Annotated in this window: 49 protein-coding genes and 1 pseudogene (2 of these 50 only partly in view); 26 read left to right on the top strand and 24 right to left on the bottom strand. The window is 54.2% G+C overall.

Annotation, left to right across the window (positions count from 1 at the left end; genetic code table 11):
* Positions 1–3026 carry the 3' portion of an efflux RND transporter permease subunit gene (locus ACWKXN_RS04175; RefSeq protein WP_454543350.1) on the top strand. The gene continues 52 nt to the left of window position 1, outside the view, so 3026 of the gene's 3078 nt are visible here — the last part of the coding sequence; its start codon lies beyond the left edge, outside the window; the stop codon is at positions 3024–3026.
* 22 nt (positions 3027–3048) lie between these two features.
* Here ACWKXN_RS04175 and ACWKXN_RS04170 read toward each other — a convergent pair whose 3' ends face one another.
* On the bottom strand, positions 3049–3816 hold the full coding sequence (locus ACWKXN_RS04170; protein ID WP_096150492.1) for an arylamine N-acetyltransferase family protein: 768 nt from the start codon (positions 3814–3816) through the stop codon (positions 3049–3051).
* 96 nt (positions 3817–3912) lie between these two features.
* On the opposite strand from ACWKXN_RS04170, the gene ACWKXN_RS04165 reads away from it, so the two are divergent.
* The gene (locus ACWKXN_RS04165; RefSeq protein ID WP_182071220.1) at positions 3913–5367 is read left to right on the top strand and encodes an aminotransferase-like domain-containing protein; all 1455 of its coding nucleotides are present in this window, start codon (positions 3913–3915) and stop codon (positions 5365–5367) included.
* On the opposite strand, the gene ACWKXN_RS04160 is transcribed toward ACWKXN_RS04165, so the two are convergent.
* Positions 5339–6223, bottom strand: coding sequence for a LysR family transcriptional regulator (locus tag ACWKXN_RS04160; RefSeq protein WP_454543349.1), 885 nt, complete (start codon positions 6221–6223; stop codon positions 5339–5341). The two genes, ACWKXN_RS04165 and ACWKXN_RS04160, sit on opposite strands and share 29 nt — an antisense overlap.
* A 135-nt stretch (positions 6224–6358) precedes the next feature.
* Here ACWKXN_RS04160 and ACWKXN_RS04155 point away from each other — a divergent pair, with 135 nt between their 5' ends.
* On the top strand, positions 6359–7339 hold the full coding sequence (locus ACWKXN_RS04155; RefSeq protein ID WP_454543348.1) for an NAD(P)H-dependent flavin oxidoreductase: 981 nt from the start codon (positions 6359–6361) through the stop codon (positions 7337–7339).
* A gap of 39 nt (positions 7340–7378) precedes the next feature.
* On the opposite strand, the gene ACWKXN_RS04150 is transcribed toward ACWKXN_RS04155, so the two are convergent.
* Positions 7379–8434 carry an SDR family oxidoreductase gene (locus ACWKXN_RS04150; RefSeq protein ID WP_454543347.1) on the bottom strand — a complete coding sequence of 352 codons (1056 nt, stop codon included), beginning with the start codon at positions 8432–8434 and terminating at the stop codon, positions 7379–7381.
* Positions 8435–8531: 97 nt separating this feature from the next.
* Between ACWKXN_RS04150 and ACWKXN_RS04145 the strand changes: the two genes are divergently transcribed.
* Both ACWKXN_RS04145 and ACWKXN_RS04140 read left to right on the top strand, forming a co-directional pair.
* Entirely contained in the window at positions 8532–9419 is an 888-nt protein-coding gene (locus ACWKXN_RS04145) for a LysR family transcriptional regulator (RefSeq protein WP_454543346.1), read from the top strand.
* A gap of 83 nt (positions 9420–9502) precedes the next feature.
* Positions 9503–9772 (top strand): hypothetical protein, encoded by a 270-nt coding sequence (locus tag ACWKXN_RS04140; protein WP_058840731.1) that lies wholly within the window; start codon positions 9503–9505, stop codon positions 9770–9772.
* Positions 9773–9784: 12 nt separating this feature from the next.
* Here ACWKXN_RS04140 and umuC read toward each other — a convergent pair whose 3' ends face one another.
* Positions 9785–11047 (bottom strand): translesion error-prone DNA polymerase V subunit UmuC, encoded by a 1263-nt coding sequence (gene umuC / locus ACWKXN_RS04135; protein WP_214578850.1) that lies wholly within the window; start codon positions 11045–11047, stop codon positions 9785–9787.
* Positions 11031–11465, bottom strand: a complete 435-nt coding sequence (gene umuD / locus ACWKXN_RS04130; protein WP_039262711.1) for a translesion error-prone DNA polymerase V autoproteolytic subunit — start codon at positions 11463–11465, stop codon at positions 11031–11033. The genes umuC and umuD overlap by 17 nt, the downstream gene beginning before the upstream one ends.
* Before the next feature lie 287 nt (positions 11466–11752).
* Between umuD and ACWKXN_RS04125 the strand changes: the two genes are divergently transcribed.
* Positions 11753–11953, top strand: a complete 201-nt coding sequence (locus tag ACWKXN_RS04125) for a hypothetical protein (protein ID WP_454543345.1) — start codon at positions 11753–11755, stop codon at positions 11951–11953.
* Between the two features lie 45 nt (positions 11954–11998).
* On the opposite strand, the gene ACWKXN_RS04120 is transcribed toward ACWKXN_RS04125, so the two are convergent.
* A complete protein-coding gene (locus ACWKXN_RS04120) occupies positions 11999–12865 on the bottom strand; it encodes an aldo/keto reductase family oxidoreductase (protein ID WP_048976938.1) in 867 nt (288 codons plus the stop codon).
* A 144-nt stretch (positions 12866–13009) separates the two neighbouring features.
* Here ACWKXN_RS04120 and tcp point away from each other — a divergent pair, with 144 nt between their 5' ends.
* Positions 13010–14671, top strand: a complete 1662-nt coding sequence (tcp, locus tag ACWKXN_RS04115) for a methyl-accepting chemotaxis citrate transducer (RefSeq protein WP_182071215.1) — start codon at positions 13010–13012, stop codon at positions 14669–14671.
* 27 nt (positions 14672–14698) lie between these two features.
* Here tcp and smrA read toward each other — a convergent pair whose 3' ends face one another.
* Both smrA and ACWKXN_RS04105 read right to left on the bottom strand, forming a co-directional pair.
* Positions 14699–15262, bottom strand: a complete 564-nt coding sequence (gene smrA, locus ACWKXN_RS04110) for a DNA endonuclease SmrA (protein ID WP_047061681.1) — start codon at positions 15260–15262, stop codon at positions 14699–14701.
* A 354-nt stretch (positions 15263–15616) separates the two neighbouring features.
* Positions 15617–16528, bottom strand: coding sequence for a LysR family transcriptional regulator (locus ACWKXN_RS04105; RefSeq protein WP_454543344.1), 912 nt, complete (start codon positions 16526–16528; stop codon positions 15617–15619).
* Between the two features lie 175 nt (positions 16529–16703).
* Between ACWKXN_RS04105 and ACWKXN_RS04100 the strand changes: the two genes are divergently transcribed.
* The 7 genes from ACWKXN_RS04100 (at position 16704) to uspE (ending at position 23877) form a co-directional block, all read left to right on the top strand.
* Positions 16704–18014, top strand: a complete 1311-nt coding sequence (locus tag ACWKXN_RS04100) for a M20 family metallo-hydrolase (protein WP_454543343.1) — start codon at positions 16704–16706, stop codon at positions 18012–18014.
* Complete coding sequence (locus ACWKXN_RS04095; RefSeq protein ID WP_454543342.1) at positions 18014–19459, top strand: M20 family metallopeptidase; 1446 nt, start codon at positions 18014–18016, stop codon at positions 19457–19459. The genes ACWKXN_RS04100 and ACWKXN_RS04095 overlap by 1 nt, the downstream gene beginning before the upstream one ends.
* Positions 19460–19500: 41 nt before the next feature.
* Positions 19501–21027 carry a p-aminobenzoyl-glutamate transporter gene (gene abgT / locus ACWKXN_RS04090; RefSeq protein WP_048980415.1) on the top strand — a complete coding sequence of 509 codons (1527 nt, stop codon included), beginning with the start codon at positions 19501–19503 and terminating at the stop codon, positions 21025–21027.
* Between the two features lie 10 nt (positions 21028–21037).
* Complete coding sequence (ogt, locus tag ACWKXN_RS04085; RefSeq protein ID WP_039262722.1) at positions 21038–21553, top strand: methylated-DNA--[protein]-cysteine S-methyltransferase; 516 nt, start codon at positions 21038–21040, stop codon at positions 21551–21553.
* A 183-nt stretch (positions 21554–21736) separates the two neighbouring features.
* A complete protein-coding gene (fnr, locus tag ACWKXN_RS04080; protein ID WP_006174991.1) occupies positions 21737–22489 on the top strand; it encodes a fumarate/nitrate reduction transcriptional regulator Fnr in 753 nt (250 codons plus the stop codon).
* A gap of 145 nt (positions 22490–22634) precedes the next feature.
* Positions 22635–22817 carry a hypothetical protein gene (locus ACWKXN_RS04075; RefSeq protein WP_014883604.1) on the top strand — a complete coding sequence of 61 codons (183 nt, stop codon included), beginning with the start codon at positions 22635–22637 and terminating at the stop codon, positions 22815–22817.
* Positions 22818–22926: 109 nt separating this feature from the next.
* Entirely contained in the window at positions 22927–23877 is a 951-nt protein-coding gene (gene uspE, locus ACWKXN_RS04070; protein ID WP_023335478.1) for a universal stress protein UspE, read from the top strand.
* Positions 23878–23997: 120 nt separating this feature from the next.
* Here the strand turns inward: uspE and pntB are convergent, their stop codons facing one another.
* A complete protein-coding gene (gene pntB, locus ACWKXN_RS04065; RefSeq protein WP_024909329.1) occupies positions 23998–25386 on the bottom strand; it encodes a Re/Si-specific NAD(P)(+) transhydrogenase subunit beta in 1389 nt (462 codons plus the stop codon).
* 10 nt (positions 25387–25396) lie between these two features.
* Positions 25397–26926: a Re/Si-specific NAD(P)(+) transhydrogenase subunit alpha gene (gene pntA, locus ACWKXN_RS04060; RefSeq protein ID WP_023311474.1), complete on the bottom strand. Its 1530-nt coding sequence runs from the start codon at positions 26924–26926 to the stop codon at positions 25397–25399.
* A gap of 535 nt (positions 26927–27461) precedes the next feature.
* Here pntA and ydgH point away from each other — a divergent pair.
* The 3 genes from ydgH (at position 27462) to folM (ending at position 30736) form a co-directional block, all read left to right on the top strand.
* Positions 27462–28406, top strand: a complete 945-nt coding sequence (ydgH, locus tag ACWKXN_RS04055; protein ID WP_033145347.1) for a DUF1471 family protein YdgH — start codon at positions 27462–27464, stop codon at positions 28404–28406.
* Between the two features lie 185 nt (positions 28407–28591).
* Complete coding sequence (locus ACWKXN_RS04050; protein WP_217072866.1) at positions 28592–29974, top strand: amino acid permease; 1383 nt, start codon at positions 28592–28594, stop codon at positions 29972–29974.
* A 39-nt stretch (positions 29975–30013) separates the two neighbouring features.
* The gene (gene folM, locus ACWKXN_RS04045; protein WP_033145346.1) at positions 30014–30736 is read left to right on the top strand and encodes a dihydromonapterin reductase; all 723 of its coding nucleotides are present in this window, start codon (positions 30014–30016) and stop codon (positions 30734–30736) included.
* Here the strand turns inward: folM and ACWKXN_RS04040 are convergent.
* Positions 30733–31068 carry a GlpM family protein gene (locus ACWKXN_RS04040; RefSeq protein WP_028017326.1) on the bottom strand — a complete coding sequence of 112 codons (336 nt, stop codon included), beginning with the start codon at positions 31066–31068 and terminating at the stop codon, positions 30733–30735. The genes folM and ACWKXN_RS04040 overlap by 4 nt on opposite strands.
* 128 nt (positions 31069–31196) lie before the next feature.
* On the opposite strand from ACWKXN_RS04040, the gene rstA reads away from it, so the two are divergent.
* The 3 genes and pseudogenes from rstA to ACWKXN_RS04025 form a co-directional block, all read left to right on the top strand.
* Positions 31197–31913, top strand: a complete 717-nt coding sequence (gene rstA, locus ACWKXN_RS04035; protein ID WP_021241154.1) for a two-component system response regulator RstA — start codon at positions 31197–31199, stop codon at positions 31911–31913.
* Positions 31914–32166: 253 nt separating this feature from the next.
* Positions 32167–32427 (top strand): hypothetical protein, encoded by a 261-nt coding sequence (locus ACWKXN_RS04030; RefSeq protein WP_048980408.1) that lies wholly within the window; start codon positions 32167–32169, stop codon positions 32425–32427.
* Between the two features lie 365 nt (positions 32428–32792).
* Positions 32793–33459 (top strand): annotated as a pseudogene (locus ACWKXN_RS04025) (IS3 family transposase); the annotation flags it as partial.
* 61 nt (positions 33460–33520) lie between these two features.
* On the opposite strand, the gene ACWKXN_RS04020 reads toward ACWKXN_RS04025, so the two are convergent.
* The 9 genes from ACWKXN_RS04020 to ACWKXN_RS03980 form a co-directional block, all read right to left on the bottom strand.
* Positions 33521–34159, bottom strand: a complete 639-nt coding sequence (locus ACWKXN_RS04020) for a helix-turn-helix domain-containing protein (protein ID WP_454543341.1) — start codon at positions 34157–34159, stop codon at positions 33521–33523.
* Between the two features lie 181 nt (positions 34160–34340).
* Positions 34341–34685: a helix-turn-helix domain-containing protein gene (locus tag ACWKXN_RS04015; RefSeq protein WP_454543340.1), complete on the bottom strand. Its 345-nt coding sequence runs from the start codon at positions 34683–34685 to the stop codon at positions 34341–34343.
* Between the two features lie 242 nt (positions 34686–34927).
* Positions 34928–35566 (bottom strand): helix-turn-helix domain-containing protein, encoded by a 639-nt coding sequence (locus ACWKXN_RS04010; RefSeq protein WP_454543339.1) that lies wholly within the window; start codon positions 35564–35566, stop codon positions 34928–34930.
* A gap of 392 nt (positions 35567–35958) precedes the next feature.
* Entirely contained in the window at positions 35959–39054 is a 3096-nt protein-coding gene (locus ACWKXN_RS04005) for an autotransporter outer membrane beta-barrel domain-containing protein (protein WP_454543338.1), read from the bottom strand.
* 47 nt (positions 39055–39101) lie between these two features.
* Complete coding sequence (locus ACWKXN_RS04000; RefSeq protein WP_182931882.1) at positions 39102–39695, bottom strand: DUF1120 domain-containing protein; 594 nt, start codon at positions 39693–39695, stop codon at positions 39102–39104.
* 10 nt (positions 39696–39705) lie between these two features.
* On the bottom strand, positions 39706–42126 hold the full coding sequence (locus tag ACWKXN_RS03995; RefSeq protein ID WP_454543337.1) for a fimbria/pilus outer membrane usher protein: 2421 nt from the start codon (positions 42124–42126) through the stop codon (positions 39706–39708).
* Positions 42127–42138: 12 nt separating this feature from the next.
* The gene (locus ACWKXN_RS03990; protein WP_454543443.1) at positions 42139–42333 is read right to left on the bottom strand and encodes a hypothetical protein; all 195 of its coding nucleotides are present in this window, start codon (positions 42331–42333) and stop codon (positions 42139–42141) included.
* Positions 42334–42467: 134 nt separating this feature from the next.
* Positions 42468–42836 (bottom strand): fimbria/pilus periplasmic chaperone, encoded by a 369-nt coding sequence (locus ACWKXN_RS03985; RefSeq protein ID WP_454543336.1) that lies wholly within the window; start codon positions 42834–42836, stop codon positions 42468–42470.
* Between the two features lie 99 nt (positions 42837–42935).
* Positions 42936–43628 (bottom strand): DUF1120 domain-containing protein, encoded by a 693-nt coding sequence (locus tag ACWKXN_RS03980; protein ID WP_454543335.1) that lies wholly within the window; start codon positions 43626–43628, stop codon positions 42936–42938.
* Positions 43629–44689: 1061 nt separating this feature from the next.
* Here ACWKXN_RS03980 and rstB point away from each other — a divergent pair.
* Together rstB and tus are read left to right on the top strand one after the other, a co-directional pair.
* Positions 44690–45988, top strand: a complete 1299-nt coding sequence (gene rstB, locus ACWKXN_RS03975; protein ID WP_240608415.1) for a two-component system sensor histidine kinase RstB — start codon at positions 44690–44692, stop codon at positions 45986–45988.
* A 73-nt stretch (positions 45989–46061) separates the two neighbouring features.
* Positions 46062–46991: a DNA replication terminus site-binding protein gene (gene tus, locus ACWKXN_RS03970; RefSeq protein ID WP_454543334.1), complete on the top strand. Its 930-nt coding sequence runs from the start codon at positions 46062–46064 to the stop codon at positions 46989–46991.
* On the opposite strand, the gene fumC is transcribed toward tus, so the two are convergent.
* A complete protein-coding gene (gene fumC, locus ACWKXN_RS03965; RefSeq protein ID WP_454543333.1) occupies positions 46992–48386 on the bottom strand; it encodes a class II fumarate hydratase in 1395 nt (464 codons plus the stop codon).
* A gap of 182 nt (positions 48387–48568) precedes the next feature.
* Entirely contained in the window at positions 48569–50215 is a 1647-nt protein-coding gene (gene fumA, locus ACWKXN_RS03960) for a class I fumarate hydratase FumA (protein WP_029740299.1), read from the bottom strand.
* Between the two features lie 199 nt (positions 50216–50414).
* Here fumA and manA point away from each other — a divergent pair, with 199 nt between their 5' ends.
* On the top strand, positions 50415–51590 hold the full coding sequence (gene manA / locus ACWKXN_RS03955) for a mannose-6-phosphate isomerase (RefSeq protein ID WP_182931876.1): 1176 nt from the start codon (positions 50415–50417) through the stop codon (positions 51588–51590).
* A 99-nt stretch (positions 51591–51689) separates the two neighbouring features.
* The gene (locus tag ACWKXN_RS03950; RefSeq protein ID WP_058840742.1) at positions 51690–53222 is read left to right on the top strand and encodes a YdgA family protein; all 1533 of its coding nucleotides are present in this window, start codon (positions 51690–51692) and stop codon (positions 53220–53222) included.
* 116 nt (positions 53223–53338) lie between these two features.
* Here the strand turns inward: ACWKXN_RS03950 and ACWKXN_RS03945 are convergent, their stop codons facing one another.
* The gene (locus ACWKXN_RS03945) at positions 53339–53791 is read right to left on the bottom strand and encodes a hypothetical protein (RefSeq protein ID WP_454543332.1); all 453 of its coding nucleotides are present in this window, start codon (positions 53789–53791) and stop codon (positions 53339–53341) included.
* 593 nt (positions 53792–54384) lie between these two features.
* Between ACWKXN_RS03945 and ACWKXN_RS03940 the strand changes: the two genes are divergently transcribed.
* Positions 54385–55134 carry a DUF2971 domain-containing protein gene (locus ACWKXN_RS03940; RefSeq protein ID WP_454543331.1) on the top strand — a complete coding sequence of 250 codons (750 nt, stop codon included), beginning with the start codon at positions 54385–54387 and terminating at the stop codon, positions 55132–55134.
* Between the two features lie 161 nt (positions 55135–55295).
* Here ACWKXN_RS03940 and ACWKXN_RS03935 read toward each other — a convergent pair whose 3' ends face one another.
* Complete coding sequence (locus ACWKXN_RS03935) at positions 55296–56324, bottom strand: Mal regulon transcriptional regulator MalI (protein ID WP_454543330.1); 1029 nt, start codon at positions 56322–56324, stop codon at positions 55296–55298.
* Positions 56325–56501: 177 nt separating this feature from the next.
* Between ACWKXN_RS03935 and malX the strand changes: the two genes are divergently transcribed.
* Positions 56502–57671 carry the 5' portion of a maltose/glucose-specific PTS transporter subunit IIBC gene (gene malX, locus ACWKXN_RS03930; RefSeq protein WP_029740306.1) on the top strand. Its footprint extends 423 nt past the window's final position, so the window shows 1170 of its 1593 coding nt (coding positions 1–1170); its start codon is at positions 56502–56504; its stop codon lies off the right edge, out of view.

The raw sequence follows: 57671 nt of genomic DNA, 5'->3' as shown, positions 1-57671 counted from the left end.
ACCAGCAGATGGTCAGCTTTTTCATGCTGCTGGTGATTGCGATGGGCGTGTTCTGCTATGAGAAGCTGCCGCGTAACGAAGATCCGGCTTTTACCATTAAAACGGCCGTCGTCTCCGCGCAGTGGCCGGGAGCCTCCGTGACGGATACCACCCGCCTGCTGACCGATACGCTTGAAAAAAAGCTGCAGGAAACGCCCTGGCTGGACTATCTCGAAAGTGAAACCCGGGCCGGACGCACCGTTATCCACGTCAACCTCCGTGACGATACGCCCCCGCAACGCGTGCCGGATATCTGGTATCAGGTTCGCAAAAAAATGCAGGACATCGCGCCGTCCCTGCCCGAAGGGGTGCAGGGCCCTGCCGTGGACGACGAGTTTGACGACACGTTCGGCACAATTTACGCCTTTATTCCCGAAGGTTTTACCCTGCGGGAGGTGCGGGATCGCGCAGAGACAATACGGCGCGAGCTGATGTCCCTGCCGGATATAGGCAAAACCACCCTGCTGGGCGAACAGCAGGAGCAGTGGGTTCTCGCCTTTTCTCCGGCGCGCCTGGCCGGGATGGGGCTCGATATTCAGGCGGTTGCCGACGCCCTCCGGGCGCAAAATGCCGTTGTCCCGGCAGGAACGATGCGTACCGAAAAAGAGAACATGGCGATCAAGGTCAGCGGAGCGCTCACGACCGAAGAGAGCTTACGCGCCGTCACGCTGCACGTGAACAATCGCTATATTCCGCTGACCGACATTGCCACCGTTACCCGGGAAATCGCCGAGCCACCGGCCCCGGCCTACCGGGTGAACGGCAAGCCGGCTATCGGGCTGGCGGTGTCGATGGCGCCAACGGGCAACATGCTGCGTTTCGGCGCTGCGCTGAATGCCAGAATGGCGGCCCTCAGCGCCGGGCTGCCGCACGGTATCGAGATGGTGAAAGTTGCCGATCAGTCAGCGGTGGTCAGTGACGCGGTAAGCGGGTTTATCCGGGTGCTTATCGAAGCCGTTGTTATCGTGCTGGCGGTTTCATTTGTCTCGCTGGGGTTACGGGCCGGACTGGTGGTGGCGACGGCCATTCCGCTGGTGCTCGCCATGACGTTTGCCGGCATGATGCTCGCCGGTATTGGCCTTCAGCGTATCTCGCTCGGGGCGCTGATCATTGCCCTGGGCCTGCTGGTGGATGACGCCATGATCGCCGTCGAAACGATGGTCTCCCGGCTGGAAGCGGGGGATTCCCGTCGGCACGCGGCCACCCATGCATTCAAAACGACGGCCTTCCCGATGCTCACCGGTACTCTGGTGATGATTGCCGGCTTTATTCCCGTTGGTTTTGCGGCCTCCAGCGCCGGTGAATACTGCTTTTCCCTGTTTGCGGTGGTGCTCATTGCCCTGCTCTGCTCCTGGGCTGTCGCGATCCTGTTTTCGCCGCTGACGGGCACGTGGCTGCTGCCGGAAAAAGTCAGACATCACGCGGCAGGCCCCGGCAGGATCGCGCGCGGGTACGGACGGCTTTTACGCCTGGCACTGCGCCACCGGCTCGCTACCGTGCTGATTGCGCTTGCCGCGCTGGGGCTGTCAGCGTACGGCACAACGTTTATGCAGGGCGAGTTTTTCCCCGCCTCGGACCGGCCTGAGCTGCTGGTCAGCCTGACGCTTCCGGCCAACGCGTCGCAGCCGGAAACGTTAAGAGAGGTGCAAAAGCTGGAAAAGGCGCTGGCAGGCAACGGCAACATCGATCGCTATTCGACGTACGTCGGGTCGGGAGCCATCCGTTTTTACCTGCCGATGGACGTGCTGCTGGAAAATGAAAATATCGCCCAGATGGTCGTGGTGGCTAAGGATCTTGAGGCGCGGGATCGTCTGCATGCTCAGCTCAACAGGATCCTGGCGACGCAGTTTAGCGACATCATCACGCGCGTGTCGCCCCTTGAGCTGGGGCCGCCCGTCGGCTGGCCCATCAAATACCGGGTGAGCGGGCCAGATTATCTGCAGGTTCGGGCGTTGTCGAACCGTCTCACGGGCGCGATTGGCCGGTCTCCGTTCTCACGCGACGTTAACCAGACGGCCGGAGAGCCGGAGAGGGTCATCACCCTCAAGGTGAATCAGACGGCGGCCAGAGCGGCGGGAGTATCGTCAGAAAGCCTCGCCCGCACGCTGAACACCGTCTGGTCCGGCAGCGTTGTCACGTCCATCAGGGATAACGACCGCCTTGTCGACGTGGTGCTGCGGGCCACGGACGATGCACGTCACAGCACCGCCACCCTCTCCTCGCTCACGATTCAGGGGAATGACGGTAAAAAAATTCCGCTCAGCGCCGTCGCGACGCCGGTCTGGGGCGTGGACGATCCGGTCGTCTGGCGTCGGCAGCGCGTGCCCTTCATCACGGTGCAAACGGATCTTGCCCCGGGGCTGAAGGCTGAAGCGGTATCCGCGGCGCTGCGTCCGGCGGTTGACAAGCTGCGCGCGAGCCTGCCCGCAGGTTACAGCATTGAAGAGGGCGGCGCGGTTGCCGAATCGGACAAGGGGAACAGCTCCGTCTTTACCGTTCTTCCGGTAACGCTGGTCCTCATGCTGTTGCTGCTGATGCTTCAGCTGCGGCGTTATTCCCGGATGCTGCTGGCCCTCCTGATGGCCCCGTTTGGCCTGCCGGGGATCGTGCTGGCTATGCTGCCCGGCGGCACGCCGATGGGGTTTGTCGCGCTGCTGGGCGTCATCGCTCTGGCGGGAATGATCGTGCGCAACGCGGTGATACTGATTAGCGAAGTTGACAGCAATCTTGCTCAGGGGATGGCAAACGATGCCGCGATTATGGCGGCCGCGGAGCACCGGGCCAGGCCCATCTGCCTGACCGCCTGCGCCGCCATTCTGGGCATGATCCCGATCTCTCATCAGGTCTTCTGGGGGCCAATGGCCTATGCGATTATCGGCGGGCTGCTGGTCGCGACGCTGGTGACGCTGACCGTATTACCCGCGTCGTTTAGCCTGCTGTTACAGTGGGGAGCTCAGCGCAACGCCACAGAAGACGGACTGCGCTGAGGCTCCACCGTTTCCCGGCAGATTACGCGGCGGTCAGCGCAAAACGGTCTTTCAGGACATGGCGGATTTCATCCTCCGCCAGTTTCCGCGTTTCTGTGCCGTTCGCCGTGATGGTTTTCAGCATATCGCCCAGCAAAATCTGGCGTCCCTCCGGGCTGTGTTGCACCACCACCCGCTTCTGCACAAAGATGGCATCCGGGTGCGTGGAGTTAAGGTAGTTGGCCGGAACGAAGTCAATCCATTCCTGAGGGGTGAGATCAAAGCCGTACTGCCGGGCCCATTCACCCTCAACCTTCGCCTCAAGCAGATACTCACCCTCCGCGCCGCGGCTTAGCCGAAACGTGTCGAAATCCTGCGTGATATCCACATCAAGCGTGTCCAGCGCCATCGGCGCACGAATGCCGTAGCTGCCGAACCCGAGGTCGCAAAGCCACTGTCGGCTATCTACCTCAGCGACGATCGCCATGTGGGTTTTCGGCCGCCGCGCGGGGTAGAACATCGGGCGCGCCGCCACGAAGCGGTAAGGGATCCCTAACGCCGCCAGCGCCATGGCAAAAAGCCCGTTTACCTCATAGCAGTAGCCGCCGCGCCCCTGCGTTAACACCTTATCGGCGATATCGTCTGGCGCCAGCGAGACAATTTTACCCGCCTGCACGTCCAGATTCTCAAAGGGAACGGAAAAGAGCTGATGGCGCATCAGCGCATGCAGGGTGGCCGTATCGGCACCCGCCGGTCCGGTGTAGTTTATGCGGTTGAAATAGGTGGAAATGTTGAAGTTATCGCTGTGCATAATGCCTCCTTGTCCTGAACATGCCGGACACTATAGATGGCGCGCATCAATGGCTGTATAGTCAGTTTTATCGAAAATTAGCCTGAACAGTTACCCATGTCTGCCCCGTCCCAGTCCGCTCCTCACTATCGCCGTATTGCGGATATGCTGCGTCTTACCATTACGTCCGGCGCGCTGCGCGCCGGTGACAGGATGATCTCCGCGCGCAAACTGGCCGAACGCGAGCGCGTTAGCCTTCCGACGGCGCTGGAGGCCCTTCGCTGCCTTGAGGCTGAAGGGCTGATCGTTGCGCGTCCACGTTCAGGCTATTACATCCGTCAGACCAGCCAGCCTCCGCGCGCGGAGCCCGCGCGTTCCTTGCCGGGCCCGGTCCCCGTCACCCTGTCCGCCGTGGCCCGGTCGCTGTTCAGCAGTGCAGAAGCCCGGCTGATCCCGCTGGGCGCCGCCCTGCCCGATCCCGCGTGGCTGCCGGGAGATGCCCTGCAGCGGGCGTTGCACTCTGCGGGCCGTCGTCTGGACGCGCATGGACAGAGCTACAGCCTGCCTCCGGGAAGGCGGGATTTGCGAAGCAAGATTGCCGCGCGCTCTGCCCAGTGGGGAGCCCGTTTCGGCGCGGACGATCTCATTATTACCGCAGGCGCGACGCAGGCGCTGCGCCTGGCCCTTCGGGCCGTGTGCCAGCCGGGCGATGTCGTGGCGATTGAGCAGCCCGCCTACTTTGGCACGCTCCTGCTGCTGGAGGATTTAGGCCTGAAGGCTTTAGCGATCCCCACCGACCCTGTGGAAGGCCTGCTGCTGGAACCGCTGGCGGACGCCATTCGCTGCCACCGCCCTGCGGCCGTTCTGGCCTCGCCCACCGTGCAAAACCCTTTGGGTGCCAGCATGCCCGTCGCGCGCAAGCAGGAACTGGTTGCCCTGCTTGAAGAGGCTGAAATTCCTTTAATTGAGGACGATGTTTACGGTGACCTGGTCGGCGAGGGGCAACGCCCTCCGGCCTGCAAGGCGTTCGACCAGAGCGGGAATGTGATTTACTGCAGCTCCCTGTCTAAAACGCTTGCACCCGGATGGCGAATCGGCTGGATCGCCGCCGGACGCTACTCCCCGCAGGTCTTACAGGCCCGCATGGCCGGAGAATGGGCTGGCGCCCCGCTGCTGGAAGCGGCGACGAGCGACGTTCTGGCGAGCGGCGACTACGATCGCCATCTGCGGCGGCTGAAGCGTCGGATCGCAGAGGGCGTTCGCGCCGTCGTGGCGCAGGTCAAGGCGAGCTTTCCGCCCGGTACGCGCGTTAACGTGCCCGCTGCCGGTTTCCTGCTGTGGGTTGAACTGCCTCAGCGGGTCAACGCGCTGGAGGTGCACCGTCGCGCGCTGGCGCTGGGTATTGGCGTCAGCCCTGGCCCCCTGTTTTCCCCTGCCGCGGAGTTAACGCACTTTCTGCGGCTGAACTGCGCAAACGAACCCACGCCCCGCCTGCTGAACGCCGTAGAACAGATTGGCGCGCTGTGTCACGAGCTGGCCGCTTTCACACCAGACTCTCCAGCCACTCGGTAAAGACCCGCACCTTGCGGGAGAGGTGGCGGTGTGGATAGAGCAGTGACAGCTTGCGGTCCGGCGAGCGATAGTCCGGCAGGACTTCAACCAGAAGACCGCGGTCAATGTAAGGCTGGAGAAAGAGATTCATCCCCTGCAATAACCTCAGCCCGGCCAGACCTGCCGCGATGTAAGCTTCGGAGTTATCCACGACAAGCTTACCGGGAAGGGTAATTTCCGCGATGCCTTCTGGCGTGGTAAACGTCCACGGATGAATTTGTCTGCTGCGGTTATTAATCCAGTTGATGGCCTGATGCTTGCGTAAATCATCCGGCGTTTCTGGCGTACCGTGTTTTGCCAGCCAGGCCGGGCTGGCACAGGTCGTGATTTTGATGTTCCCGATTTTACGCGCGATATACTCGCCGTCGTCCAGCTCTCCCACCCGCAGCACGCAGTCCAGGCCATCCCGCAGCATATCCCGACGGCGGTCAGAGCTGCTCAGAATGATGTCGATCTCAGGATGCTGACGATAAAAATCAGGCAGATTAGGTATCACCCGCTGCGTGGCAAAAGAGACCGGCATATCCACACGCAACTGACCGTGTATTGCCCGGTCCGTACCAAACGACTCCAGTAATTCGTCCGCCTGCGCCAGCAGGGGTTTACTCCGGCGATAAAACGCTTCCCCATCCGGGGTCAGGCTAATCCGACGCGTTGTGCGCTGCAGTAGCCGGGTGCCGCTGTGCTGCTCCAGAAGCTGTAACGCTTTGGTGACTGCCGGACGATGGATCTGCAGATTCTCCGCCGCCTGGCTAAGACTGCCTGACTCAACAATTTCAATAAAAATTCTAATAGATTCAAAGAGGTTTATTTGCATAAGGAATGCTTTTGCCGCGAGCAGAATAATATGATTGTTATTAATTTTATAACAGTGATGAATCTTTTTGGCTATTTTTCCTAACAATCCTCCGCCCTACACTCTTCCCCATTCAAACGTGAGGGAGAGTCTGCTATGAAAAATAACCGTATTTGTCAGATCCTGGGCATCGAAAAACCTGTTATTCAGGGGCCGTTATCCTGGCTCACCGATGCCCGCTTGGTCGCAGCGGTCAGCAATGCCGGAGGGCTCGGCGTGCTGGGGCCCAATGCCGGTTTAACCGCCGACACCGCGGTCTCCACGCCGGAAGAAACCGCCGAAAAAATGCGCGAAGAAATTCGTAAAACCAAACGGCTGACCGAGAAACCCTTTGGCGTGAACCTGATCCCCACGGCCGTTAATGACGTCTGGACTGGGCCTATTCTTCAGGTGGTGAAAGACGAAGGCGTCAGGGCCGTGGTGTATACGGGCTACGGGGAAGGCAGCATTATTCCCTCCCTGTTCAGCGAGTTAAAAGAGGCGGGTATCGCCATTATCTACCGCGACATCAACCCAACGCCTGAGAACACCCGCCTCGCAGAAGAAATGGGGGCTGACATTATCGTCGCCACCGGTTTTGATGAGGGCGGGACGTTACCCGCTACGGTGCTTGGCACCTTTTCCATCGTGCCGCTGATTGCCGATGCCGTGAAGCACATCCCGGTGATGGCCGCGGGCGGCATTACCGACAATCGCTCCGCCAGAGCGGCCCATGCATTGGGTGCGGAAGGCGTGTTTGCCGGGTCGGTCTTTATCAGCACGGAAGAAAGCCGCGTGCCGCAGGGGGTCAAAGAGAAAATCGTTGCCGCCAACGGTCTCGATTTGCTGCTTTTCCGCACCGTGCCCCATTACTACCGCGCTCTTCCCGGCAAGCTGGCGGAAAAACTGGCGGCGATGGATAAAGCTGGCGCAAGCAACGACGCGCTGGGCAAGGCGATGGGAGGATTACGGGGCCTGCGCCTGGGCATGCTGGAAGATAATACCGATGAAGGCTATATCGCGCTCGGCACGGGGATTGGGAACATCCGCAGCGTGAAAAGCGTGGCCGAGGTTGTGAATGCGTTAACGGTTGAGTAAGCACCCGGCGTCCTGGCCTGCCCCAGGACGCCCGGCTCATCAGGGAATAATCCGCGCGGCTCTCATCTGCGCGAACAGGCTGAAAAACATCTCATCGGTCGCCTGCATTTGCGTAAAGCCCGCCCTGCGCAGTTTGCTCCCGTCACCAAACATGTCGTAATTCCAGCCAAAGACAAAATCGGCAAAATGCCCGTCGCTCAGCTGCAAAATATCCGCTTCTGCCAGCCGTTCTTCGGCAAGCTCGCGCCATACGCCGCGATAGTCGTTAAACAGCTGATGAAATGACAGACTCACCGGCGGCGCAGAGTCCAGTTCAAACCAGCGTGCGATGCGCGGCCACAGCTCGCTCCAGCGCCAGATATCGCCATTGTTCACGTTGAAGGCCTGATTCTGTGCCGCAGGTGACGCGGCGGCCCACACCGTGGCCTCGGCCAGCAGCCCGGCGTCGGTATGGTCGACGATGCTGTGCCAGGCCTGTTCCGAACCGGGGAAGCGCAGCGGTAAACCCTGCGCCCTGCACAGGGAGGCGTACAGGGCGATGCTCAGCGCAAGGTTCATGGCATTGCCCGGTACCGGGCTCCCCACCACGCCCGGCCTGATGGCATTCCAGTGCCAGTTTTTCCCCCGCTGAAACTGGCTGAGCCACGCGAGCTGCGCGGCGTTAAATTCGGCACCCGGCACGCCGGGATCGCTTTCCCGCGCCGGGGTTTTAAACGGCCCCAGATGCGCACCATAGACTTTGTACCCCTGCATCAGGCTGACCGTCTGCAAAGGTGCCGTTTTTTCGAGGGTACTGACCAGATTGCGCAGCATGGTGACGTTCGGCTCAACCATGTCCGTCCAGTTCGCCGCGTTCGCCCAGGCGCTGTAAAAGATGTGGGTAACACCGTTCAGGGCGTGCAGCGCCCTTGCGGTGTCCTGCGCATCCAGTAAATCGACGTTCACCATGGGAATGCCGTCCGGATGGGTTACCTCGCGGCGACTGAGGCCGATCACTTCCCACTGATGGTGCAGGAGCGTGTTGACCAGCTGTCTGCCGACAATGCCGCTGGCCCCCGCGACCAGGGCGACGTTGTGTTGCTGCATCTTATTCATGGTGTTTCTCCGCAAAGGGTGACAGACGCAGTGTGATCTATTATTTTTTCTGGAGATACCCCCTGAAACCGATGGCACTTATAAGCAGAATCATTAAATGAATAACAAGCTCACCGCCATTTCTACCTTTCTACGCGTCGCTGAAGCGGGCTCGTTTTCGGCGGCCGCCCGTCAGACCGGGATTAAGCAGTCCGCCGTCAGTCAACAGATCGCGGCACTTGAGGATGAGCTTGGCGTGGTGCTGCTGCACCGTACGACGCGTACGATGAAGCTGACCGAACAGGGTGAACGTTACCGGCGTGATATGCAGCTTGTGCTGGACGCCATGGGGGAAGCGGAAAGGCGTTTACATCCTGCCGACCATCGCGTTCAGGGACGCGTCCATGTCCAGTTGCCGAGCGGCCTGGGGCAGATCGTTTTGCCGCATCTGCTGGCGCTGCAGCGCCTGCATCCCGAACTGCAGCTGATGCTTTCCCTGGATGACCGCCTTGCCGATCTGGTAACGGAGGGCGTGGATGTCGCGATACGGCTGAGCAGTGAGCCTCCGCAAGCGCACGCGGCTCGCGTGCTGGCGCGTATTGAAGCCGCGCTGTTTGCCGCTCCCGGTTTTCAGGCGGTACACGCCGTCAGCGAGCTGACCACGCTGCCACACGTACGGTTCAGCGGTGTTCCGCTGGATGCCCCTCTGCGCCTGATTTCCGACGAGGAAACGGTCGAGATCAACGTGAATACCGTTTTCCGTGCCAACACCAGCGACGCGCTGCTGCAGGCGCTGGAATCCGGCATGGGTATCGGCGGCATGCAGCGACCGCTCGTGGCCAGGGCGCTGCAGGCGGGCACGCTGGTACCGGTGCTGCCCGACTGGCGGTTACCCGATCGCTTCCTCTATGCCGTCTATCCTGACGCCCGCTTTATTCCGCAGCGCGTCAGAAAGGTCGTCAGCGTGATCGAGCAGTTACTGCCTGAAATAATAAAGAAAAATTGATTGTTTCCGCCGTAAATGACGTGCATTTTTTAACCGTCAGGAATAGAGTGTTTTTACCGTATCCTCCTCTTTCTGGAGCACTTATGCCGGATTACTGTTTTTTCCAAAAAGGCCCGAACCTCATTGCGATCGAGAGCGCAAACACCGATGCGGCCGCTCAGCTCATCGCTCAGGGGTTTGAAAAACAGTTTGAGGAGATTGGCGCCGCGGATGAAAAAGAGGCGCTTACTCGGCTTGCCGATATCCGTAAAAATAACGAGATCGATCGCCATAACTTTCTGGCCGGTGCGGGCCAAATGCCGTGGATTGGCGTGCTGACGGCTGCGGCAACCTGGTTGACGCAAAAGAAATAACGCAACGATCGTCTACCTCGCCACCGGCAAATCGGCGTACCGCGTCGTATAGGCCGGTGACAGCATCTCACGCTTCATCGCCCAGGATTTCTCAATACCCTGCCCGGCAAACCATATCTTCCCTTTGCCGGAATGATTCAGGCTGTCCATCATCTCCATCAGCGCCGCGCTGTTGGCGCGCAGGCGATTATCGTCAAACAAATTAAGCTGGGCGACGCCGCTGCTGAAAAAGTCCGCCAGCATGACCCCGGCTTTCATATAGCGATATCCGTCAAGCCATATACGCCCCAGCGCCTCCGTGGCGGCGCGGATGATATCGCGCGAGTCATTGGTAGGCGTCATCAGGGTGACAGAAGCCTGATTGCCGTAATAAATTTCGTTGTCCGCGTGCGGGCTGGTGCGCACAAACACGCTGATAAAGCGACAGTATTGATGCTCGCCGCGCAGTTTTTCCGCAGCGCGTTCCGCGTAGGCGCAAATGGCCTGGTGCATCTCCTCGTACTGCGTAATACGGTGTCCAAACGAACGGCTACAGATGATTTGCTGCTTGGTGGGGGTGAACTCCTCCAGATCAAGACAGGGCTCACCGCGCAGCTCGCGGGCCGTCCGCTCCAGTACCACGTTGAAATGTTTGCGAATGACCCAGGACGACGCTTCCGCCAGCTCCAGCGCCGTGGTGATCCCCATAGCATTGAGCTTTTTCGTGATGCGCCGCCCTACTCCCCACACCTCCTCTACCGGAACCTTTGCCAGCAGCTTACGCTGCCGCTCGCGGCCTGAGAGATCGACCACGCCGCCTGTGCTGGCCCAGCGTTTCGCCGCATAGTTGGCCAGCTTCGCCAGCGTTTTGGTCGGGGCAATACCGACGCCAACGGTTAGGCCCGTATTTTTAAAGACCTGCGTGCGCATCTGGTGACCGAACGCTTCCAGCGACAGGCAGTGGCTGACCCCTGAAACGTTCACGAACGCCTCATCGATGGAGTAAATCTCTATTGCCGGGGCGAGATCGGTCAGCGTTTGCATTACCCGACTGCTGAGATCGGCATACAGCGCATAGTTCGAGCTAAAGACGTAAACTTTTGACGGATATAGCTTTTCTTTGAATTTAAAATACGGCTCACCCATTTTTATGCCGAACTGCTTTGCCTCCCGCGACAGCGAAATGATGCAGCCGTCGTTATTGGACACCACCACGATGGGTTTCCCCTGCAGATCGGGGCGGAATACCCGCTCGCAGGAGGCGTAAAAGCTATTCACATCAACCAGCGCGAACATGTTTATGCGTTTTGAGGGTGTGGGTGACGACGCCGAAGATCTGCAGCTCCTCTTCGGACTGAAAGGTAATCGGCTGATAGCGGGCATTATGCGGCAGAAGTCTCAGAACCGGACGGGTCTGTAGCTCTTTCACCGTAAACTCACCGGCGACCGACGCCACGACGATATCCCCGTGTTCGGCATTTAACGAACGATCGACCACCAGCAGATCGCCGTCGCCGATCCCCGCCCCAATCATGGAGTCTCCACTCACCTTGATAAAATAGGTCGCACTGGGGTGTCTTACTGCCAGCCGGTTAAGATCGAGACGATCCTCCACATAATCCTGCGCCGGGCTGGGAAAACCACAGGCCACGCGTTCTAAAAACAAAGGTAATTCAATGGCTTGTTTTGGGTGATAAGAAAAGAGAGTGTCCATAATGCCTTTCTCGCCAGATACTGTATATAAATACAGTATTACGGATTATGGACAAGGATCAAGGTCATTTCCAAAGGCGAACCCAAACGCGTTGAAGTTTGAGCGGTTTTAATTTAGCAACGTTGCCCGCCGTTAACAGGCCTGACAGCACAAGTCATATAAAAGTCATCTAGATTATGACTTATAAAAAATAAAATCACTATTAAATAACTACACATTGACTTTTAATTCAGATAAAAGCATATTTTACCGAACGAATTAACAAGACTTACTGGAGAATATTTTCCATGCCAGCCCGTGACTATCCAGACAAGCGTGTTGCACGCGGTCTGGCAAAGGAGGCCGATCTCAGGATGTTGAGCGCCCGCATCGATTCCGTTCTGATGGAGTACATCAGAACCACCGCCTTTGAGACGCGTAAGAGCAAGCAGGAGATTGTGGCGGAAGCGTTAGCGCTTCACAGGCAGAAAAGTCAGACAGGAGCCTAAGCGCGCAAAGCCGGAAGCACCCTCCAGGCTTTGCGCGTGTCACTTTTAATCCCTCAGCGAATTCAGCGTTTCCAGTGCTTCAGGCGGCAAACGCAGCTCCCCCGCCGCGAGGTTTTGCCGCAGATGCGCTACGGAAGAGGTGCCTGGGATCAGCAGAATATTCGGGGAACGCTGCAGCAGCCATGCCAGCGCAACCTGCATTGGCGTTGCGCCCAGTGAATCCGCGACGGCCTTCAGCCCGGAAGATTGCAGTGGCGTAAAGCCTCCCAATGGGAAGAACGGCACATACGCGATCCCCTGCTGCGCCAGCAGATCCACCAGCGCGTCGTCACCCCGGTTCACAATGTTGTACATGTTCTGCACGCACACCACCGGAACCATTTTCTGGGCTTCCGCAACCTGGGTGGCCGTGACGTTGCTCAGGCCAATATGACGCACCAGACCCTGCTGCTGTAATTCGGCCAGGGTGGAGAGCGGTTCAGCAATTGACCCTTCCGCCGGCCCGTGCGCGCTAAACATGATTCTGAGATTCACCACGTCCAGCACGTCCAGCTGCAGATTACGCAGGTTGTCATGCACCGCCTGGGTCAGTTCCTGCGCGGAAAAGGCCGGCAGCCAGGCACCTTTGTCGTTGCGACGGGCGCCAATCTTGGTGACGAGCGTTAGATCGTCCCGATAAGGGTGAAGCGCCTCGCGGATCAGCTGGTTAGTGACATGAGGACCATAAAAATCACTGGTATCAATGTGGTTCACCCCCGCCGCCACCGCTTCGCGCAGCACGTCCAGCGCGGCCTGCTTATCCTTCGGTGGACCAAAGACGCCCGGCCCGGCGAGCTGCATCGCACCGTAGCCCAGTCGTTTTACCGTCCGCGTCCCGAGCGCGTACGTCCCGCTTTTATCAATGCTGCTCATGTTAACCTTCCTCATAAAAATGATCCGGATTTACAACAGGTTCCTCACCGGAGCCCTTAGTTAAGCGCGAGTTAAATTAAAGTTTAAATTCTATACGACGATAGTATTGGTGTACCTCTGCATCCTTTCTAACGGACGACCGCTATGCTGAAAAATTTGCACGTGATTACCGGTATTATCTTTGCCCTCACCATATTCTGTCTGTTGCAAGTTGTCACGGGAGGGTTGTTCTACTCTGCCGTCAGCAACGATCGCCATAACTTCCAGAATTCCGGCGTGCTCAATGCCCAGCAGGAAAGCCTGAGCGACAGCGTGAACACGCTGGTGAAAACGCGCGTCACCGTCACCCGCGTGGCGATCCGCTACCTGAAAAACCAGCGCGACCCGGCTTCCCTTGCGGCGATCAATAAACTGCTTGGCACCGCAGCCGACTCGCTGGCAAAAGCCGAAGCCTATAACAAAGAGTGGCAGAAGCTGCCGCAGGTTAACGGCCAGGAGGCGGCATTAACCGACGAGATGCAGAAGTCCTGGAACCAGATGCACGAAGTGATGCGCTTATCGATTGAGTATCTGCGTGCCGACAACTACCAGGCCTATGGCGATCTGGATGCCCAGCAGGCGCAGGACGAGATGGAAGCGGTCTATAACCGCTGGCGCGCCGAAAACAACACCCTGCTGAAGGCCGCAACCGAAGAGAACCAGAGCAGCTTCACGCAGATGCAGTGGACGCTGGCAACGATTCTGCTGGCCGTTATCGCGGTTCTGGTGGTCATTTGGCAGGGTTTACAGCACCTGCTGTTAAAACCCCTCCACTCCATTATGAACCATATTCGCGCCATTGCAGGGGGCGACCTGACGCAGGAGATCGCTATCTCCGGTCGCAATGAGATGGGCCAGCTGGCCGCGGGCCTGCATGAGATGCAGCAGTCGCTGGTGACCACCGTCAGCGCCGTACGGGGAAGTACGGATTCCATCTACACCGGCGCAGGCGAAATTGCCGCAGGAAGCAACGATCTTTCCGCCCGCACCGAGCAGCAGGCCGCCTCGCTCGAAGAGACCGCCGCCAGCATGGAAGAGCTGACCGCGACGGTTAAGCAGAACTCCGATAACGCCCGTCAGGCCACGCTGCTGGCGAAAAACGCCTCTGAAACGGCCGCGCGCGGCGGTCATGTCGTGGATAACGTGGTTCGCACCATGAACGAAATCGCCGACAGTTCGCAGCAAATTGCGCATATTACCGGCGTGATCGACAGCATCGCGTTCCAGACCAACATTCTGGCGCTTAACGCCGCGGTGGAAGCGGCACGCGCCGGGGAACAGGGCCGTGGTTTTGCGGTTGTTGCAGGTGAAGTCCGTACGCTGGCGAGCCGCAGCGCGCAGGCGGCGAAAGAGATCAAAGGGCTTATCGAGAACTCCGTCAGCCGGGTGAATACCGGTTCTGAGCAGGTCAGCGAGGCTGGCACCACCATGAAGGAAATTGTCGCCGCAGTCACCCGCGTGACCGATATCATGGGTGAGATTTCATCTGCCTCTGACGAGCAGAGCCGCGGTATTGAGCAGGTGAGCCTGGCCGTTTCGCAGATGGACAGCGTGACGCAGCAAAACGCCGCGCTGGTACAGGAGTCCGCCACGGCGGCTGCGGCACTGGAAGATCAGTCCGAGCAGCTGCGCCAGGCGGTAGCCGCGTTTCGTCTGAACGGCAAAGAAAAAGCGGTCGCCCCACGCCCCGCCAGTCTGAAAACGCCACAGCTGCTGCGCCCGGCAACGACAACCGCCTCCACCGACAGCAACTGGGAAACGTTCTGAGTCTCAGGCGGGCGAGAAGATCGCCCGCTAGCGGCTGCGCTTGGCGTGCCGCTCCCAGTTATCCCGTTTTGCCTCATCTGATTTTCGCAGTGAAACATAACATGCCCCGCTGCCGCCGTGATGCGGCAGCGCCACGCAGAAGGCCTGCACTTCCTCGAACTCGGTTAACCAGCGCGCCAGATAGCTGCGCACCACGTTGGGATGCGAGTTCTGCTCGCGCCCTTTCCCGTGAATGATAATCAGATTGCGTAACCCGTCGCGTCCGGCCTGGCGAATAAAAGAATAGAGCATCTGACGGCAGCGTTCGGCGGGCTGACGCAGGAGGTTTAAGCTGGCCTGGCGGGCATATTTCCCCGAGCGCAGCTTATCGATAACGCCCTGCTGTACCCCTTCACGCTGGAACGCCAGCGGTTCTTCCAGGGGAAGCATGTCAAGAAAATCCAGCGTCAGGAAGTTATCCAGCTGTTCGCTATCCACCTCCTCGCGCGTCCGCGTATTGCGGCTGGGCTGCCAGTGAATATCCGCGCAGCGCTTCAGGGGCTGGACATCTTCCATGGCGTCAAGAAAAAATGATTTGTCGTCAGGGTTCATGGACATCCTCCGGCTGCATCTGAGGACTGTACTATACCTGCGCCAGAGACCGGCCTCAATCACCGTTACGGGGCAATGCGCGGCAATAATATTAACCTGATGAATATATATAGTAATTATTAAATAGATTTAAATAAGACTTAACTAAAATTTCAGCAAAGGTAAAATACGTGATTTATGTTAAAATTTCGTGAAACCAATCACTCGCCAGCCTTTCATTTTTCGGGAAAGGTGTTATACCTAAATATACCTGCCTCATGGAAATAATACCCAGGATTGGCGAAAGGACGCACTGCTGTGTGTACTATAGGGTCTGTCTGATGTCGGGCAGATCCTGTTTTTTTAATCTGCATTTCACGCGACGATTATTTTTCTCGCTTCCCTTCTGAACTGCGTAATTAATGACTCAGCAAGGGGCGTCTGACGTGAATCACGGCGCTGAATTAAATAATATGTTGCTTTAGGAAGCGATTCGATAACCGGCAGCATGACCAGACGGTGCGCCAGCAGCGGGTCACAGCCCAGCTCCTGCGGCAATATGCTTAAAAAATCACTTTGCGCGACCAGGCTAATACAGGAAGAAAATGTTTCGCAAACCACACCAATTCGCGGTATTTGCGAACGATCGCTAAATACCTCTTCTAATTGCTTATAATAACTTCCCCGCGGCGTCGGCATTGTCCAGTTATAATGCAGGAGTTCATTAATTGACGTTACCCCCATTGCCGGATGCCCCTCCCGACAAAATACCGCAAACGGTTTTTCGAAGAGCTTTTCAAACGTAAATTCCTGGTCGTAAGGCCCCTGATAATAGGTGTTGATGGTGAAGTCCAGTTCGCCCTGGCGTAATTCATTGATCATCGACACCAGCTGCCCTTCCATAATCCTCACCTTGACCTGCGGATGCTGCGCATGAAAGCGGGTGATAACGGCGGGCATCAGCGTGCGTGAAACGCTGGCCCCCATCCCGATGTTGATCTGCCCGGCCAGCTCCCCCTGCCGCTGACGGATATCATCCTGCGCCGCGCGCAGCTCTTCCAGAATCAACCTGGCGCGCTGGTAAAAGCCCTCACCGCATTCGGTCAACGCGACGCCCTTACTCCTGCGCACGAAAAGCTGCGCCGCCATGCCCTCCTCCAGCTCTTTGATGGATTTGGTCAGCGCCGGCTGGGAAAGATTCAGCGTCCTGCTGGCACCGCGAATGCTGCCCTGACGCGCAACCTCAACAAACGCCCGGATTTGATGAAATTTAATCTGGAATGTCATAGCCCGACCGATAACCGTTGTTTATCAGAGTAAAGAAACTGTCATCTACTTTAATGGAAAGGGATGTGCGAGGGTAATTCCTGAACGGTTAAAACTGTGAAAAATCGGTTAGTGATAAGTAAAAACTATCACAGCGTGAAGCAGTTCACATATTTTAATGATGACAGGAACAGATATGGACACACTGGCGCAGTACATCCAGACACTATCCCCGCAGCTGAGCGCATGGCGTCGCGATTTTCACCATTTCGCGGAATCCGGCTGGGTAGAGTTTCGAACGGCCGCGAAAGTCGCGGAAATCCTCGACTCGCTGGGCTACGAACTGGCGATGGGCCGCGACGTCGTCGATGCCGAAAGCCGGATGGGGCTGCCCGATGCCGCTACCCTGGCGCAGGAGTTTGCCCGCGCGCGGGCGCAGGGCGCGCCTGAGAAATGGCTGGCGCCGTTTGAAGGCGGGTTTACCGGCATGGTGGCGACCCTCAATACCGGCCGCCCTGGACCGACCCTGGCGTTTCGCGTCGACATGGATGCCCTTGACTTAAGCGAAGCGCTGGATGAAAGCCATCGCCCGTTCCGCGACGGGTTTGCCTCCTGCAACGCGGGCATGATGCACGCCTGCGCGCACGACGGCCACACCGCTATTGGTCTGGGGCTGGCGCAGGTGCTTAAGCAGAATGACGCACAGCTCAACGGCACCATCAAGCTGATCTTCCAGCCAGCCGAAGAAGGCACTCGCGGGGCGCGCGCCATGGTTGCCGCCGGGGCGCTGGACGACGTGGACTATTTTACGGCCATCCATATTGGTACCGGCGTCCCTGCCGGAACGGTGATTTGCGGCAGCGATAACTTTATGGCCACCACCAAGTTCGACGTGAACTTTACCGGCGTTGCCGCACACGCGGGCGGTAAGCCGGAGGACGGACGTAACGCCCTGCTCGCCGCCGCGCAGGCCGCCCTCGCCCTGCACAGCATCGCCCCGCACAGCGACGGCGCCTCCCGGGTGAACGTCGGGGTGATGCAGGCGGGCAGCGGACGCAACGTAGTGCCCGCCAATGCCCTGATAAAGGTTGAAACCCGCGGTGAAAGCGAAGCGATTAATCAGTACGTCTTTGAGCGCGCGCAGGCGGTCATTACCGGCGCAGCGGCGCTCTACGGCGTGCGCGCCGAAATGCGCCTGATGGGTGCCGCGACGTCCAGCGCGCCGACACCGGCGTGGGTGGATTACCTGCGCGAACAGGCGAGCCAGGTTTCCGGGGTTATTCACGCCATCGACAAGGTGAAAGCGCCAGCGGGTTCCGAAGACGCCACGCTGATGATGGCCCGCGTGCAGCAGAACGGCGGCATGGCGTCCTATATGGTGTTCGGCACGGATTTGAGCGCCGGACATCACAACGAAAAATTCGACTTCGATGAGCAGGTCATGGCCATTGCCATTGAAACGCTGGCGCGAACTGCGCTCAATTTCCCGTGGACGCGAGGTGTGTAATGCAGGAGAACTACGCTTTTATTGCCGATGCGATCGACATGCGATGTCGGACGTTAACCGATATTGCCGATGCGATCTGGGATCGTCCTGAAACCCGCTTTGAAGAGTTCTGGTCCGCCGAGCGGCTCGCCAGCGAGCTTGAGGCCGAGGGCTTCACGCTGACGCGCGAGGCCGGCGGTATTCCAAATGCCTTTATCGCCAGCTTCGGCAGCGGGAAACCGGTCATCGCCCTGCTGGGCGAATACGACGCGCTGGCCGGGCTAAGCCAGCAGGCGCACTGCGCGACGGCGCAATCCGACACGCCGGGAGCCAACGGCCACGGCTGCGGGCATAACCTCTTAGGCACCGCGGCGCTTGCGGGCGCGGTGGCGGTGAAAAGCTGGCTGGAGCAGCACGGCGGCAGCGGAACGGTGCGTTTTTATGGCTGTCCCGGCGAGGAAGGTGGCTCCGGGAAAACCTTTATGGTGCGCGAAGGCCTGTTTGATGACGTCGATGCCGCCGTCACCTGGCACCCGGAAGCCTTCGCCGGGATGTTTAACGTCAGCACGCTGGCGAATATTCAGGCCGCCTGGCGTTTTCACGGCGTGGCGGCACACGCGGCCAACTCCCCCCATCTGGGACGCAGCGCGCTCGACGCCGTGACGCTGATGACCACCGGCACCAACTTCCTTAACGAACACATCATTGAGAAAGCGCGCGTCCATTACGCCATCACCGACACCGGCGGGATTTCGCCCAACGTGGTGCAGGCGCAGGCTGAGGTGCTGTACCTGATCCGCGCCCCGGAGATGGCCGATGCGCAGCAGATCTACGAACGCATCGAGAAAATCGCCCAGGGCGCAGCGATGATGACCGAAACCACCGTCGAGTGCCGCTTTGATAAAGCCTGCTCCAGCTACCTGCCGAACCGCACGCTTGAAGCGGCGATGTATCGCGCGTTGCAGCACTACGGCACGCCGCTCTGGACGGAGGAAGAACGCGCCTTTGCCCGCGAGATCCGCGCCACCCTGACGCCCAACGATCTGCAAAACAGCCTGAAAAATATTGCCGCGACGGGCGGTGACGCGGGTAAAGCCTTTGCCCGGCGTCATCAGGAGACGCAGCTGGTGGATGAAGTCGCGCCCTATGCCATCACCGACAATGTGCTGGCGGGTTCAACCGACGTGGGCGACGTCAGCTGGAAAATGCCGGTCGCCCAGTGCTTCAGCCCCTGCTTTACCGTCGGCACGCCGCTGCACACCTGGCAACTGGTAGCGCAGGGGCGTACCTCCATTGCCCACAAAGGCATGCTGCTGGCCGGAAAAGTGATGGGCGCAACCGCGCTCAATCTGCTGCAGGACGCGGCGCTGCTGAAAAAATGCCGTGAAGAGTTCGAACAACAAATACAAGAAAAACCGTACGTGTGTCCGATCCCACAGGGCGTGACACCGTCACCTTTAAAATAAAAAAACACAACACAACAACACAACACTCCCGAGGAACGCCCATGAGTATGTCATCCATACCTTCGCATTCCCCATCCGGTAAGCTCTATGGCTGGGTTGAAAGGATCGGCAATAAAGTGCCGCACCCTTTCCTGCTGTTTATCTATCTGATTGTGATTTTAATGGTCGCCACCGCCGTGCTCTCCGCCTTTGACGTGAGCGTGCGCAGCCCGGCCGACGGCAGCCTGGTGGCGGTGAAAAACCTGCTCAGCGTTGACGGGCTGCACTGGTTTTTACCCAACGTCATCAAAAACTTCAGCGGCTTCGCCCCGCTGGGCGCCATTCTGGCGCTGGTGCTGGGCGCCGGACTGGCTGAACGCGTGGGCTTGCTGCCCGCATTAATGGTGAAGATGGCTTCTCACGTCAGCGCGCGTTACGCCAGCTATATGGTGCTGTTTATCGCCTTCTTCAGCCATATCTCCTCAGACGCCGCGCTGGTGATCATGCCGCCGATGGGCGCGCTGATTTTCCTCGCCGTCGGGCGTCATCCCGTGGCGGGCCTGCTGTCGGCGATTGCGGGCGTGGGCTGCGGATTTACCGCTAACCTGCTGATCGTCACCACCGACGTGCTGCTCTCTGGCATCAGCACGGAGGCGGCGAAGACCATTGATACGGCAATGCACGTCAGCGTGATCGACAACTGGTACTTTATGGCGAGCTCAGTGATTGTCCTGACGATTGTCGGCGGGCTGATTACCGATAAAATCATCGAGCCGCGGCTGGGTAAATGGGAAGGCCGTAGCGATGAAAAGCTGGAAACCCTGAGCAAGGAGCAGCGCTTCGGCCTGCGCGTGGCGGGCGTTGTCTCGCTGGCCTTTATCGCGCTGGTGGCGCTGATGGTGGTGCCGGAAAACGGCATCTTGCGCGATCCGGTTAAACATACCGTCCTGCCGTCGCCGTTTATTCAGGGCATCGTGCCGCTGATTATCCTCTTCTTCTTTGTCGTTTCGCTCGCCTACGGTATCGCGACCGGTAAGATCCGCCGTCAGGGCGATCTGCCGCAGCTGATGATCGAGCCGATGAAAGAGATGGCGGGATTTATCGTGATGGTGTTCCCGCTGGCGCAGTTTGTGGCGATGTTTAACTGGAGCAACATGGGCAAGTTTATGGCCGTGGGCCTGACCGACGCGCTGGAGGCTGCCGGGCTAAGCGGCGTACCGGCGTTTGTCGGCCTGGCGCTGCTGTCATCCCTGCTGTGCATGTTTATCGCCAGCGGCTCCGCCATCTGGTCGATTCTGGCCCCGATCTTCGTACCGATGTTTATGATGCTGGGTTTTCATCCTGCGTTTGCCCAGATCCTGTTCCGCATCGCGGACTCCTCGGTGATTCCGCTGGCGCCGGTTTCGCCGTTTGTTCCGCTGTTTTTAGGCTTCCTGCAGCGCTATAAACCCGAGGCCAAACTGGGTACCTACTATTCGCTGGTTTTACCCTACCCGCTTATCTTTTTAGGGGTATGGCTGGTGATGCTGGTGGCATGGTATCTTGTCGGCCTGCCGATTGGGCCGGGGATTTACCCGAGGCTGAACTAAAGGAATGAGGATGCTGAGATTACTCGAAGATAAGATTGCGACGCCGCTCGGGCCGCTATGGGTGATCGCGGACGAGCAGTTCTGCCTGCGCGCCGTCGAATGGGAAGAGCACAGCGACCGGATGGAAGAACTGCTCAATGTTCACTACCGCTCGCAGGGGTATGAACGTATCCGCGCCACCAACCCGGGCGGGCTGAGCGACAAGCTTGCGGCCTACTTCGAAGGCGATCTCAGCATCATTGATACTCTGCCAACCGCCACGGCAGGCACCCCTTTTCAGCGCGAAGTGTGGCAGGCGCTGCGGTCCATTCCCTGCGGGCAGGTGATGCATTACGGCCAGCTCGCGGAACAGCTAGGCCGCGCAGGCGCCGCACGCGCGGTGGGTGCCGCCAACGGCTCTAACCCGGTCAGCATCGTGGTGCCGTGCCATCGCGTCATTGGCCGCAACGGTACCATGACAGGCTATGCCGGCGGCGTGCAGCGAAAAGAGTGGTTGCTGCGTCACGAAGGGTATCTCCTGCTCTAGCTCCCAGGCTTTTTGTGCTTAATTTTCTACCGGTTAGGCTAAAAATCCATAATCAAGCTGTGGAATTTCAAGAAGATGGCGGCACGTTGCCGTCTCTTGTCCTTATTGAGGGTTTGTCAGGCTTACGTACTTACCAAAAAGATGTTAAAATTGACCAATATCAATTAAGGCTTGAGCAAACCTATGATCCCGGAAAAGCGAATTATACGACGCATTCAGTCTGGCGGTTGTGCTATCCATTGCCAGGATTGCAGCATCAGCCAGCTCTGTATCCCGTTTACCCTGAATGAGCATGAACTCGATCAGCTTGATAATATCATCGAGCGCAAAAAGCCTATTCAGAAAGGGCAGACGCTGTTTAAAGCGGGAGACGAACTGAAATCGCTCTATGCTATCCGTTCTGGCACCATCAAGAGCTACACCATCACCGAACAGGGTGATGAGCAGATCACCGGCTTCCATCTGGCGGGCGACCTGGTGGGCTTTGATGCCATCGGCACGGGCCATCATCCGAGCTTTGCTCAGGCACTCGAAACCTCAATGGTTTGCGAAATCCCGTTTGAAACCCTGGACGATCTGTCCGGTAAGATGCCTAACCTGCGTCAGCAGATGATGCGTCTGATGAGCGGTGAGATCAAAGGCGATCAGGACATGATTCTGCTGCTTTCTAAAAAGAACGCAGAAGAGCGCCTGGCCGCGTTTATCTACAACCTCTCCCGCCGCTTCGCCGAGCGTGGCTTCTCGCCGCGTGAATTCCGTCTGACGATGACGCGTGGCGATATCGGCAACTACCTGGGTCTGACCGTGGAAACCATCAGCCGTCTGCTGGGCCGTTTCCAGAAAAGCGGGATGCTGGCCGTTAAAGGTAAATACATCACTATCGAAAACGGTGAAGCGCTTGCCGTTCTTGCCGGGCACGCCCGCAACGTGGCGTAACTCTCCGCATGTTGATGACCAGACCATAAATTCTTGTGATTTATTGGTCTGGTATAATCACTTCCGTTTCAAGAAATTTTCACCGTAGCACGTCCCCACACAGCGCCCGAAAGGTTCTCGTTGAGGTTATGAATTGAGAGAAAGTTTGTTTTTCGTTTCAGTCGTGATTGCCTCTGTGACCTTTATCTTCATCTGGATCATGCTTGTCGGTCCGATGAAGGGGGAAGAAAAAACCTACGTCCAGGATTCCACGACCTTTGCGATAGCGGTGATGGTGCTGTTGTTTATTGCGTTTATCGCGGTGACGACGACGGTACTTTTCCTCTGATAAATTTTCATGAATTATTGATCTGGCAAAACCTCCCCTCTGTTTCATTCAGGATATATAGGTTACTCTTTTAATTACAGACTGTGGTGACAGTAGTAAGGAGACCTGTATGGCCAAGTATCAAAACATGCTGGTAGCTATCGATCCGAATCAGGACGATCAGCCGGCATTACGACGTGCTGTGTATTTACATCAACGGATTGGTGGCAAAATCAAAGCGTTTTTGCCGATCTATGACTTCTCGTATGAGATGACCACCCTTCTGTCGCCTGACGAGCGCACCGCTATGCGTCAGGGCGTCATCAGCCAGCGTACCGCGTGGATCCGTGAACAGGCGAAGTATTACCTGGAAGCGGGCGTGCCCATTGATATTAAAGTGGTCTGGCATAACCGACCTTTCGAAGCCATCATCCAGGAAATTGTCGCCGGTGGGCACGACCTGCTGCTGAAGATGGCGCACCAGCACGACAAGCTGGAATCCGTGATCTTCACTCCGACCGACTGGCACTTGCTGCGCAAATGCCCTTGCCCGGTCTGGATGGTGAAAGACCAGCCGTGGCCTGAAGGCGGGAAAGCCGTTGTGGCGGTAAACCTCGCGAGCGAAGAGGATTACCACAATTCGCTGAACGAGAAGCTGGTGAAGGAGACCATCCAGCTTGCTGACCAGGTGAATCATACCGAAGTGCATCTGGTGGGCGCCTATCCGGTCACCCCGATTAACATTGCCATTGAGCTGCCTGAATTTGACCCGAGCGTGTACAACGACGCGATCCGCGGTCAGCATCTGCTGGCCATGAAAGCGCTGCGCCAGAAATTCAGCATCGATGAGAAAATGACTCACGTGGAAAAAGGGCTGCCTGAAGAGGTGATTCCGGACCTGGCGGAACACCTGCAGGCGGGGATTGTGGTGCTGGGCACCATTGGCCGAACCGGTATTTCTGCCGCCTTCCTCGGCAATACCGCCGAACAGGTGATCGACCATCTGCGCTGCGACCTGCTGGTCATTAAGCCGGATGAGTATCAGACGCCGGTTGAGCTGGACGATCCGGAAGACGATTAACGCCTGACGCCCGGCGGCGCAGGCTTGCCGGCCCTACAAAACCGTAGGCCGGGTAAGCGTCAGCGCCACCCGGCAATAAAAAAACCGCCGAATTCGGCGGTTTTTTCGTTTCAACGCAACTTACAGTGATTTCAGAATCGCATCCACGCTGGCTTTAGCATCGCCGAACAGCATGTGGGTGTTCTCTTTGAAGAACAGCGGGTTCTGAACCCCGGCATAGCCGGTATTCATGGAGCGTTTGAAGACGATCACGTTCTGCGCCTTCCACACTTCCAGAACAGGCATACCGGCGATTGGGCTACCCGGGTCGTCCTGTGCAGCAGGGTTAACGGTGTCGTTAGCACCAATGACCAGCACGGTGTCGGTGTCGGCGAAATCATCATTGATCTCATCCATTTCCAGCACGATGTCGTAAGGCACTTTCGCTTCCGCCAGCAGCACGTTCATATGGCCAGGCAGACGCCCTGCCACCGGGTGAATACCAAAGCGAACCTTGATGCCCCGCGCGCGCAGCTTCTCGGTGATTTCCGCAACCGGATACTGCGCCTGCGCCACCGCCATGCCGTAGCCCGGAGTGATGATCACGGAGTGCGAGTTTTTCAGCATGTCTGCGGTATCTTCCGCAGAAATTTCACGGTGCTCCCCCACTTCTTCATCCGCACTGGAAGAAGAACCATCGGTCCCGAAACCACCGGCGATGACGCTGATGAACGAGCGGTTCATCGCCTTACACATGATGTAAGACAGGATCGCACCGGAAGAACCCACCAGCGCACCGGTGACGATCAGCAGGTCGTTGCTCAGCATAAAGCCTGCCGCCGCTGCCGCCCAACCGGAGTAGGAGTTCAGCATCGAGACAACCACCGGCATATCCGCACCGCCGATGGACGCCACAAGGTGCCAGCCGAACGCCAGCGCGATGATGGTCATTACCAGCAACGCCAGTACCTGCAGGCCGACGCTTTCGGTACGCACGAAGACCACCAGCAGTACAAACGACACCACCAGCGCCGCCAGATTCAGCTTATGACGGTTTGGCAGCATCAGCGGTTTAGAGGAGATCTTCCCGCGCAGCTTGCCGAACGCCACAATAGAGCCGGTGAAGGTCACCGCACCGATGAAGATACCGAGGAACACTTCCGTCAGGTGGATGTTCACCAGAATCGGTTCCAGGCCCGGTTCGTGATACAGGTAGCTGTTGAAGCCCACCAGCACCGCCGCCAGACCCACGAAGCTGTGCAGAATGGCAACCAGCTCCGGCATCTCGGTCATTTCAACGCGTTTTGCCAGGCGAATACCAATCGCGCCGCCGATGATCATCGCTACCAGGATCCACGCCACGTTGCCGGTATCCGGCCCGAAGATGGTGGCAATCAGCGCAATCGCCATCCCGGCGATACCAAAGTTATTCCCCTGCTGAGACGTTTCGTGTTTGGAAAGCCCCGCCAGACTGAAAATAAACAGGATTGCAGCAACAATGTATGCAGCTGTCACTAATCCTCCAGACATATGCTACCCCTTAGCCTTTACGAAACATTTTCAGCATGCGCTGAGTCACGGTGAAACCACCGAAAATATTGATACTGGCGATCAGCACCGCGATAAAGCTCAGGAAGCTGATCCAGCCGCCGTGACCAATCTGCAGTAACGCCCCCACCACGATGATCCCGGAGATGGCGTTGGTTACCGACATCAGCGGCGTATGCAGCGCATGGGAGACGTTCCACACCACGTAGTAGCCCACGACGCAGGAGAGCGCGAAGACGGTAAAGTGGCCGAGAAACTCTTTTGGCGCAACGTCAGCCAGCCAGCCGAACAGAATAATCACCAGCGCCATGATCGCGTATTTGCGCCATGGAGAAGCGGGTTTGGCGGGTTCTTTTGGCTCAGGTGCCGCTTTCGTTGCCGCCTGAGGCTGAGCAGAAACCTGAATAGGCGGCGCAGGCCAGGTAATTTCACCTTCACGGACCACCGTGACGCCGCGCACCACCACATCGTCGAAATCAACCGTGACGTTGCCGTCTTTCTCTTTGCAAAGCAGCTTCAGCAGGTTAACGAGGTTAGTGCCGTAGAGCTGAGAAGACTGCGTTGGCAGACGGCCCGGCAGATCGGTATAGCCGATCACCTTCACGCCGTTAGCGGTCGTGGTTACCTGATTTGGAACGGTATATTCACAGTTACCGCCGTTTTGGGCGGCCAGGTCGACAATCACGCTGCCCGGCTTCATGGAGTCAACCATCTCACGGGTGATCAGCTTCGGCGCCGGTTTACCCGGGATAAGCGCAGTGGTGACAATAATGTCGACATCTTTCGCCTGAGCGGCGAAGAGTTCCATTTCGGCTTTGATAAAGGCTTCGGACATTACCTTCGCGTAACCATCGCCGCTGCCTGCTTCTTCCTTGAAGTCCAGTTCAAGGAATTCGGCGCCCATACTCTGGACCTGTTCTTTTACTTCAGGACGGGTGTCAAAGGCGCGTACGATAGCGCCCAGGCTGTTTGCCGCACCGATTGCGGCAAGGCCCGCCACGCCTGCGCCAATCACCATCACTTTCGCCGGAGGGACTTTACCCGCGGCGGTGATTTGACCGGTAAAGAAGCGACCAAACTCGTGGGCTGCTTCAACAATGGCGCGGTAGCCGGCAATGTTTGCCATGGAGCTTAAGGCATCCAGCGACTGCGCGCGCGAAATGCGCGGCACGGAGTCCATTGCCATCACGGTCACGCCGCGGGCCGCCAGCTTCTCCATCAGCTCCGGGTTTTGCGCAGGCCAGATGAAGCTCACCAGGGTCGTTCCCGGATTCAGCAGCGCAATCTCACTCTCTTCCGGTGCGTTGACCTTCAGAATCACCGGCGACTGCCAGACGTCAGCACCGTCGACCACTTCCGCGCCAGCCTGGATAAAGGCCTCGTCATCGAAACTCGCCAGTTTGCCCGCGCCGCTTTCAACCGCGACCGTAAAACCCAGTTTAAGCAGTTGCTCCACCGTTTTCGGTGTTGCCGCTACGCGGGTCTCATTGGCTAACCGTTCTTTTGGTACCCCAATACGCATAGTTTTCCCTTCCATCGGTTTTTGATGATGGTTTATCGATAAATGCCCGCGGTTTGTATCAATTTTCGCCATCGCGCGAGCGACGAGAGATGATTAACCCCGGAAAATAAAACAGTAACAAACTGTCTATAACCTACTGAAAATAGCGCCCGTGATCTACCGCCAGAAAACACTATTTCTTACTTTATCTGTGAAAAATAAGCGATCGGCGTCACTGACAGTGATATTTACCTTAAATTAACTGCCAGAACCGATAAATCGCGCAAGCGAAGCGGTAAAAACATGATATAGCGCCATAAGAGAACAACTTGTTAACATTAAATTAACTTGTAAAAGTCATATGCTTTATCAGTTTTACTTGTCAAACGCGTGTTTTTTCAACATATCACTAAATGTTATCGAATTCGGTGATTCAGTAAGCACAGGCAGTGAAAAATGGCGCAGACAGCGACGGGTTTTAAATGCAATAATCGGGACCGTCTCAAATTAACAACAATACCAGTACATGGTTTGCGCAAGGCGAAGGATCATTTTTATGAAGCTTAAGAACACACTCCTGGCGTCCGCACTTCTTTCCGCGACCGCCCTGTCTGCGAATGCCGCAACAGAGTTAACGCCGGAGCAAGCGGCAGCGTTAAAACCTTTTGACCATACGGTCATTGTGGGTCGTTATAATTCTATTGGCGACGCTGTCGCCGCTGCATCAAAAGCCGCTGACAAAAACGGGGCGGCCTCGTTTTATGTCGTTGACCAGTCCGATTACGGCAACAGCGGTAACCTGCGCGTAACTATCGCGCTGTTCAAAGACAATGCGCCAAAAGCTGACGCACCGAAAAACCGCGTGATCAACGGTGTTGTTGAACTGCCGAAAGATCAGGCGATTGAGCTGGAACCTTACGACACCGTCACCGTTCAGGGCTTCTATCGCAGCCAGCCTGAAGTGAACGATGCCATCACCAAAGCCGCGAAAGAGAAAGGGGCCTACTCTTTCTTCATCGTGCGTCAGGTCGATGCTAACCAGGGTGGCAACCAGCGTATTACCGCGTTCATCTATAAAAAAGATGCGAAAAAACGTGTTCTGCAGAGCCCGGATGCCATCCCGGCAAATTCAGAAGCAGGTCGCGCGGCGATAGCGAAAGGCGGCGAAGCAGCGAAGAAAGTTGAAATTCCAGGCGTAGCAACGACGGCTGCCCCAAGCGCTGAAGTGGGACGTTTCTTCGAAACGCAGTCCACGAAAGGTGGCCGTTACTCCGTTACGCTGCCTGACGGTACCAAAATTGAAGAGCTGAACAACGCCACTGCAGCGCAGATGGTGCCGTTCGACAGCATCAAGTTTACCGGCAACTACGGCAACATGACGGAAGTCTCTTACCAGGTCGCGAAGCGTGCGGCGAAGAAAGGGGCGAAGTACTACCACATCACCCGCCAGTGGCAGGAACGTGGTAACAACGTGACCATCAGCGCCGATCTGTACAAGTAACAAAATCGTTGACGAAAGGCGGCGCAATGCCGCCTTTTTTTGTTACTTTTTTTGAATTTCTGCCTCACGTCATTGCATGCATTCGTTACACTCCGTAAAATCCCGCGCCTTAGTGTGATCCACCATTTTTATGCGCCTGAGCGAAATAATTATTCTGGATTTTGACCTTTCATAACAGGAAGCCAATGGAAAAGAAACTTGGCCTGAGTGCTCTGACTGCACTCGTTTTAAGCTCAATGCTGGGTGCGGGTGTATTCAGTTTGCCGCAAAATATGGCGGCCGTTGCCAGCCCTTCCGCGCTCATCATTGGCTGGGGCATTACGGGTGTCGGCATACTGCTGCTGGCCTTCGCCATGCTGCTGCTCACCCGCATTCGTCCGGATCTTGACGGCGGCATTTTCACCTATGCGCGTGAAGGTTTCGGCGAGCTGATTGGCTTCTGTTCCGCGTGGGGATACTGGCTGTGTGCCGTTATCGCCAACGTCTCTTATCTTGTGATCGTCTTCTCAGCGCTCAGTTTCTTTACCGATACGCCTGAGCTGCGCCTCTTTGGCGACGGAAATACCTGGCAGTCTATTGTGGGCGCCTCGGTGTTATTGTGGTTCGTCCACTGGCTGGTGTTACGTGGCGTACAAACGGCCGCCAGCATCAACCTGGTGGCGACGATGGCGAAACTGGTTCCGCTCGGCCTGTTTATCGTTCTGGCCTTCATTGCGTTCCGTATGGACGTTTTCAAGCTTGATTTCAGCGGCGTTGCGCTGGGCGTGCCCGTCTGGGAGCAGGTGAAAAACACGATGCTGATTACCCTGTGGGTGTTCATCGGTGTTGAAGGCGCGGTCGTGGTTTCTGCCCGGGCCAGGAATAAACGCGATGTGGGCCGCGCCACGCTGCTGGCAGTTCTGGCCGCGCTGGGGGTCTATCTGCTGGTCACGCTGCTGTCGCTGGGCGTGGTGGCGCGTCCTGAGCTGGCTGAAATGCGTAACCCGTCAATGGCGGGCCTGATGGTGAAAATGCTTGGCCCCTGGGGCGACGTGGTGATTGCCGCAGGGCTGATCGTCTCCGTCTGCGGCGCTTACCTTAGCTGGACCATCATGGCGGCTGAAGTGCCGTTCCTGGCCGCGACGCACAAGGCGTTTCCACGTCTGTTCGCCCGTCAAAACCAAAACAGCGCGCCGTCGGCATCGCTCTGGCTGACCAACATCAGCGTTCAGGTCTGTCTGGTGCTGATCTGGCTCACAGGTTCAGACTATAACACCCTGCTGACCATCGCCTCGGAGATGATTCTGGTACCCTATTTCCTAGTGGGTGCGTATCTGTTAAAAATTGCCACACGCCCGGCGCATTATGTCGTGGGTGTTGGAGCCTGTATTTACGGCCTGTGGTTGTTGTATGCTTCCGGGCCTATGCATCTGCTGCTGTCGGTAGTGCTGTACGCACCGGGTCTGCTGGTCTTTATCTACGCTCGCCGCACGCATCAGCTGGAGAACGCGCTGAAGCGCCGTGAGATGGCCTTAATTGGACTGTTACTGGTTGCTGCCCTACCGGCAACCTGGATGTTAATGGGATAGCATCGCCTTTCCCATTGTTGAACTGTAAAGGAGAATACGATGGGAAATGCACCGCTTCGCCCAATACTGATTACCGGTGGAGGCCGCCGTATCGGCCTCGCCCTCGCCCATCACTTTCTCAACCTTCGCCATCCGGTCATTGTCAGCTACCGTACGGAATACCCGTCGATTGAAGGGTTACGCAAAGCCGGGGCGGTCTGCATTCAGGCTGATTTTTCGACCGATGAAGGCATTCTGGCTTTCGCGGAAAAGGTAAAAGCCACCACGACGGGACTGCGCGCCGTGATCCATAACGCCAGCGCATGGCGTGCCGAAAAACCCGGTACGTCACTCAGCGAAACGCTCTCCGCCATGCTGCAGATCCACGTCAATGCCCCTTATCTGCTTAACCACGCTCTGCAGGATCTGCTGCGCGGCCATGGGCACGCGGCCGGCGATATTATTCACTTCACCGATTATGTAGTTGAGCGCGGCAGCGACAAGCACATCGCCTACGCGGCCAGTAAAGCCGCACTGGATAATATGACGCGCTCGTTCGCCCGCAAGCTCGCGCCCGAGGTGAAGGTAAACGCCATCGCCCCGGCGATGATTTTGTTTAACGAAAACGATGATGCGGAGTATCGCCAGCAGGCGCTGAATAAGTCGCTCATGAAAATCGCGCCGGGCGAGAAAGAGGTGATCGACCTTGTGGATTACCTGCTCACCAGCTGCTACGTCACGGGCAGAACCTTTGCCGTGGACGGCGGCCGCCCGCTGCGCTAGTGAAAACGGCTCCAGAAGAAAATTAGCACCCAGGCGCTGAGTCCCCAGCAGACCACCGCCCCGCTCAGCGCCAGGGGAAGACGCAGAAAACCGGTGAAATACCACAGCGAAAGCAGGTAGAGAAAATACGGAATGATAGACCACATGCCAAACACGATGGTCGTGCGTAACGCTTCCGTACCCCGCTCAGAAGCCACGATATAGTGGGCAATTAGCGCAAAGGTCGGAAACAGCGGGATTAGCCCGGCAATGTAGTAGTTTTTCGTTTTTGCCAGAATGCCAATCAGTAACACCACCAGCGCGCCCAGTGCGGCTTTGATTACCAGCCCCATACTTTTCCCTATAACAATCAAGTAACAATATGAGCCAGAATAACGGAACCGGCGTTAATTTTGAAAGATTAATGGAAGGTTAAGGTTCCGCGGTGTATGTTGGCTTTTTTCACGAAAACAGACGCTGTATGAATAAGATTGTTTATGTTGAAGACGAACCCGAGGTCGGGCAACTGATCGCCGCCTATCTGGGTAAACATGATATGGACGTCATTGTTGAACCTCGCGGCGATCGTGCCGAAGAGGTGGTCGTCCGTGAAAACCCGGATCTGGTACTGCTGGATATTATGTTGCCAGGCAAAGACGGCATGACGCTCTGCCGTGACCTGCGCGCCCGGTGGGAGGGTCCTATCGTCCTGCTCACCTCACTGGACAGCGATATGAACCACATTTTGTCGCTGGAGATGGGCGCCAATGACTACATTCTGAAAACCACACCGCCTGCCGTCCTGCTTGCCCGCCTGCGCCTGCATTTGCGCCAGCACGCCAGCATCGAACGCGAAGCGCCCGCGCCGTCTCTGACGCCGCACAAAGCGATGCGCTTCGGTACGCTGTCTATTGACCCCATTAACCGCCAGGTGCTGCTCTCCGGCGAGCTTATTGCCCTCTCCACCGCAGACTTTGACCTGCTGTGGGAGCTGGCAACGCACGCCGGGCAAATCATGGACCGCGACGCGCTGCTGAAAAACCTGCGTGGCGTGAGCTATGACGGAATGGACCGCAGCGTTGACGTGGCGATTTCGCGCCTGCGCAAAAAGCTGCAGGATAACGCTACCGAGCCCTACCGCATTAAAACCGTGCGTAACAAGGGTTATCTGTTTGCTCCGCACGCCTGGGAAACCTGATTCCGTTACCTGGCTAGTATAACGTGCGCGAAATGAAGGTATTACGCAGCAATGCCCTCTCTTTCGCGCGTTTATTTTTACGTTTGCGCAACAATTAACTTGCTAAGCACGCGAACTATCCCATACTTAAATCTTCATCCATCCTTTCTACAGCCAGCACTGCCCCGGCGACATGCAGACTCTTTTTTCACCGTGAAGCTCTCACGATACCTCTCCCATAAAATCTTGAAATGAGGATTTAAGCCCATGAAATATGTATAGCTACAGTCAGGTAGAAGCCATCAAAACCAATCTGGAATGGATTGCTAATCAGGCCGCGCTTAACCATCCTTCTCCCTCGCGCCCCGATCAAAAAGCGCTCTTTGATATCCTTGAGCTCATCCAGACTTACGAAATACTTCTGGATTTAATTAACGAATTCGGTACCGATGTGATTGATATGCACATTGCGGAAGGACTGGCCGTAACGGAAACACTCATCGCCAAGTTAAAAAACAGCGCGATTGCCATGTAACACGTTTCACAGACATGAAAATATCGACGGGTTTTTATGTATATTCTGCATATAGCGTTTTTTTGGTGAGATTCAATGAAAAGCTGTTTGTGCAGTTTTAGTGTGCAGAAATTTGCAATTCATTGAAAAATGAATATTCATATTAATTTCAATGAGTTATATCGAAACATTTAACGGACATCTACGGAAGTTTAAGGCCTTTTTGGTGCCCCTATCGATGTCCCTTCTTTCAAAATGCCCTCAAAATTTCCCTATTTTGTGTAGCACCATCCGATTTAGCGGCCCCCTCTTTACCACCTTACTCACTGCCATCATCATGCACTTGTTCCAAAATCATAAAATCGTTGGACACCTCTGGACTGACCAAGTACTGCTTTATCAATGAGCACCGCACTGTATGGGGTGTGATGTCGATGTGTCGGGTACTGAATGTCGCCCAGGCCGGGTTCTACGCGTGGCTGCACAACCCGGTCTCGGCGCGTGATAAATATAACCAGCGTCTGCTGACGCTTATCCGTGATTCATATTCACTGAGTCGAGGCGTATACCGTTACCGGCGGGTTCATGGCAATCTGAACGAAATCGGGGGAACCTTCGGCAAAAAGCGGGTGGGCCGTGTTATGCAACTGAACCGGATTAAAGCCGTTCATGGCTATAAAGCGCCACGGCGTATCGCCGGCCGACCTTCAGTGGTTGCCCCTAATAGCGTGCAACGGCAGTTTACCGTTGTCCAGATCAATCAGGTCTGGGTCACCGACATCACGTATATCCGGGCCTGGCAGGGCTGGCTGTATCTGGCGGTGGTTATCGACCTCTTCGCCCGTAACTTGGTGGGCTGGTCGATGAAGCCGACCCTCTCATGCGAACTGGCACGGCGAGGTTGTTGTGCACTCAGCCGAGGGCAGCCAGTACGGCAGCGACGTCTGGCAGCGCTTCTGTCGGGCCAATAACCTCGCATCCAGTATGAGCCGGCGTGGCAACTGCCAGGATAATGCGGTGGCCGAATCGTTCTTCAGTTCAATACACGCAGAAATTTCATTCCGGTTATGAATGAAAATTCTTGGGAAAATAGAGACATCCATAATTAATCGCTTCAATACTTCTCCGGCAACATATTGATTTTAATCAACAACCCCTTATTGATGGAAATATAACCCCCTGCGTTTAGATCTGACAAAATTTTCATAATACCGCTACGGGATAAAAAAGTTCTTCTTTGGATATACACCACTGCAGGTGTAGTAGCTCTGACATCGAAGCTTTCATTATTCAGTGCATACAACTGATTACAGATAATTTTGTAGGTAGATAATCCGGTATAATTTCTAAGATTTTCATACAATCTTGAGGATACGTACATTAAAACAAAAGAAACACTTTTCCAAAGAAGATTCGCTTCAGTAAAAGTTAGAAATTCATCTAATGGAACCTGGAGGTATTTAATATCTGTACTTGCCTCGATGATAAAGTCAAGTTTAAAGGGAATAATTTCATTTATGCCAATAATATTTGGCGCATTTAAAGTTGAGATGACTAATGTATCTTCCGCGCGGGAAACTACGCATGAGCCGCTAAATAAAAAGAAACACATTGGCTTACCGTTTTTAATTGCTTTAAATCGTGTTTTAGCTGGTGCATTTTTAACGGGGTAATTGATTTCTAAAATATTCAAAATATCCTGAATGTATTCAGTAGGTTTAAGATTCGAAACAGGTATTGGAGTTTTCATCATAATATCCCTTATAAGTATCCTACTTAATAGTATAGTCACCCAGTAGAATATATGCATAAAAAATATTAAGATTATTTCATGTAGATATATAGAGGCATGTTATCTCCATCAAAGATGGCCTCGAAAAGCATCCACGTAGTCAAGAGAAATGCTATAAGCATTAATTTTAATGTTTTAGAATTCAAGAACACCTAGACCTTACTGAACGAGGATTTTTTATAGGTGAAAAACCATATCTACTTTGATAAATACCCGTGAATATGCATAGATCGAGGATGCCTTTCAACCCATATTTTTGCATCAGATTTCTTCTGTGGGTATACACTGTCTTAATATTAATGTTCATTGCCTCAGAAATACTTGCAATTGAATGCTCTTCATAAAATTCGCTTAATAATGCACGTTCACTTTCAGTAAGCCAGTTACATTTGCATTTGTTGTATTCATATTTTCCTGGACTTCGTTTCGCTAAAAACGCAGATTTAATCTGAGTATCAATAAGTAGCTCTAATTTTGGGGGGCACATGCATGCTCAATAATATCGTGTTCGTTAAACATAGAGAACGTTTAGCAGCATCATGTAAAACTTCATCTTCACAAAACATTATAATCAAACAATTCTCTGGACGATTGTAAAGAATGTTTTGGCATAGATGCAGTTCCCCATTTGCAACAGACCTAACTATAATATCCGCATTAGAAATTTCATTATCAATTAAATTATAAGAAAAATTGATGCTTGCATTTGATATTATTCTGGAGATATTTTTAGAATTTCTTTGGAAGCATATTTATCTTAATTAAGAGCCCTTTTTTAATAACAATATAACCTCCCTTCCTAAGTGAAGATAATGTTTTCATTATTCCACTTCGAGAAAGTGAAGTCCTGTCCTGAATATATTCTAAAGCAGTAGTAGTTGCTCTTATCTCGAAACTCTCATTATTAAGAGATGTTAGGAAATTGCATATTAACTCATAATTACTGATGCCAACATTTTCATATTGATATTCGATAAAACGTGTTGATGAAATCATTAGCATATATGCCATGTTTTCCCATAATAGATTCTTGCCAATATAGCTGAATAATTCATCAACTAAAGCCATACCATATTGAATATCACCAACTGTTGAAATAATCACATCTGATTTCGCATGAAAGATATCATGCAGGCCAATAATCCCGGGTGCCGTAATTGTTGATAATACCAACGAGTCTTGGTTTCTTTTCACTAGACAGGTTCCGCTGTATAATAAAAAACATATCCTACGCCCATCCTTATCAAGGCAGAATCTTTGTGACTCTTTGCCATTTTTTATTCCGGTAAATAATTTTAAAGATGAAAAAAGCTCTTGAATGCGATCCATGCATTGAGCGTTAACTGCCACCTTGTTGATATCATACATATTAATCCCTCTATTAACCAATATATATCCACGAATATAAATACATTACACTCGTCTACGCCATGAGCTATCGGAGTCGATAGTATCTAATAATCATTCTGATTGAGAAATTATCATCAACCTAATTCTATAATCTTAGTGCAGCTTTATATTGCGGAATAAAAAGACATCGTTCATGAAAGTATTTACCATCTAAACAAAGTTGAAAGTGACTTACTCATCTTATAGTTTCTTTTAATTTTAATTGTATGTCTTTATGATGACTTTAATTAACACTTGCAAATGCCTATCTATATAAGTAACGATTATTTTTTTAAAACACCCCTACTTTTCAACATCATTATTACAAACAGTACAATGAGTTGCGCAGGACTATTAGTCCTGCGCTTATTTTAAAAAGTCCAGCGGGAACCCAAGCTCCCCCTCAGAGGTGACTCGGATTTATCGCTGTAAGAATAACTCGCATCTGCGTATATTTGTACAAACGGGGTAATTTGTGCAGATAAACCTGCACCGTATTCAGTCCGAGTTCCAGACATATCATTATTGAAGTGATTACCATTTATGCGGACTGTATTATGGTCAGAGAACTCCTGAATGACTGCAGCACGAATCCACGGCTGTAGTTTCATACCATTATCCAATTCAAGAGTGCGTCCCAATACACCATTCATCCCCGCCTGCTGAGCAGAAGAACTTTTGCTTTCAGTATGTAGACCGTTGCTGTAATCGTATGCAGCAGCATCAATCCATAGTGCTGACAACTGAAGCGATGGTTCAACGAACCAGCCATCATCCAACTTGATTTGGCGACCACCTTCTAACGACAGACCAAACCCTGGAGTATTAAAACCACCTTTAGTTCTCACTCCATTACTCATACGAACTTCTGCATGACTGCTAAAGTTGTTTGCTTTGGCAACAGTGTCAATGTACCAGCCATCTTGAAGCAGCCATGTGCTATATCCACCTACAAAGAAGCTGTTAATTGTTCCATTGCTATTATTATCCAGATCCATTTTGCTCTGACTGTAGCCCATCAAAAGACCTGTCAAATTTTGTCCATTTTCCAACTCGTGTGGACTGTCAATACCAACAGTAAAACCTGACTGGGTTTGTTTATAGGTTGAATCATCACGTGGCTGAACGTGGCTTTCATTACCAATAAGGCGAATCCAAGCACCACCGCTACCATAACCTTCTCGAACTTCGCCCATACGCTGGCGCAGCGTTGATAACTCGCCATACCATGCTGCTGGAAGAGCGTTGAACATGTTTAGAGCCGATTTTGCAGTTGGTGTCAAAATAGGGTTTGAAACAGGTTTTGGTTCCGGTTTCGGAGTTGGATCTGGCTTAGGCGCTGGATTTGGATCCGGACTTGGCGGGATACTCTGCTTCTGCGCTAGCACCCAGTCATTACCGCGATGTTCAAGCCCGTATTCATACGTGCCAGCATCAACCGCACCTCCATTCAGCGTAAATTGAGCGTCACCGCCTTGAGTTGCCACCACCGTAAGAGCGCGATTGTCCTGTACCGGTTCGCGGCCGCTGTTAACAATATCCAAAGCATGACTACCGCTAGTATCGCCTTTTACTACGATAAGGTCGCCTACCATACTGGCCAGGTCGGTATTCATATTGAATCCGCCCTTACCGCTGAGATTGTCTAAAGTCAGGGTGCTAAAAGCGCTTCCGGTATGGGTAAAATTAACAATACCGTCTTGACTTAAATTGCCAAATGACGAATCTCCTGTCATGTTCCAAAGGCTGCTACTATCTAACGACAATGAGCGAATGGCAGAAATTTTACCTGTAAGACTAGAATTTTTTGCTAAAGCAACATCCACCAAATTAGCCGTGCTGGTCCGAATATCTCCTGTTAAAACGACATCGCCCGTAGCCTTTAGGCTTACATTGCCGCTGTACAGCGGATCAGTGGTATTACCTGCAAGACTATCAAGCAGGATTCCATTGCCCCCCGTCACTTGCGTGCCGTTTTGAAGATTTAGATCCAATGGCGCACCTAAAGTCTCAATTGCAGTGCTTTTTTGCGCATCCAGTCTAACGTTATCCATGCTAATGGAGCTGCCAGCGCCAGCAGATGCCGCCGTAGCCACGATGCCCCAGCTGTTTGTACCGGTAGTGGTTAAGGTTGAATTACTGATGTTGGCTGTACCGCTGCGGACCCACAGCGCGTGCGCATCATTAGATGAGGTCATCAACTGGAGGTTATCTGCCTTAATCGTTGAACCTGCGTTAGATAGCAGCCCCACCGCGTTGGCACCTTTGGTACTGAGTTCGACGTTTTTGATATCGACCACGCCACCTAATGAGGCGTTGATTCCATGGGCATTCACCCCTTCGGTGTTGATAATCAGGTTTTCACCATTTACCTGAGAGGAACTGTAGATCCCTGAACTGAATTTGCCGGTAGACGTTAATAACAAATCCTTGAGGTTTGTGGTGCCGAATTGTGCGTCTACGGCGTGAGCATTTACGCCTTTAGTTGTTATAGTGGCTTTATCTACGTTAACAACCGCATCTTCCCCGCCAACCCAGATCCCGTCGGCGTAATCACCCGTGGAAGAAATACTCCCCCCATCCATATTGAAGGTACTGTAGCGATTGACATTAACACCCTGACCGTCGTTTGTTTCGATTTCAGTGTTTTTAAGAGTGACATTACCACCAAGGATATAAACAGCATCACCATGTTCACTGGTTATTTTGCTGTCGGTGAGCATCAGGGTTCCTATATTTGCCCCCCCAGCATTGTAAACGTCGATCCCTCGGTTATCATCTGATGAGGTAATCGTAACTTTCTGCCCTGTTACTGTACCATTGCCCAGCATAATCCCTGCTTTAGTACCCGCGCCAAGAAGCTTAATATCAACGTTATCGAGTTCAGCATTTGCAGTTCCAAATGTAGAATAGGCTAATGATATTCCCTGACTCCCCGCACCAGAAGCGACAATATTTACATTGCTTGCAACAAGCTTGCCTGCTGAGAGTGTTACGCCCCCTCCCCCTCCGCCACTCGCATTAATTGTCAGATCTTTAATTGATGCTTGTGCTTCATTTGAACCATTAACACCATAGCTGTTAGTCCCGGCAGCGTTAATAACGCCGCCAGTCATGTTCAGGTTGCCGCCAACCAGATTCACAGTATGGGCTAGGTTTCCGTTACTGCTCAAAATCCCTTGGTTCACATTGATAGAGCCGCCATTCTTTGCGTAGGCGGTAAACAAGTTATTACCTGTCGAGACAAAGTTCAGGAACGGACTTGTAGTCTGCAGGACACTATTCGCTCCTTCTGCATATAAAGGATAATCCTTTGCGACGTTACTGCTGTAGGAACTAGTAACATCTAAAACTGCCCCTGCCGTTTCGCTCCATGGAGTTGCAGCAAGTGACGAAGCAGATATCGCCCCGGTTGAGATAGCAAGGAGAGTACTCCTCGACAGGAGTGATCGCCTGAAAGTATTCATATCATTTCCTTGATGTATGAGGGGGGTAAAACCCGGACGTTAAGGCACTAATCAACTAACTCGAACGAAATATTGGATGTGTTGGTTTGTCGACTCGATACTCTGGCTCCTGTGTCAGTTAACACGGGCTGAATTTCCAGCAGTACAATGAAAGCCTTCCCCTGCACGGCCTGATTACCCCTTACAGCAGAAAATGTCTGTTCTGGTAACAGCGCCAGCGAATCCTTAGGAGACCCCACTAGACTTCCCGACGGCATGCTGAGCCCAACTTGCACATCAAGGCCATCAAGTTGCGCCTGTACGATTCGTACCTGCACTTCACCCGACTCCCCGTAACGGAAACCGCCGTGTACGTTACGATCGCCCATGACCTTGATGCTCATGTTATGGGTATACGGACAAACTACCGACAGCGATACCCGGCGCTTGCCCAGTGTTACTGACTGGCTGCGATCGCTAATGTCCTGCATTTCCCAGCGGGATTTGGCGCCATAGTCAAGGTCAGTGGTGCTGCTGGTTATCTGGCAGCGAGCATCCGGAACCAACGGCTGCGGCATAGTTTCTGGAGTTAAGGCATGTTGCCCCGCCAAGCTCGTAAACGTAGCCAGAGATAAAAGCACGGTTAAAAATGTGACTTTCATTAATATTTCCTCAATTGCATATTGCGTTGGCAGTTTCATAAAGTTCGTTAGGGGCTGCTTTCGAAGGCAACTTTGGAGAAAAGCGGCATTGCGTTACGCCAGATGACTGAACGTCGTATTGCATGTTTTCCTGAATATCAGGAATGAATACTGCTCCGTTATCCCCAGCGATGGTTACGAAATTGCCTTTGTTATCAAATACACTCGAACCATGCTGAATTGGTTTTCCTGAAGCATCTTTCAGAGATACAAGTACGCGTCGGGTACGTACCACATCAAAATTGACATAGCTAACCGAACCACGGGCGGCTTCTGTTTCTTGCCAGGAGTTAGCTATATCGATATTTTTATCAAGGCTTCTGGTATCCACTTCAATGGTAGATTTGCGATATCCACTAATGGAGGGTATGACTGCGTAACCGCGACCATCAGTCCATGTTGGGCCGGCTGGCGTTTCAATCCGCACTCCACCTTGATCTCCAACTTTGGCAATACCAAAGGTGTCCCCAACGCGGTATGGAGAAACTGTTACGCCGTGGTTATGTGCAACAATGCTCCCGCTTGCACGGCCTGACCATGTGGTGTCTACGCCGCTTTCCTGACTTACGCTGCCGCTCAATTGGCTGTATGGCGTAACGCCATCCATCGAAGCGCCATAAGTGGTACTGTTATTACGGAAGTCTTTATCGCTTGAGATACTCCAACCACGATCTTGGGACGAACGATCGCTATAGCGAACACCAGCTCGCGCACCTGAATTAGAATTGTTGTAATATGAGCTGACGCTTCGACTTCCAAATGGGATGATTATGTTGGCGTAGAGGCGATTATCACCATTGTCATTGCCGGTGTTACTTTCCACGCTTACGCTAAGATATGCCTTCATAATCTGACGACTCCAGCTACCACTTAGATAGTTTGAGTTTTCACTATTGAAGCTGGTTGAGCGCGACCATGAGGCAGATAGACTGCCTAGCGTTTCTTGAGACCAATTAACTCCCAATCCATACTGATTCCGAATATTGTCCTGCATATCCAGCGGATCATTTTGCACTGCATCGCTCAGTTCACGATAACCTTTGGTCTGTTGGGTCAGATTAAGGCTTACTCCCACTCTTTCCGTTAGTTGTTGGGATAGTGACGTGGCCAGAGAAATACCTGTTTCACTGTGATGCGTATCTTGGGCACCTGTAAGCTGTGTCGACAATTGCGTTCCCGCAGATGGCTGCATGTCAAGACTTGACGCTATAGCTTTATAAAGATTAGAACCCAGGATCCCAGCATTCACAGTGGTACGTTCGTTGAGCAGCCATCCAGTGGCTGCGGTGCCAACAACGGGAGAAGTATCACTGCCTTGCTGATCTAGCTTGCCTGCGCCAAATGAAAACCCAGGGGTAATTGCCGGGCCATTACGCAAAAAAGTTGTAGCCGGCACGGTAAACTGCCGTTTATCCCCATTTTGTCCTGTGAGGGTGACATCCAGGTCAGTACGCGTATTCAACAACGAAAAACCATCAAGCTTGAACGGACCCGCCGGGACGGTTGTGCTGTAGACAAGCGCGCCGGACTGACGAACTTCGACTACCGACTGAGAATCGGCAATACCTTGAACAAGCCCAGCACCGCGTTTTGAGTTTTGTAACGCAGTTTCTGGGAAAATCTGGGCCCCCCAAACCTGTCCCGTACCAAACATAGAGTTTGATAAGGAAATTTGGCCTGTCTGCAAAACTTGTTTTCGTTCCGCCAAGGTTTTCTGCGCATACGCTGCTGAATGCTGCGAGACATTTTCACCATTGAAGCGTGAAAAATTCTGGCGACTACGAAAAATCCAGTCACGCACATTAAAGCCCGCTTCGCTGTCGATTTGCGCATAATCCGTGTTGGAAGAAGACATATATTGCGCATCGTAATTAAGCACACCGGCAGTACCATCATGCGTCCAGTTACCAACAGATGGATCAGTGGAAGAAACAATTGCCTGTTGCGGAACAACAAGCACGACCGCCGCCTCACCCGGATCAAGAGTGACAACAGCCGAAGGCCAGATCGTTTTCAGATCGAAACAGTCAGATCCTTTGTCGTAATTTTCAGGTATGCCTATACCCGCTTTTTTAAGAAAATCAGGATCAGCGCATAGTTGACCATTATCATCAAAACGAGCCGTAACTTTGCCGCGTTCTGCTCCATTAATCGTCAATTTAACAGGGGTTACACCCGGCATGAAACGTGGCGCATGAGCAAACATATCGGCTAGCTTAGGATCAACACCTCGTGCTTTCATCGCTTGCACATCGAACTGAATGCTATCGTCATCTGATGCGGTGTCAGCCGCTTTCACCATTGTCGGGAGAGTAATTGCAGCGAAGACTGCTAATGAAAGAGCAGATCGCACAGGCATACCTTTACGAATGCGACGTACTGAAATAATCAATTGGAATTCCTGTTAGCGTGTCAAAGCTGCGTCGTAACTTTCTACGGTGTAACCCCAAGTGGTGGCAGGCGAAATACGGACCTGGGTAGCGATACCTGTGCTTTTGCCGCCATCGACCTGAAGCGTACGGGTTTGGCCTGGGAGAACGTATGTACCATTCATCGTCCAGTTGGTTTTATTTGGCAATGTCGTAACCCCTTGGCCCATTCGCACCACGTAGGGTGAAGGATTTGTTACCGTCAATGTGTTACCTGACTGTTTCCAGACAAGACGTTTCCACGGAGCTTCATCTCTTGGCAGGTCGGCAGGACGAATGAGAACGGGAAGATTCTGACGCACGCTCATGCGAACAATTTTTGATCTTTCTTCTGCGGAGGAATCCCTTCAAACGTGACTCGCATCAGATGCTCAGTCGTTAGCGGCTTGTTATCCGTCAACAGAAAGCGCACGCGCTGGCTTTTTCCCGCCTCAATGCGTGCTGCCGGAGGCGTTATCGTCAATAGTGAAGATTTGTCCTCCTGAATATTGTGTAATGTACTGAGCAATAAGACTGGATAACCTTCGGTATTGGTGACATTAATACTTCCCTCACCGTCGTTTTGTTCCACAACTACAACAGACGTCTCAGGAACCACGCCAGTAGCATGGGCAAAAGTTGATATCAACGCGAGAGCAGTCGCCCCAAATTTATTAATTGAGGTGAGTTTCATTGTTTAAGAACCTTTTAATTTAAATGGGACATCCAGTGTCGAAAGTTAAATCCCCCGCGAAACTACGGGGGATTATCGCCTATATAACACCGGATGGTATTACAGGTATATAACTTCTAATGTAGTCTGGCCATCAAGATGAACTGCATGGGTAAGATCTAATTCTGATGCTTTATTAATATAAGCTTCCACCGCCAGTTTTCCAGCCAGAACTTTAAAAGCAACAGGCGCAAGCTCGCCAGTCTTAGCCCATGAAAGATAGCGAGGAGCATTACTAAATGGAAAGCCTGATGAGGCAGTCCAAGAGTCTGAACCTGCTCCGCCGTTTTTAATACCATCAACAGAACCACCGTCCACAGTCATTTTTTCAGGATCAAATTGAATGGCGTACCCTCCAATTTTGGCAGTTCCATCAAGTCCGAGACCAACGCCCATTACGCCGCCACCAAATAGTGGTACCGGTGTACCGGCGGCACCGTTGTAGCCCTCAGTTACGCCTGCCATTGTACCGGGACGATCATTAACAGCGTTAATTGCAACTTTTGCGAGAGCATCACAAGTAATAGAAAAATCAATTTCTTTTCCTGGTAGGGTTGTATAATCATCGGCAGACAAAGTACTAGCTTTGATGTTGCCGTAATCAACAACACCACCACCGGACAGAGCTGGAGTACAGGCTGCGGGAATGATAGTACCAATTACTTTCACATCGACGCTCTCAGCGAAAGCAATATTAATTCCTGCTGCAATAATCGCAACAGCCAGCGTTGACTTAATCTTTTTGTTTAACATGGTTTTCCCAGTCTATAAAATTACAATATTCAAATAGATTTCTGTTCCTGTAAAAGAATAAGTGGAATTGAAATCCAGATTCACATTAAGATTCAATACGGTGCTATTAACTTCCATTAATTTCAATTAAAAGTCGTATTAATCAGTTACTTCTCGAGGGAAACAACAGTTCACACATAAAAATAAACATCACTGCCATTTCCCGAGGCCTATTATCCATAACCCCCACTTGCCCTCAATACATTTTTAAACCATAAAAACACTGACAATCCAACTTTGGATTATCTGTCTTTTTTTGAAAAGACTTTTTGTTAGAGTTTATTAAGCCCATGCAAATCACTACTAGAAATAAAGAACAATGCGGAAATGAATTTTTAACAAAATAAAATATATAAATAAACAAAAAATATACATTCATCTTTCTTTTTCATAATCATTAGCCAGACTACTGTCGATCATATTTAGCTATAGATTGCATCCATCACCAACAGCGACATTCTGGGCTGGAGAAAGGAATTACTGACTGGCAAGACTAACTATGCGCCCGAAAAGAGGAGAAATAAAACTGGCCGCGCCGTTAGAACAGTAGATTATTATCTGGCCATCCTGCGACAAATCCTCGGCCACTGGCGTTCGGTCCGGTGAGCTTTGTGCTCTTGCCTGGGAAGATATCGATCTTAATTCCGGCGAAGCTACCATTGCACGCAATCGAACTCAGGAAGGATAGTTTGGACCACCCAAAACCGAAGCTGGATACCGGACGATAAAGTTACTGGAGCCGGCTCTGGAGGCTTTGCGATCTCAAAAGGAACTTACGGGCAGTGCCCCTAAGGTACCCATCGGATGTTGTCGGCAGGTGCTAATCCTGCTTTTATAGCGAATCAGATGGGTCATGAGAATGCAGAGATGGACTTCCATGTATACTCTGCGTGGATAAATGCTCTTGATAGCGATCAGGTATCATTTTTGAATCAGCGCTTTGGCGGATATGCAAATGCCCCTATGGTGCCCCTGAAGGTAAAAACAAAGTAGTTAATTACTTGATTTCCCGGTGATATTTAATGAAAAAGCTGTTTGTGCAGTTTTATCTTTTGCTGTTTGTCTGCTTCCTGGTCATGACCATGCTGGTCGGGCTGGTCTATAAATTCACCGCCGAACGTGCGGGCAGGCAGTCGCTGGACGATTTGATGAAAAGCTCGCTCTATCTGATGCGCAGCGAGCTGAGAGAGATCCCGCCGCACGACTGGGCGAAAACCCTCAAAGAGCTGGATCTGAACCTGTCATTCGATTTACGCATCGAGCCGTTAAAAGATTTTGAGCTGGACCCACCCGCCATGCAGCGTCTGCGCGACGGGGACATCGTCGCGCTGGATGAGAAATACACCTTTATCCAGCGCATTCCGCGCAGCCATTACGTGCTGGCCGTCGGGCCGGTACCCTATCTCTATTATCTGCACCAGATGCGCCTGCTGGACATGGCGCTGATGGCCTTTATCGCCATTTCGCTCGCGTTTCCGGTCTTTATCTGGATGCGCCCGCACTGGCAGGACATGCTAAAGCTGGAATCCGCCGCGCAGCGTTTTGGCGAAGGGCATTTTACCGAACGCATTCACTTCGACAGCGGTTCCAGTTTTGAACGTCTGGGCGTGGCCTTTAACCAGATGGCCGATAACATCAATGCCCTGATCGCCAGTAAAAAGCAGCTGATCGACGGGATTGCGCACGAGCTGCGCACGCCGCTGGTTCGCCTGCGCTATCGTCTGGAGATGAGCGAGAATCTGACGGAAGCGGAGTCTCAGGCGCTTAACCGCGATATCGGCCAGCTTGAGGCGCTGATCGAGGAGCTGCTGACCTACGCGCGCCTCGATCGTCCGCAAAACGAACTGAACCTCAGCACGCCGGACCTGCCTGTCTGGCTGCAAACCCACATCGATGACGTTCAGAGCGTGAACCCGCAGCGCACGCTGTTAACGCGCGTCACGCCGGGTGATTACGGCGCGCTCGATATGCGCCTGATGGAGCGCGTGCTGGACAATCTGATGAACAACGCCATGCGCTACAGCGAAAGCACGCTACAGATTGGGCTGGATTTGGAGGGCAATCAGGCCAGCCTGACGGTGGAGGATGACGGTCCGGGGATTGCCCCGGAAGCGCGAGAAACCGTGTTTGAACCGTTTGTCCGCCTCGACCCCAGTCGCGATCGCGCCACCGGCGGATGCGGCCTGGGGCTGGCGATTGTTTATTCTATCGCGCAGGCGATGGGCGGCACGGTGCATTGCGAAGAGAGCGAGCTCGGCGGCGCGCGCTTCTGCTTTAGCTGGCCGGTATACCATAACATCGCCCTTCCCGTCCCTGCCTGACTTCAACCGCACGCTGGCCTGACCCGGCGTGCTGTGTTATATGATAAGTATGTTGTAACTAACGAGAGTGCTTATGGCGACCTACGATCTCCTCGAACGGCTGAACAGCACGTTTCGGGAAATAGAACACGAGCTCCTGACCCTGACAGAACGTTTGCAGAGCTGCCGTCTGCTGGCCGCGCGCGTCTTTACCCTGCCCGAGGTTGCCAAAGGGGCCGAGCACGACCCGCTGGACACCATCGCGGTTGAACAGCACATCGGCAGCGCCGCCCTTGAGCTGACGCTGAAGCACTATCGCCGCCTGTTTATCCAGCAGCAGTCAGAAAACCGCAGCAGTAAGGCCGCCGTGCGTCTGCCTGGCGTGATCTGCCTGCAAACCGATGCGACAACGCGCGACGCGCTGGAAAGCCAGATTACCCACATCAACACCCTGAAAGCGGCCTTTGAAAAGATCGTTACCGAAGAGTCCGGCCTCGCCCCTGCCGCCCGGTTTGAATGGGTGCACCGTCAGCTTCCGGGGCTGATTACCCTGAACGCCTATCGCACGCTGACGGTACTGCGTCATCCCGCCACGCTGCGCTTCGGCTGGGCGAATAAGCACATCATTAAAAACTTCACCCGGGATGAGATTCTGGCGCAGGTGGAAAAAAGCCTGAAGACGCCGCGCACCGTCGCGCCGTGGTCGCGCGAGCAGTGGATTGAGCGCCTGGAGCAGGAGTACCACAGCATCGCCTCACTCCCGGCGGACGCGCGCCTCAAGATAAAGCGTCCGGTGAAGGTACAGCCTATCGCCCGCGTCTGGTATTCCGGCCAGCAAAAACAGGTTCAGTATGCCTGCCCTACGCCGCTGATTGCGCTCTATGATGCCGATCGGGGGGCCATCGTGCCGGATATTGGTGAGCTTTTGAATTACGATGCGGACAATGTCCAGCACCGTTACAGACCTCAGGCGCAGCCGCTGCAGCTGATTATTCCGCGGCTGCACCTGTACGTGGCGGGATGACTATTTCAGGCTGCCGACCATCGCTTCCGGGCGAACCCAGGCGTCGAACTCCGCCTCCGTCAGATAGCCCAGCGCCAGGGCGGAGGCTTTCAGCGTCAGCCCCTCTTTGTGCGCTTTTTTAGCGATCTCGGCGGCCTTGTCGTAGCCGATATGGGTATTCAGCGCCGTCACCAGCATCAGGGATTCATTGAGCAACTGGCTGATACGTTCGCGATTCGGCTCAATCCCTACCGCGCAGTGCTCGTTAAAGCTCTCCATTCCGTCCGCCAGCAGACGAATCGATTGCAGAACGTTGTGGATCACCATCGGGCGATAGACGTTCAGCTCGAAGTTGCCGGACGCACCGCCCAGGTTGACGGCCACGTCGTTGCCCAACACCTGACAGCAGAGCATGGTCATGGCTTCGCACTGGGTCGGGTTGACTTTACCCGGCATGATGGAGCTGCCCGGCTCGTTTTCCGGAATGCTGATTTCACCGATGCCGCAGCGCGGACCCGAGGCCAGCCAGCGCACGTCGTTGGCGATTTTCATCAGCGAGGCCGCCAGCCCTTTCAGCGCGCCGTGGGTGTGGACCAGCGCGTCGCAGGTCGCCAGCGCTTCGAACTTATTGGGCGCCGTGACGAACGACTGTCCGGTGACGTTTGCCAGCTCCTCCGCCACGCGCACCGCGTATTCTGGATGGGTGTTTAACCCGGTCCCGACCGCCGTCCCGCCGAGCGCCAGCTCCGCCAGGTGCGGCAGGCTGTACTCAATATGCTTCAGGTTATGTTCCAGCATCGCCACCCAGCCGGAAATCTCCTGGCCGAGCGTCAGCGGCGTGGCGTCCTGCAGGTGCGTACGGCCAATTTTGACGATGTCGCGGAAGGCCTGCGCTTTCTCGTTGAGCGTGGATTTCAGGACGTTGAGCTGCGGGATTAGCTGCTCGCGGATAGCAATCACCGCCGCCACGTGCATCGCCGTCGGAAAGACGTCGTTGGAACTCTGGCTTTTGTTGACGTCATCGTTCGGATGGACCTTACGCTCCATGCCGCGCACGCCGCCAAGCAGTTCGCTGGCCCGGTTCGCCAGCACTTCATTCATGTTCATGTTGCTCTGGGTGCCGGAACCGGTCTGCCAGATGGCGAGGGGGAATTCGTCGGGATGCTTGCCCGCCAGCACTTCGTCGGCGGCGTTGATGATGGCGGTCGCTTTGTCTGCCGTCAGCAGGCCTAAATCCTGGTTCACTTTCGCGGCGGCGCGTTTGGTGAGCGCCAGCGCCTGAATCAGCGAGACGGGCATTTTTTCGGTCGAAATACGGAAGTGCTCCAGCGAACGCTGGGTTTGTGCGCCCCAAAGCTTGTCGGCCGGGACGTCGATGGCGCCCATCGAGTCTTTCTCATGGCGTACCGTGGTCATTACTTTCTCCTTGATAACAAAAGAGGGATTGCTCACATGCCTAAGGGATAAGTATTGATGACTTCTGGGAAACGATATGGCGCTTTGTGCGCTCTTTTTGGTGTCGGGTTTCGGCTGCGCCTTACCCGAGCTACGAGAATATAGGCCGGGCAAGCGTCAGCGCCACCCGGCAATTTACAGAATTACTTCACGCACGCCGAACACTGGGACGACTGGATCTGCTTGAAGAAGTCGTTGCCTTTGTCATCCACGAGGATAAACGCCGGGAAATCTTCCACTTCAATTTTCCAGATCGCTTCCATACCCAGTTCCGGGTATTCCACGCACTCCAGGCTCTTGATGCTGCCCTGCGCCAGAACCGCAGCCGGGCCGCCGATGCTGCCGAGGTAGAAGCCGCCGTGCTTGTGGCAGGCGTCCGTCACCTGCTGGCTGCGGTTGCCTTTCGCCAGCATGATCATGCTGCCGCCGTTGGCCTGCAGCTGGTCAACGTACGAGTCCATACGCCCTGCCGTGGTTGGGCCTAACGAGCCGGACGCGTAGCCTTCAGGCGTTTTTGCCGGGCCTGCGTAGTAGATCGGATGATCTTTAATGTACTGCGGCAGCCCTTCGCCGTTGTCCAGACGCTCTTTCAGCTTCGCGTGCGCGATGTCGCGGCCCACGATGATCGTGCCGTTCAGCGAGAGACGGGTCGAGACCGGATACTGCGAAAGCTGCGCCAGAATCTCTTTCATCGGACGGTTCAGGTCGACGCGAACCGCTTCACCCTCACCCGCTTTGCGCAGCTCTTCCGGGATGTATTTGCCCGGATTGTTTTCCAGTTTTTCGATCCACACGCCTTCGCGGTTGATCTTCGCCTTGATGTTGCGATCCGCGGAGCAGGACACGCCCATCCCGACCGGACAGGAGGCACCGTGACGCGGCAGACGGATCACGCGCACGTCGTGGGCAAAGTATTTGCCGCCAAACTGCGCGCCGAGGCCCAGGTTACGCGCTTCTTCCAGCAGTTCCTGCTCAAGCTGCACGTCGCGGAACGCCTGGCCGTGCTCGTTACCTTCGGTAGGCAGGCCGTCGTAGTATTTGGTTGAGGCCAGCTTAACGGTTTTCAGCGTACTTTCCGCCGACGTACCGCCAATCACAAACGCGATATGGTACGGCGGGCACGCCGCGGTGCCGAGGGTGCGCATCTTCTCAACCAGGTAATTTTTCAGCTTGCCCGGGGTGAGCAGCGCCTTGGTTTCCTGGTAAAGATAGGTTTTGTTGGCTGAACCGCCACCCTTGGCGATACAGAGGAATTTGTACTCATCACCGTCGACGCTGTACAGATCGATCTGTGCCGGCAGGTTGGTGCCGGTGTTGACCTCTTTGTACATATCCAGCGCCGCGTTTTGCGAGTAGCGCAGGTTATCTTCGGTGTAGGTGTTGTAGACGCCGTGCGCCAGGGCCGCTTCGTCACCGCCGCCGGTCCAGACGCGCTGGCCTTTTTTACCGACGATGATCGCCGTGCCGGTGTCCTGACAGGTAGGCAGAACACCTTTCGCCGCGATGTCTGAGTTACGCAGGAACTGCAGGGCAACGTATTTATCGTTTTCGCTGGCCTGCGGGTCGCTGAGAATATCGGCAACCTGCTGCTGGTGCGCTGGGCGGAGCATAAACGAGGCGTCGTGGAAAGCGTGCTGCGCCAGCAGCGTCAGCGCCTGCGGATCCACCTTGAGGATCTCTTGTCCTTCAAACTCAGAGACGGAGACGTGATCGCGGGTTAACAGGTAATACTCGGTCCGATCCTTACTGAGGGGGAAAGGATCCTGATAATGGAAGGGTTTATTCGACATTGGTCTCTCACTTACTGCTTCGGTCTGTTTATTCAGGGCAGATGTTCCGCTGCCCGGCTTAAAAGCGAGTCAGCTTATCCTACACAATTTTTTAACAAAAACTGAGACTAGTACGACTTTTTACATCCACAGGTTACTTCCATGAGGTTTATTGCTTTAATACCTGGAGTTAATTCCACAATTGAATCAGGGCTTGATAATGCAAAAACTCATTAACTCAGTGCAAAACTACGCCTGGGGAAGTAAAACTGCGTTAACGGATCTCTACGGTATCGCGAACCCGAACAACCTGCCGATGGCAGAACTGTGGATGGGGGCGCACCCGAAGAGCAGCTCAAAAATTGAAGACGCCAGCGGCCAGGTTCGCAGCCTGCGTGACGTGATTGACGCCGATAAAGCCGCGCTGCTGGGCGACAAGGTGGCTCAGCGCTTCGGCGAACTGCCGTTCCTGTTCAAGGTGCTGTGCGCCGACCAGCCGCTCTCCATCCAGGTTCACCCGAACAAGAAAGCCTCTGAAATCGGCTTTGCCAAAGAGAACGCGGCGGGAATTCCTTTAGACGCCGCCGAGCGTAACTACAAAGATCCTAACCACAAGCCGGAGCTGGTCTTTGCGCTGACCCCGTTCCTGGCGATGAACGCGTTCCGCGAGTTTTCAGAGATCGTTTCCCTGCTGCAACCGGTCGCGGGTGCCCACAAGGCTATCGCCCACTTCCTTGAAAACCCGAACGCGGACGCGCTGAGCCAGCTGTTTGCCAGCCTGCTGAATATGCAGGGTGAAGAGAAATCTCACGCGCTGGCGGTGCTGAAAGCGGCTCTGGGCAGCCAGCAGGGTGAACCCTGGGAGACTATCCGCCTGATCTCCGAATTCTACCCGGACGACAGCGGCCTGTTCTCCCCTCTGCTGCTGAACGTGGTGAAGCTCAACCCGGGCGAAGCGATGTTCCTGTTCGCTGAAACCCCGCACGCCTACCTTCAGGGCGTTGCGCTGGAGGTAATGGCTAACTCCGATAACGTGCTGCGCGCAGGCCTGACGCCGAAATACATCGATATTCCTGAACTGGTTGCCAACGTGAAGTTTGTGGCGAAACCTGCCGCGGAGCTGCTGACTCAGCCGGTGAAAAACGGCGCAGAGCTGGACTTCCCAATTCCGGTTGAGGATTTTGCTTTTTCCCTGCACGACCTGAGCCAGGCCGAAACCGCCATCGCGCAGGAAAGCGCGGCGATTCTGTTCTGCGCCGAGGGCGAAGCGACGCTGCGCAAAGGCGAACAGCGTCTGGTGCTTAAGCCCGGTGAGTCAGCATTCGTTGCAGCCAATGAATCTCCGGTCAGCGTAAGCGGCGCCGGTCGCCTGGCGCGCGTTTTCAATAAGCTTTAAGCACTTACTGAATTTTTTAACAACTCTTGCTAAGCTAGTTGCAGGCTTAATATCTCCGGGCGGTTTTTACCGCCTGGTTTCATTTTAGGGATAGTCGCAATGAAAAAATCGGTCGTAGCGGTTGGAGTGATTGTAGCGTTAGGCGTGGTCTGGACGGGGGCCTCCTGGTTTACCGGGAAACAGCTGGAAGGCCGTCTGGCTGAGATGGTGGCGCAGGCTAACGGAGAGATTAAGCGCAGCGCGCCGGAGGCGGGCCTGGAGCTGAGCTACCAGAATTATCATCGCGGCGTGTTTACCAGCCGTATGCAGCTGGTGGTAAAGCCAGTGGCCGGTGCTGAAAACGGCTGGCTGAAACCGGGTCAGAGCGTGGTGCTGGACGAGGTGGTGAGCCACGGTCCGCTGCCGCTGGCGCAGCTGAAGTCCTTTAACCTGATCCCGTCGATGGCGTCCGTTCATACCGTGCTGGTGAATAACGACGTCACCAAACCGCTGTTTGACCTGGCAAAGAATGAATCGCCATTCGACATTAATACCCGCATCAGCTATGCCGGTGACACGAGCTCCGATATTGCTCTGAAAGCGCTGAACTACGAGAAAGAGAATGAGAAAGTCGCCTTCAGCGGCGGTCACTTCAAACTTGACGCTGACCGCGACGGAAACGTGTTCTCCCTGACGGGTGAAGCGGAAAGCGGCCTGGTCAATGCCGTGAACGAATATAACCAAAAGGTTCAGCTCACCTTCAGCAACCTGAAAGCCGACGGCAACAGCCGAATGACCGATTTCCAGGAGCGTATCGGCGATCAAAAACTGTCTCTCGACAAGGTTGCCATTGCGGTTGAAGGAAAAGAGATGGCCGTGCTGGAAGGTATGGACGTCAACGGCAAATCCGACGTTTCCAAAGACGGTAAAAGCATCAACACGCAGCTGGATTACACGCTGAAGAGCCTGAAAGTGCAGAATCAGGATCTGGGCACCGGCAAGCTGTCGCTGAAGATCGGCAATATCGACGGCCAGGCGTGGCACGAGTTTAGCCAGAAATACAGCAAAGAGAGCCAGGCGCTGCTGACCGATGCCGCACTCCAGCAGAACCCTGAAGTGTACCAGCAGCAGGCGATGGCGGTGCTGTTCAACAACCTGCCTGTCCTGCTGAAAGGCGAGCCGGTGATCACCGTTGCGCCACTGAGCTGGAAAAACAGCAAAGGCGAAACCAGCTTTAACCTGTCTCTGTTCCTGAAAGATCCGGCAACCGCAACGGGCGAGCCGCAGACGCTGGCCCAGGAAGTGGATCGCAGCGTGAAGTCGCTCGACAGCAAGCTGACCATCCCGATGGATATGGCGACCGAGTTTATGACCCAGATTGCGAAGCTGGAAGGCTACGGCGATGAAGACGCTGGCAAGCTGGCGAACCAGCAGGTGAAAGGTCTGGCGGCCATGGGCCAGATGTTCCGCATCACCAAAGTGGAAAACAACACGATTTCCACCAGCCTGCAGTATGCCAACGGCCAGGTAACGCTCAACGGCGACAAGATGCCGCTGGAAGACTTCGTCGGCATGTTTGGTATGCCGACGCTGGGGATGCCGGAACCGGCTGAACCGGCAGCGCCAGCCGAACCGGCGGCACCGCAGCAGTAAACGGCAAAACCCCTCGCATGAGGGGTTTTTTATTGCCGGGTGGTGCTGACGCTTACCCGGCCTACGATCCCGAGCTGTTGTTGGCCCGTGCAAGCGAAGCGCCGCCGGGCGTGACCTCAGTGCGGCAGGTAAGGTTCTCTGACAAAGTCAGCCAGGAGATAAACCAGGTCATGCAATAAGCCAGCAAGTTCTTTCGAGACAGCACTTGCCAGAGTCTGACTCAATAAGGCCTGATTAAGTGCCTGAGCATATCCCACCAGCATCGCAGTATCTTGCCAGCAATCCGGAACACAGGATTGTGCAGGAAACGCGGTACTCAGTCGCTCTACCAGATGAGGCGGTAAATCTTCATCGCATCGGTTTTTTAGCTCATCGAGAGTAAAAGCCAGACGTCCACACAGCGCTAAGCGCTCCGCTTTGTCTTGGGTTTCCAGCAGCACGTTAACAAAAGCGCAGCAGCAATCCGTCAGTTCGAAGAGATCCAGCGTTGAGGATATCGGCAGATCGAGAAGTTGGCAGGCAATACTGTCAGTGAAATGAGGGTTAGCAAGGGTTGGGATCGTAGCCATATGGCAGCCTCCGTGTGATGTTTTAAGGCCACCGTCTAAGTTTCCACGCTCAGAGGGTGGCGGCGCTGACAGGGGTGGAAACTGAATCACACGGTCTTCAGCCAGCCTTTCGGCTGCCCTATCAGCGCCACCGTTGATTTTACAAGGATATGCGCTGCCCCGACACTAAAACTGTGTCGTCGTGTGATGGTTCAGGTTTCCACGCCTGACTGCGGAATTTGCCGCAGTGGGAAAACTGTAATGGATATGATAAAAAAAAGAAACTGGCACTTCTTTTTCCATTTATTTTTTAATCAAAAATGCGAGAGGCATTCCAAAAACACACCTGGAATCATTCGAATCCTAAATATGAAATGGTATAATATTTTCAACACCTAAATTTAAGCAACTTGTTCGGCCACCATAATTATTGGCAATTATAATGAGCTTATTTTGCGAGGCTATTTATGCGAAAATCATACAGAACACATGAGAGACATGTTTTTTATAAATACATGTCAGCAAATACTGCCCAAATTGTTCTCGAAAATTGTAGTCTAAGATGGAGTTCCCCAACAATATTTAATGACCCTTTTGATGTACCTCGAGAGGTAATGAAAAATGTCAATGAAATTACTCTAGGTAAAGCATTAGCGCGAAAACTGAAGCAGGAATTGCTTAACCCACGGCAGGATCTACTAAATGTGAATCCAAGAATAAGGACGCTTTTAGAAATTTATAAAAAAATTTTCCCATACGGCATCCCTCCAGGTTTAGCGGAAAAATTTCAAGAAATTGAAATCGATCCTCCGGTTGGGCCAGGAGCACCTATTGCTATAGAAGATATGAAAAATATGTGGCGAGGCATGCTCAATGATAGAAGAATTCTATGCTTATCAGAAAGTGCGACAATCCCACCAATGTGGAATCATTATGCTGACGGATACAAAGGTGTTGTTATTGAATTTGAATGCATTGATGAACTTGATAGTGCATGGTTAATAGCAAAGCCAATAAATTATACAAATGAAATGCCTTTAACTTATACTGCTGAGGGTATGGCAGATTTACTTTTCTTACCAGACAGTAAAGCAATTGACTATATCAACAACGAAATCACATTTATCAAAACAGAAGATTGGGCCTACGAAAAAGAATGGAGAATATCAACCTATGCGAAAACAACTAATTCTGGATACTATAGTGACTATGGTTTTCACCCGTTAGAAGTTAAGTCGATAATTCTGGGCCCTCATTTTGATGATAATGATGAGGATTTTACAAAACTTGTTCAAAAGTATCCTTTAGCACGTATACGAAAGAGCACATTTGGCGAACATAGAAAAATAATAATTTCACCATAGATGAACGTCCTAAAATTTATCATATTAGTGATTAAACCAATGAGTGTTTGAGAGTGCGCAATCTTTTTAGCCGGGTGGCGGCTACGCCTTACCCGGCCTACGATCCCGAGCCGTTGTAGGCCCGTGCAAGCGCAGCGCCGCCGGGCGATGTGCAGCGGAGATTATTTCACCGTCACCAGCCGCGCCGCCACAATCTGGTGACCGGCCTGGACATCCATATTGTCGATGCGCTGCATGATCCTGTCCGCCAGCGTGTAACCCATCTCCCGAGCAGGGGTGGTGGCCCAGACAATTGGCAGATCGTCCAGCGCGTTTTCACCGACATCGGCGAACGCTCCCAGCGCCACCTGATGGCCGAAGAAGGTTTCCACCCCGCCCTCGCCGCTCTGACGCCCGGCGCGGATCAGGCCAAACCAGGCGCCCATAGCAATCACGTCGTTGTAACAAATCACGGCGCTGATCGTCGGACTGCTGCGCAGCAGCGCGCCTATCGCTTCCGCCGCTTTCTTCTGGCTGGATTCACACTCCACGACCCATTCGCTGTGGAAGGGCAGGCCGTACTTAATCAGCGTCGCGCAGTAGCCGCCGACCCGCTCGGCGCGGGTCAGGGACGAGCTTTTCCCACCCAGCCAGGCGATGCGCTGATGCCCGCGACGAATCAGATGTTCGGTCAGCATTTGCGCGGCCTGCATGTTATCCGGTCGCAGCGTATCGGCCTCTTCCAGATAGCTGGCGCGCGAAGCAAACACCAGCGGCACGCCTTTTTCGGCGGCGCGCTCGCACAGCTCGCTGCCCACGCCCGACGCCCCGGCGACGATCACTCCGTCAACACCCTGATTCAGCAGCATATCGAGCCGGGAGAGAAGCTGATCGGCCTCGCGACCGCCGTGCAGAAGAAAGACCATCCGCCCCTGCGCTTCAAGCGCTTCGGTTAACCCTGCGGTCAGCTCCGCATAGAAAGGTGACGTCAGGTCGCGGACAATCAGGCCAATCACCCCGCTTTGCCCGCCGCGCAGCGCCGACGCCTGACGGTTACGCACAAAACCCAGCTGCTCAACCGCCTCGTTAACCCGCTGACCGGTCGCAGGAGAGATGCGCCCTTTTCCGCTCAGCACCAGTGAAACGGTGCTGACGGAAACGCCCGCCGCCAGCGCGACATCGTTGATGGTGATTTTTTTCGCTACAGCCATGTGTTGGCGTGACTCCCTGAAATGAGATCGGTAAAACGTTTTATCAATACGTTATCTTTATACTACCAGTCAAAGCCTGAGAATGTGATTTAGCGCGCACTAAACTTTGATAAAACGTTTTATCTTCTCGCAGCATTGAAGCAGGCAAACTGATTTTAACAACAAAGGAGTCGTTTTATGACGGCGAAAGCAGCACAAAAAATATCGCTGTGGGAGTTTTTCCAGCAACTGGGTAAAACCTTTATGCTGCCCGTGGCACTCCTCTCGTTCTGCGGGATCATGCTCGGGATCGGCAGCTCGCTGAGCAGTAAAGACGTCATCACGCTGATCCCGTTCCTCGGTACCCCGGTGCTGCAGGCGATCTTCATCTGGATGAGTAAAGTCGGCTCCTTTGCGTTTAGCTTCCTGCCCGTCATGTTCTGTATCGCTATCCCGCTGGGCCTGGCGCGCGAGAACAAAGGCGTCGCGGCGTTTGCCGGGTTTGTGGGCTACGCCGTGATGAACCTGGCGGTTAACTTCTGGCTGACCGCGAAAGGCATTTTGCCGACCACCGACGCTGCCGTACTTAAAGCCAACAACATTCAGAGCGTGATCGGTATCCAGTCTATTGATACCGGGATCCTCGGGGCGGTGATCGCGGGTGTGATTATCTGGATGCTGCACGAGCGCTTCCACAATATCCGGCTGCCGGATGCCCTGGCCTTCTTCGGCGGTACCCGCTTTGTACCGATTGTTACCCTGGTAGTGATGGGTCTGTTCGGTTTAATCATTCCGCTGATCTGGCCGGTCTTTGCGATGGGCATCAACGGTATTGGCCGCATCATCAACGGCGCGGGAGATTTCGGTCCGATGATCTTCGGCACCGGCGAGCGTCTGCTCCTGCCGTTTGGCCTGCAGCATATCCTGGTGGCCCTGATTCGCTTCACCGAAGCGGGCGGTACGATGGAGGTGTGCGGTCACGACGTGAGCGGCGCGCTGACCATCTTCCAGGCGCAGCTGAGCTGCCCGACCACACACGGCTTCTCCGAAAGCGCCACCCGCTTCCTGTCTCAGGGTAAAATGCCTGCCTTCCTCGGCGGCCTGCCGGGTGCCGCGCTGGCGATGTACCACTGCGCGCGCCCGGAAAACCGTCATAAAATTAAAGGTCTGCTGATTTCCGGCGTGATCGCCTGCGTCGTGGGCGGTACCACCGAACCAATCGAATTCCTGTTCCTGTTCGTCGCACCGGTGCTGTACCTCATCCACGCGGTGCTGACCGGTCTGGGCTTTACCGTGATGGCGGTGCTGGGCGTGACCATCGGCAACACCGACGGCAACGTGATCGACTTCGTGGTGTTCGGGATCCTG

The organism is Enterobacter sp. UPMP2060, assembly GCF_053709655.1.
The sequence above is the reverse complement of the archived record's forward strand: the minus strand, read 5'-3'. Positions and strand labels throughout refer to the sequence as shown.

Bases quoted from the DNA above. Each gene is read 5' to 3' on its own strand.
- ACWKXN_RS03940 (WP_454543331.1), top strand. From the start codon at position 54,385: ATGAAAAATGTCAATGAAATTACTCTAGGTAAAGCATTAGCGCGAAAA.
- ACWKXN_RS04145 (WP_454543346.1), top strand. From the start codon at position 8,532: ATGAATAACAAGCTCACCGCCATTTCTACCTTTCTACGCGTCGCTGAA.
- umuC (WP_214578850.1), bottom strand. From the start codon at position 11,047: ATGTTCGCGCTGGTTGATGTGAATAGCTTTTACGCCTCCTGCGAGCGG.
- pntB (WP_024909329.1), bottom strand. From the start codon at position 25,386: ATGTCTGGAGGATTAGTGACAGCTGCATACATTGTTGCTGCAATCCTG.
- ACWKXN_RS03950 (WP_058840742.1), top strand. From the start codon at position 51,690: ATGAAAAAATCGGTCGTAGCGGTTGGAGTGATTGTAGCGTTAGGCGTG.
- fumC (WP_454543333.1), bottom strand. From the start codon at position 48,386: ATGACCACGGTACGCCATGAGAAAGACTCGATGGGCGCCATCGACGTC.
- ACWKXN_RS04000 (WP_182931882.1), bottom strand. From the start codon at position 39,695: ATGAAAGTCACATTTTTAACCGTGCTTTTATCTCTGGCTACGTTTACG.
- ACWKXN_RS04120 (WP_048976938.1), bottom strand. From the start codon at position 12,865: ATGAGCAGCATTGATAAAAGCGGGACGTACGCGCTCGGGACGCGGACG.
- ACWKXN_RS04170 (WP_096150492.1), bottom strand. From the start codon at position 3,816: ATGCACAGCGATAACTTCAACATTTCCACCTATTTCAACCGCATAAAC.
- ACWKXN_RS03935 (WP_454543330.1), bottom strand. From the start codon at position 56,324: ATGGCTGTAGCGAAAAAAATCACCATCAACGATGTCGCGCTGGCGGCG.
- ydgH (WP_033145347.1), top strand. From the start codon at position 27,462: ATGAAGCTTAAGAACACACTCCTGGCGTCCGCACTTCTTTCCGCGACC.
- ACWKXN_RS03985 (WP_454543336.1), bottom strand. From the start codon at position 42,836: ATGAAACTCACCTCAATTAATAAATTTGGGGCGACTGCTCTCGCGTTG.
- ACWKXN_RS04165 (WP_182071220.1), top strand. From the start codon at position 3,913: ATGTCTGCCCCGTCCCAGTCCGCTCCTCACTATCGCCGTATTGCGGAT.
- ACWKXN_RS04155 (WP_454543348.1), top strand. From the start codon at position 6,359: ATGAAAAATAACCGTATTTGTCAGATCCTGGGCATCGAAAAACCTGTT.
- ACWKXN_RS04125 (WP_454543345.1), top strand. From the start codon at position 11,753: ATGCCAGCCCGTGACTATCCAGACAAGCGTGTTGCACGCGGTCTGGCA.
- fumA (WP_029740299.1), bottom strand. From the start codon at position 50,215: ATGTCGAATAAACCCTTCCATTATCAGGATCCTTTCCCCCTCAGTAAG.
- ACWKXN_RS04015 (WP_454543340.1), bottom strand. From the start codon at position 34,685: ATGTGCCCCCCAAAATTAGAGCTACTTATTGATACTCAGATTAAATCT.
- ACWKXN_RS04140 (WP_058840731.1), top strand. From the start codon at position 9,503: ATGCCGGATTACTGTTTTTTCCAAAAAGGCCCGAACCTCATTGCGATC.
- ACWKXN_RS04095 (WP_454543342.1), top strand. From the start codon at position 18,014: ATGCAGGAGAACTACGCTTTTATTGCCGATGCGATCGACATGCGATGT.
- folM (WP_033145346.1), top strand. From the start codon at position 30,014: ATGGGAAATGCACCGCTTCGCCCAATACTGATTACCGGTGGAGGCCGC.
- rstA (WP_021241154.1), top strand. From the start codon at position 31,197: ATGAATAAGATTGTTTATGTTGAAGACGAACCCGAGGTCGGGCAACTG.
- ogt (WP_039262722.1), top strand. From the start codon at position 21,038: ATGCTGAGATTACTCGAAGATAAGATTGCGACGCCGCTCGGGCCGCTA.
- pntA (WP_023311474.1), bottom strand. From the start codon at position 26,926: ATGCGTATTGGGGTACCAAAAGAACGGTTAGCCAATGAGACCCGCGTA.
- rstB (WP_240608415.1), top strand. From the start codon at position 44,690: ATGAAAAAGCTGTTTGTGCAGTTTTATCTTTTGCTGTTTGTCTGCTTC.
- tcp (WP_182071215.1), top strand. From the start codon at position 13,010: ATGCTGAAAAATTTGCACGTGATTACCGGTATTATCTTTGCCCTCACC.
- fnr (WP_006174991.1), top strand. From the start codon at position 21,737: ATGATCCCGGAAAAGCGAATTATACGACGCATTCAGTCTGGCGGTTGT.
- ACWKXN_RS04160 (WP_454543349.1), bottom strand. From the start codon at position 6,223: ATGCAAATAAACCTCTTTGAATCTATTAGAATTTTTATTGAAATTGTT.
- abgT (WP_048980415.1), top strand. From the start codon at position 19,501: ATGAGTATGTCATCCATACCTTCGCATTCCCCATCCGGTAAGCTCTAT.
- ACWKXN_RS04100 (WP_454543343.1), top strand. From the start codon at position 16,704: ATGGACACACTGGCGCAGTACATCCAGACACTATCCCCGCAGCTGAGC.
- umuD (WP_039262711.1), bottom strand. From the start codon at position 11,465: ATGGACACTCTCTTTTCTTATCACCCAAAACAAGCCATTGAATTACCT.
- uspE (WP_023335478.1), top strand. From the start codon at position 22,927: ATGGCCAAGTATCAAAACATGCTGGTAGCTATCGATCCGAATCAGGAC.
- ACWKXN_RS04040 (WP_028017326.1), bottom strand. From the start codon at position 31,068: ATGGGGCTGGTAATCAAAGCCGCACTGGGCGCGCTGGTGGTGTTACTG.
- ACWKXN_RS03990 (WP_454543443.1), bottom strand. From the start codon at position 42,333: ATGGGCCAAGGGGTTACGACATTGCCAAATAAAACCAACTGGACGATG.
- smrA (WP_047061681.1), bottom strand. From the start codon at position 15,262: ATGAACCCTGACGACAAATCATTTTTTCTTGACGCCATGGAAGATGTC.
- ACWKXN_RS04005 (WP_454543338.1), bottom strand. From the start codon at position 39,054: ATGAATACTTTCAGGCGATCACTCCTGTCGAGGAGTACTCTCCTTGCT.
- ACWKXN_RS04050 (WP_217072866.1), top strand. From the start codon at position 28,592: ATGGAAAAGAAACTTGGCCTGAGTGCTCTGACTGCACTCGTTTTAAGC.
- ACWKXN_RS04010 (WP_454543339.1), bottom strand. From the start codon at position 35,566: ATGTATGATATCAACAAGGTGGCAGTTAACGCTCAATGCATGGATCGC.
- ACWKXN_RS04105 (WP_454543344.1), bottom strand. From the start codon at position 16,528: ATGACATTCCAGATTAAATTTCATCAAATCCGGGCGTTTGTTGAGGTT.
- ACWKXN_RS03945 (WP_454543332.1), bottom strand. From the start codon at position 53,791: ATGGCTACGATCCCAACCCTTGCTAACCCTCATTTCACTGACAGTATT.
- ACWKXN_RS03980 (WP_454543335.1), bottom strand. From the start codon at position 43,628: ATGTTAAACAAAAAGATTAAGTCAACGCTGGCTGTTGCGATTATTGCA.
- manA (WP_182931876.1), top strand. From the start codon at position 50,415: ATGCAAAAACTCATTAACTCAGTGCAAAACTACGCCTGGGGAAGTAAA.
- ACWKXN_RS04150 (WP_454543347.1), bottom strand. From the start codon at position 8,434: ATGAATAAGATGCAGCAACACAACGTCGCCCTGGTCGCGGGGGCCAGC.
- tus (WP_454543334.1), top strand. From the start codon at position 46,062: ATGGCGACCTACGATCTCCTCGAACGGCTGAACAGCACGTTTCGGGAA.
- ACWKXN_RS04030 (WP_048980408.1), top strand. From the start codon at position 32,167: ATGTATAGCTACAGTCAGGTAGAAGCCATCAAAACCAATCTGGAATGG.
- ACWKXN_RS04020 (WP_454543341.1), bottom strand. From the start codon at position 34,159: ATGATGAAAACTCCAATACCTGTTTCGAATCTTAAACCTACTGAATAC.